Source organism: Pseudomonas sp. EZ-C24 (assembly GCF_014525325.1).
GTDB lineage: Bacteria > Pseudomonadota > Gammaproteobacteria > Pseudomonadales > Pseudomonadaceae > Aquipseudomonas > Aquipseudomonas shirazensis.
On sequence record NZ_JACDIU010000034.1, the window covers coordinates 1 to 56,378 of the forward strand.

Below are 56,378 nucleotides of genomic sequence, written 5' to 3' on the forward strand. Positions count from 1 at the left end.
CGTTCAACTTCAAACACTTGACTCGCTTGCGATCTCTCGTAGCGGGAGGCGAATTCTACAGCGTTACAACCTGCTGTCAACTGCCTTTTTCACCGCTGACGATCTTTCGATCGAAGCCCTTGCAGCATCTCTGAAACTTCTAACTCATTGAATCTCAAGGAGTTTTCCGTTCCAACTACGCTGGAAGTGGGGCGCATTATAAGGGCTCACAGGAATGCGTCAAGCACTAATTCAACACGTTGCAATATTCTTGTAACAGAGGTGATGAACAGCGCACGCCACCCACAGAAGCATGCTCAGTCTTAAAGGACGCCCGCCGCGCGCAGCTGCCGCACTGCCTGTTCATCCAACCCAAGCAGCTCGCTCAGCACAGCCTCGGTGTGTTCCCCTAATAGAGGCGGCGCCTGGCGATACTCCACCGGCGTCTCGGACAGCCGAATCGGGCTAGCCACCTGCGGCACGCTACCTGCGAGTGGATGTGGGATACTCAGCGCCAGCCCTCGGGCCAGCACCTGCGGGTCCTGGAACATCTGCGCCAGGTCATTGATCGGCCCACACGGCACCCCGGCCAACTCCAATTGCGCAACCCACTCGGCCGTCGTCTTGAACACCGTCGCCTGACGGATCAGCGGAATCAGCTCAGCGCGATTGGCAACGCGCTGCTTGTTGGTGGCAAAGCGTGGATCGTCCGCCCACTGCGGCTGACCAGCTACCTCGGCAAACTTGCGGAACTGCCCGTCATTACCCACGGTGAGAATGAAATCGCCATCGGCAGTAGGGAAGTCCTGATACGGCACTATATTAGGGTGCGCATTACCCAGGCGCCGCGGTGCATTGCCGGTGGTGAGGTAATTCATCGCCTGATTGGCCAGGCAGGCAACCTGCACATCCAGCAGGGCCATATCTATATGCTGGCCGACGCCAGCCTGATCGCGATGGGCGAGGGCGGCCAGAATCGCTACGGTGGAATACAACCCGGTAAGAATATCCGTCAGCGCTACGCCAACCTTGACCGGCCCCGCACCCGCTTCCCCTTCGGGCCGGCCGGTCAGGCTCATCAGCCCGCCCAGCCCCTGAATCATGAAATCGTAGCCAGCACGCTTGGCATAAGGCCCGGTTTGGCCAAAGCCTGTGATCGAGCAATAGATAAGCCTAGGGTTGACCGCCTTCAAGCTTGCGTAGTCCAGGCCATAGGCCGCCAGCCCACCGACCTTGAAGTTCTCGATGACGATATCCGACCGGGCCGCCAGCTCACGCACCAGGCGCTGGCCCTCCGGCTGAGTGAAGTCGATGGTCACCGAACGCTTGTTACGGTTCGCCGACAGGTAATAAGCAGCCTCGCTGGTGTTCTCGCCATAGGCGTCCTTGAGGAAAGGCGGCCCCCAGGCGCGAGTATCGTCACCCGCACCTGGCCGCTCGACCTTGATCACGTCGGCGCCAAGGTCAGCGAGGATCTGCCCGGACCATGGCCCGGCCAGTACACGTGAAAGGTCCAGCACCCGCAGATGGGAAAGCGCACCCATGGCCCGGCTCCTCTATTAATAGAACGCCTGGATACCGGTCTGGGCGCGGCCAAGAATCAGCGCATGGATGTCATGGGTGCCTTCATAGGTGTTGACCACCTCAAGGTTGACCAGGTGACGCGCCACGCCGAACTCATCGGAAATGCCATTGCCACCGAGCATGTCCCTGGCCAGTCGCGCGACCTCCAAGGCCTTGCCGCAAGAGTTACGCTTCATGATCGAGGTGATCTCGACGGCTGCGGTGCCTTCGTCCTTCATCCGCCCAAGGCGCAGGCAGCCTTGCAGGCCCAGGGTAATTTCAGTCTGCATATCAGCCAGCTTTTTCTGGATCAACTGGTTGGCTGCCAGCGGGCGGCCAAATTGCTGGCGGTCGAGGGTGTACTGACGTGCGGTGTGCCAGCAGCTTTCGGCTGCGCCCAACGCGCCCCAGGAGATGCCGTAGCGGGCCGAGTTGAGGCAGGTGAACGGGCCCTTCAGGCCGCGCACCTCTGGGAAGATGTTTTCTTCAGGGACAAACACGCTGTCCATGACGATCTCGCCGGTAATCGAGGCGCGCAGGCCAACCTTGCCGTGAATCGCCGGTGCACTCAGGCCTTTCCAGCCCTTTTCCAGAATAAAGCCACGGATATCACCGGCGTCATCCTTGGCCCAGACCACGAATACATCAGCGATCGGGCTATTGGTGATCCACATCTTGCTGCCGCTCAGGCTGTAACCGCCCTCGACCTTGCGCGCACGGGTGATCATCGCCCCCGGATCAGAACCATGGTTAGGCTCGGTCAGGCCAAAGCAACCGATCCATTCGCCACTGGACAACTTGGGCAGGTATTTCTGCTTTTGCGCTTCGCTGCCAAATTCGTTGATCGGCACCATCACCAGCGACGACTGCACGCTCATCATCGACCTGTAGCCGGAGTCGATGCGCTCGACCTCGCGGGCAATCAAGCCATAGCACACGTAGTTCAAGCCGCTGCCACCGTACTGCTCTGGGATGGTCGCGCCGAGCAGGCCGACTTCACCCATTTCACGGAAAATCTTCGGGTCGGTCTGCTCATGGCGAAACGCCTCGACCACGCGCGGCGCCAGCTTGTCCTGGGCGAACTGATAAGCGCTGTCGCGGACCATGCGCTCCTCTTCAGTGAGCTGCTGATCGAGCAGCAACGGGTCGATCCAGTTGAAGCTAGCTTTACCGGCCATGAACGTAATCCTCGAATAGGGGGCAGGGCAGTAGGGTCATGGAATGATCCTAGGCCCGATCATCAGCCACGACAAACGACTATTACGCACCTACTAGTGATATTTCGTCACTCCGTATATCTTCAGCATTCGTAATTGCTGCACATATAAGTGAGGTTGACGTACATGCGGCGTAAGATCCCCAGCACGACTGCCCTGATCTGCTTCGAGGCAGCAGCTCGCCACGAGAGCTACACCAAAGCCGCCCTTGAGCTGGCCCTGACCCAAGGCGCCGTGTGTCGCCAGATCGCTGCGCTGGAGGCGTTTCTCAACGTCGAGCTGTTTCGCCGCTCCAGGCGCGGGGTGCAATTGACCGAGGCCGGCTTGTCTTACAGCCGTCAGGTCAGCACTCAGTTGGATGCTGTCGAGCGCGACACCTTGTCGGTGATGCGCCAGCAGGGCGCCAATGTGATCGAGCTGGCGGTGGTCCCGACCTTCGGCACCCAATGGTTGCTGCCGAGGTTGAAGGACTTTCAACAGCGTCATCCCGAGGTGACCGTCAACCTGACCAACCGCACCCGGCCGTTCCTGTTCGCCGACACCGCATTCGACGCAGCGATCTATTTCGGCGATGGCGACTGGTCAGGCACCGAGTCGCACCGACTGATGAGCGAGAACCCATTGCCGGTCTGCAGCCCCTCACTGCTGCAGGGCCAGCTGGAACTGAGCGCTAAGCAGATCGCCGAGCTGCCTTTACTGCAGCAGACCACCAGACCCTACGCCTGGCGGCAATGGTTCAGCAGCCTGGAACTGAACATCGAGCGCGACATGACCGGTCCGCGCTATGAGCTGTTTTCGATGCTGGCTCAGGCGGCCATGCATGACATGGGCATCGCCCTGATTCCCCCATTCCTCATTCAACAAGAGCTGCAGCAGGGCAGGCTGGTGGTCGCTAACAGGCATGCGCTGTCCAGCACCAAGGCCTACTATCTGATGATTCCCGAGCGCAAGGTCGCTTCAGCTTCACTGCGCGCGTTCCGAGATTGGCTGGCAGAGCAAGCCCGTATTTACGTAGAGACGCACGGCACAAAGCAGACAAGCTGACTCTGTAGTCAAATATTTTAAATACCTACAGATATACTGTTATGTCGCATATATGAAAACTGTAATGCTGGCTCTCTAAATCGTTATAAACCCAGTAAATACGGGGCTTTCAGCGTCTTTTACGACCTCGAGCATGCTAGCTGCGAAATCACCAAAAAATAATTCGTTTTATCGTCTAATCTGCCAAAAGCCCGTACTAGAGCGCTCTTGGCCGGCTACTTGCGACATACGGTCACAGGGTGACTTGTAGTTATGCATCGGTATCACTCCAGAATCGGTTGATGGCCGCTGTGTTCCTCTGCAAAATGCTTCGCCCGCCCGGGATTCGGCGGGTTCGAGCCTTATGGCTGCGTCGCTGGCGTTGCGGTGTTGACCGTGCGCCTGCTGGCTTAAATAACGATAAGAAGGTCCGCAGGAGAAAAGTCGTGCACATTGGTGTTCCTCTCGAGACGCAGACGGGCGAAACGCGGGTCGCTGCGACCCCCGATACCCTCAAGAAGCTGGTTGGCCAAGGCCATCAGGTCACCGTCCAACGGGGGGCCGGGCTTAACGCCAGCATTCCGGACAGTGCCTATGAAGCCGCAGGCGCCACCCTTGGCAGCGCTGCCGATGCCTTTGGCGCGCAACTGGTGCTCAAGGTCGTTGCGCCGTCTGATCAGGAGCTGGCCCTGATCAATCGCGGCAGCCTGCTGGTAGGCATGCTCAACCCCTTCAACAGCGAACTGATCGGCAAGATGGCCGAATGCGGGATTACCGCCTTCGCCCTCGAAGCGGCGCCGCGTACTTCGCGGGCGCAGAGCCTCGACGTACTGTCGTCGCAGGCCAACATTGCCGGTTACAAGGCGGTGCTGTTGGCAGCCCATCATTACCCGCGCTTCATGCCGATGCTGATGACGGCGGCGGGTACGGTGAAAGCCGCCCGCGTGCTGATTCTCGGCGCCGGTGTCGCCGGGCTGCAGGCGATCGCTACTGCCAAGCGTCTGGGCGCGGTGATCGAGGCGTCGGATGTGCGTCCGGCAGTCAAGGAGCAGATCGAATCGCTTGGCGCCAAGTTTCTCGATGTGCCGTTCGAAACCGATGAAGAGCGCGAATGCGCTCAAGGCGTCGGCGGCTATGCGCGACCAATGCCGGCCAGCTGGATGCAGCGTCAGGCACAAGCCGTGCACGAACGCGCCAAGCAGGCCGACATCGTCATCACGACCGCATTGATCCCGGGCCGCAAGGCTCCCACCCTGCTCAGCGCCGAAACCGTGGCGCAGATGAAGCCCGGCTCGGTGGTTATCGACCTGGCTGCAGCGCAAGGCGGCAACTGCCCGCTGACCGTGGCCGACCAGGTCGTGCTGGAGCATGGCGTGACCATCGTCGGCCCGACCAACCTGCCTGCCCAGGTCGCGGCCGATGCTTCGGCGCTGTACGCACGCAACCTGCTGGACTTCATGAAGCTGCTGTTCGACAAGGACGGTGCGCTGGTGATCAACCTCGAAGATGACATTGTTGCTGCGTGCCTGATGTGCCGCGACGGCAATGTCATCCGCAACAACGGTTAAGGAGCACAGCTATGGAAGACATGTTGATTTCCCACGGCATCTACAACCTGATCATCTTCGTGCTGGCCATCTACATCGGTTACCACGTGGTCTGGAACGTGACCCCGGCACTGCACACACCGCTGATGGCGGTGACCAACGCGATCTCGGCGATCGTCATTGTCGGCGCCATGCTCGCTGCCGCCCTGACCGTGACCCCAGCAGGCAAGATCATGGGCACCCTGGCCGTGGCCCTGGCCGCGGTCAACGTCTTTGGTGGCTTCCTGGTCACCCGGCGCATGCTCGAGATGTTCAAGAAGAAAACCAAGAACGAGGCGCAGAAGTAAGCATGAGCATGAATCTGGTAACGCTTCTCTACCTCGTCGCTTCGGTCTGCTTCATTCAGGCATTGAAGGGCTTGTCACACCCGACCACATCACGCCGCGGCAACCTGTTCGGCATGATCGGCATGGGCATCGCCATGCTCACCACGGTGGGCCTGATCTACAAGCTCGGTGCCGAGTTGGCCACTGCCGGTATCGGCTATGTGCTGCTGGGTCTGCTGATCGGCGGCACTGCCGGCTCGATCATGGCCAAGCGCGTCGAGATGACCAAGATGCCTGAGCTGGTCGCCTTCATGCACAGCATGATCGGCCTGGCGGCGGTGTTCATCGCCATCACCGCCGTGCTTGAACCGCAATCGATGGGCATCGTTGCTGCGATCACTGATCCGATCCCGACCGGCAACCGCCTGGAGCTGTTCCTCGGCGCTGCCATCGGTGCGGTGACGTTCTCCGGCTCGGTAATCGCCTTCGGCAAGCTTTCGGGCAAGTACAAGTTCCGCCTGTTTCAGGGTGCACCGGTACAGTTCGCCGGCCAGCACAAACTCAACCTGATCCTGGGCCTTACTACTATTGCCCTCGGCCTGCTGTTCACCTTCACCGGCCACTACAGCGCGTTCACCCTGATGCTGATTCTGGCGTTCATCATGGGCGTGCTGATCATCATCCCTATCGGCGGTGCCGACATGCCGGTGGTGGTATCGATGCTCAACAGCTACTCAGGCTGGGCCGCGGCCGGTATCGGCTTCTCGCTGAACAACTCGATGCTGATCATCGCCGGTTCGCTGGTCGGTTCGAGCGGGGCGATTCTCTCGTACATCATGTGCAAGGCGATGAACCGTTCGTTCTTCAACGTAATCCTTGGCGGCTTTGGCGGCGCAACAGACAGCGGCGCAGCAGCCGGCAGTCAGGAGCAACGCCCGGTCAAATCCGGTTCCGCTGATGATGCGACGTTCCTGCTGAGCAATGCCGACACCGTGATCATCGTGCCGGGCTACGGCCTGGCGGTGGCCCGCGCGCAGCATGCGCTCAAGGAGTTGACCGAGAAACTTATCCACAACGGCGTGACCGTCAAATATGCGATCCACCCGGTGGCAGGGCGCATGCCTGGGCACATGAACGTGCTCCTGGCCGAAGCCGAAGTGCCTTACGACCAAGTGTTCGAGATGGAAGACATCAACGCCGAGTTCGGCCAGGCCGATGTGGTGCTGGTGCTGGGCGCCAACGACGTGGTCAACCCGGCGGCGAAGAACGATCCCAAGTCGCCCATCGCCGGCATGCCGATCCTTGAGGCATACAAAGCCAAGACCGTCATCGTCAATAAACGCTCGATGGCCAGCGGTTATGCCGGTCTGGACAACGAGCTGTTCTATCTGGACAAGACCATGATGGTGTTCGGCGATGCCAAGAAGGTCATCGAAGACATGGTCAAAGCCGTCGACTAAGCCGCTGCTATATAGATAGTCAAAAACCCCCGGAGCTGTATGACCGGGGGTTTTTGCATTTGCCTGATCCAGATCAACGGCGCGGCGCCGAGGCCGCTCATACGACCATGGTCGTGGGACGGAGCAGGGCGAAATCACTAGACTGCGCATCTAGCTTGAGTAGCCTGAGATAACAATCCATGTACCGTGATCGTATCCGCTTGTCCTCCCTGCACAGCAAGGTAATGAGTGCGGCCGATGCCGCTGCCCTGATCGAGGACGGCATGACCGTCGGCATGAGCGGCTTTACCCGCGCCGGCGAAGCCAAGGCCGTGCCGCACGCACTTGCCGAGCGCGCGAAAACCTCGCCGCTGAAAATCACGCTGATGACCGGCGCCAGCCTGGGCAACGACCTCGACAAGCAGCTGACCGAAGCCGGCGTACTCGCCCGGCGCATGCCGTTTCAGGTCGACAGCACACTGCGCAAGGCGATCAACCAAGGCATGGTGATGTTCATCGACCAGCACCTGTCGGAAACCGTCGAGCAACTGCGTAACAAACAGCTGCCGCTGCCGGACATTGCCGTCATCGAAGCGGTCGCGATCACCGAACAGGGCCACATCGTGCCGACCACCTCGGTGGGCAACTCGGCCAGCTTCGCCATTTTCGCCAAACGGGTGATCGTCGAGATCAACCTGTCGCACAACCCCAACCTTGAGGGTTTGCATGACATCTATATCCCAAGCTACCGGCCGACCCGCACGCCAATCCCGCTGACCAAGGTCGACGACCGTATCGGCAGCCCGGCGATTGCCATCGACCCGGCCAAGATCGTCGGCATCGTCATCAGCAATCAGCCCGACTCGCCGTCTACTGTGCTGGCTCCGGATGACGAGACCCAGGGCATCGCCAACCACCTGATCAACTTCCTCAAGAGTGAAGTCGAAGCAGGGCGCATGACCAACAAGCTTGGCCCGCTGCAGGCTGGCATCGGCAACATCGCCAACGCGGTAATGTGCGGCCTGATCGACTCGCCGTTCGAAGAACTGACCATGTACTCCGAAGTACTCCAGGATTCGACCTTCGACCTGATCGACGCCGGCAAACTGAGCTTCGCGTCAGGCAGCTCGATCACCCTGTCGAGCCGACGCAACGCCGATGTGTTCGGCAACCTCGAGCGCTACAAGGACAAACTGGTCCTGCGCCCGCAGGAGATCTCCAACCACCCTGAAGTGGTGCGGCGTCTGGGCATCATCGGCATCAACACAGCGCTCGAATTCGACATTTATGGCAACGTCAACTCGACCCATGTCTGCGGCACGCGGATGATGAACGGCATTGGTGGCTCGGGTGACTTCGCCCGCAACGCGCACCTGGCGATCTTTGTCACCAAGTCGATCGCCAAAGCGGGCGCGATCTCCAGCGTAGTGCCGATGGTCAGCCACGTCGACCATACCGAGCACGACGTCGACATCCTCGTCACCGAGCAGGGCTTGGCCGACTTGCGTGGCCTGGCCCCGCGCGAGCGGGCTCGGGTGATCATCGACAACTGTGTCCATCCCGATTACCGGGCGGCGCTGAACGATTACTTCGAGCGCGCCTGCCAGCGCGGCGGACACACGCCGCACATTTTGCGCGAAGCGCTGAGCTGGCATGAAAACCTGGAAGAAACCGGGCGCATGCTGGTCGGCTGACTGCAAATGAGTAGGCTGGTTTGACCTCCTACGAAGCCGCGTCGTGTACTTTTTGCCTCAGGCAGAAGGTGCTCGACGCGGCTTTGTGCTGCCTGAGTGCTTGGCAAGCAAACGCAACAAAACAGTTTGAATGCTTTAACTTAATTAAACTGTACTACTGTACCGGTAAATACTGACCCAATCGGCAAGTCAGGCAGTCCAACAGCCATAAATGCACCATAATGATGCGCACCAGTACAGTTTCGCCAATTAACAGTGCAACAGTCGTGTTATGCAGTTAACTGAACCCGCCCAATACAAGTGAACTGTACCTACTGTTATGGACACAAGAGGAGGATCATTGGCATCAGTTAAATCACTACCTAATGCCGCCACAAGCGGAAGGAAGACATATCATGGAACGCACCCTCAGTTCCGGTCTGGTTTTTGAAAGCAACAGCCAATCCAACACCTCGCTGCCTCTGCGCGCTTTGTCCACTCTGCTCCTGTGGCAGCGTCGCATCGCCAGCCGCCGTCAACTTGCTCGCCTGGATGGTCGCCTTCTGGCTGACGCCGGTATCAGCGAGTCGCAGCGTTACGAAGAGCTGAGCAAGCCGTTCTGGCGCTAAGCTCCGGCTTGCCGGCCCAGGCCGGCACCGAGAATTCCTGAAACCCGTCATAGGCAACTGTGACGGGTTTTTTGTTTTTACGGCTGATACATGACTCCATATCTCCGCAACCAGTACAATTTAATGAATTGCGGTTTATACCAGTACAGTTTGCACCTATGCTGCGTCACATCCAGAAACAGCAACGCGTGATACGCTTGCGATAACGGCCGGTGAAATAAAGTACCGTTACAGGCCGAGTGAGCGTCCGATAACCACAAGCACACCGCCCTTATCTGCAGGAGTCATCGCCATGTCCCGTAACCACTTGCTGGGCGCCGCCCTGTTGCTGACCCTGACTGGCACAGCCAATGCCACCAGCTTCATCGTCACCACCGATGCCGTAGTCGGCGCCGTTGCTGCCACTACCGATGCCACCTCCGACGTGACCTCGTCATTCCGTGACGACAAGATCGTCAAGGCTGCGCGCGACGATGCCGCCAGCTTTGTTGGCAGCGAAGGTGTGATTCGTGGCGCCAAGCTGGAAAGCGCTTTCCGTCACATCCGCCAGCAGGCGCCAACCCTGCAGGCCAGTGATGCCCAACTGGCGCAGGCGATCCTCGCCCTGTAACACCGCCCTGCGGCACACCCGGGTGCACTGGCTCTGCGCCGTGTATTCGGGTTAGCCTTCGCCCTCCGAGTTCAAGCCTGCCAAACCCATGCGTTATCTTTCGCCATTGCTGATTGCCCTCGCCGGGATGGGCAGCGCCCATGCCATGGATGTCTCGACCCAGAGCCTGGTTGTCACTGGCTACGTCACCAGCAAGGTGACCAGCGCACCATTCGATCGCAAGCTGATGGTGCAGGCCCGTGATGATGCCGCAGCCTTTGTTGCCAGCGACGGTCTGATCCGTGGTGTACGCCTGCAGGCGGCACTGCGCACCTTGCGCCATCATGCTGGCTATCAATCTGCTGACGACCTTGAACTGGCAGAAGCAATTCTCGTCCAATGATTCAATTCGACTCCCTGTATTAGTTTGGAGATGCTCCATGCGTAAATCGCTGATCGCCGCTTCCCTCGGCATGCTGCTCCTGGCCGACCTGGCCCATGCACAGACTCTGGTGGCTACCAGCAATATCATCGTCCGCGCCTTTGGCCGCTCGATCGATTTCACTTCTGATACCACCACTTCGATCCGCGACTCGAAGATCGTTCAGGATGCCCACGACGACGCCGCCAGCTTCGTTGCCAGCCGCGGTGATATTCGCGGTGCACAGCTTGAAGCGGCACTCAATACCATTCGCCAGCGTGTGCCTGAAGCACGCGACGCCAGCGATCAGGTGCTCGCCGAAGCTATTCTCGCGCTGTGAAGCGTATGCGTGCCTGGCTGCTGGGCAGCGTCCTGACGCTGCTGGGCGCGCCCGCGCTGGCCGACCTGCAGCTCGATCTGCAGGCTGACGGGCTTGACCAGCAACAACAGCAAGCCACCCAGGCGCTGCTTGATGAAGCGCTGGCAAAGCTGCCGCCGCGGTTCAAGCAACAGCTGGATCGGCGCGTGCAGGTCAGCTGGAGCGAGCACATGCCCGCCGACGCTTATGGCCAGGCCTCGCTGGTGTCCACGCTTGATCTGAACAGGCGCTTGCTGCCCGCGCTTGCCGATGGCAGTGCGGCCACCCAGGCCACCGGCCGGCCGCACGGCACGGTACGCCAGGAGCTGCTGGCCACCGTCCTCCACGAACTCACCCATATCTATGACCGCGCCCGCCTGTGGCCCAGCGCCGATCGCCTGCTGATCAACCGCTGCAAGCGCCAACAGGACACGCTGGGCAAGATCGGCCTGCCAGAGGAATGCCGCGGCGAAGGCGAACGACGCTTCACCCTCAGCGATGACCCACGCCTGCTCGACCTGGCCGGCTGGCCGCAGTATGTCGGCCGCCGCGGCGAGCGTGAACAGCACAACAACCAGTTGGTGCGCAGCCCTGACAGTTATGAGCTGAGCAGCCCGAAGGAATACGTGGCGGTCAATATGGAGTACTTCCTCCTGGACCCAAGCTACGGCTGCCGCCGGCCGGCCCTCAATCAGTACCTGCGCGAGCACTTTGGCTGGGCGCCGCAACAGAACGAATGCGCGAAAACCCTGCCATTCATCAATGCCGGCAATGACTTCGCCCGCCAGCCGTTGGGGGAAATCGACCCCGAGCGGGTTTACGAAATCGACTACCTGCTGGCCGAGGCCAACCAGAACCTGGTCAGCCGCTGGGGCCACAGCATGCTGCGCCTGGTGATCTGCGCACCGGGCCGGCCACGTGGCCCGGATTGCCGGCTGGATCTGGACCAGAGCCTGGTGCTGTCGTACCGCGCCTTCGTCAACGATGTGCAGCTGTCCAGTTGGTCTGGCCTGGTCGGCGCTTATCCGTCACGCCTGTTCGTTCTGCCGCTGAACCAGGTGATCGACGAGTACACCAAGACCGAACTGCGCAGCCTTGCCTCGGTGCCGCTCAAACTCAGCCGCGCTGAAGTCGAAAACGTCGTGCGTCAGGCGGCAGAGATGCACTGGAGCTATGACGGCAACTACTGGTTCCTGTCCAACAACTGCGCAGTCGAAGGACTCAAATTGCTGCGCAGCGGCAGCGCCAACCCGCGCCTGAAAGACCTCGACAACATCATGCCCAACGGCTTGCTCGAGGTGCTCAAAGGCCGCGGCCTGGCCGATACCAGTGTGCTTGAGGACCGCCGCGAGGCCCTGCGCCTGGGCTATCGCTTCGACTCCTACCGCGACCGCTACCAGGCCATGTTCGACGTGCTCAGAAAGCAGTTGCCGGTCAAGCAGGTCGAAGTTGAAGACTGGCTGGCGCAAGATGCCGAACAGCGCCAGCCATGGTTCCAGCGGGCCGATCTGCGCACCAGCGCGGCATTGCTGCTGCTCGAACAAGCGGCGCTGCGCCGGCAGTTGCTGCTGGCCCAGGACGAGGTCAAGCAGCGCTACCTGAATTCCACCGCGCTGAAGGACGGCACGGTCGACAAGGCCAACGCCACCTTGCAGCAGATGCTGGCCAACAGCGGCTTCCTCAGCCGCCCGGCAGAGCTGCTGGGCACCGATGGCTACGGCTTGCCGCAACCCGACGAGCGCAAACAGCTGGAGCAGGTCAGTCGTGAGCGGCAGGCGCAGTTGTTGCGCCTGAGCACCGACCTCGATACCGAAGTCCGCGCCTTGCTCGACCCGGCGCGCGGCAAGGAGATCAAAGCGGTGGAAGCCAACGTCAAGCAGATCGGTGAGCACCTGCGCGCCCTGCACAAAGCAGCTGGCGGCTTGCAACTGCCCTGAACAGAAGCCGCCGTTACCAGCAACGGCGGCTTACAGCGCTTCTTCGGCTTCTTCCGGCAACTGTTCATCCAGATGCAGCCAGGCTACCCGGCTGCTGGTCCAGATATGCCGATTGGCCTGGACTCGCTCTGGCTGATCCAGGGTTGCCACGGTCACATCGATACTCTGCGGGCTGTGCTCAGTGCTCAGGGCCACATGCGCGCCACAGTCGCCACAAAAAAACCGACTGCAACTGGCAGGCGCCACATACAGCCGCGGCCGCCCCTTGAGCCAGCGAAAGTCGCGCCTGGGCAGGGTGATCCAGGTCACCACCAGGCCACCGCTGACGCGCCGGCAGATCGAGCAATGGCAATGCGCAACATCGTTCAGATCGCCCGCCAGGCGATACCTGATGGCGCCGCAATGGCAGCCGCCCTCGACAAACTCAGACATGATTACCTCTCGTCACCTTGGCGCCAGCGAAAGCTGGCTGAAAGCTTGCGCTCATAGGATAGCCCCCACTACCGGCACAAGACCGGTCAGCCAGGGTACCCGGACCAGTCCGCACCCGGCCCAATCAACAACAACAATGGTGATTCTGATGTCTTCCTGTGTCCGCCTCTTCGCAATACCCCTCCGGCTATTCCAAGCACAGCGCCCCACGCGCTGATCCGCCCGAAGCATTTTTTTTAATTCGTCGCGCCACGCCTGGAGTACTGCCATGCTGACCTTCCTCGGCTTTGCCATGGTCATCACCTTCATGTACCTGATCATGACCAAGCGCCTCTCGGCCTTGATCGCGCTGATCCTGGTACCGATCCTGTTCGCCCTGTTCGGTGGCTTCTCCTCCGAAATCGGCCCGATGATGCTGCAAGGCATCACCAAGCTCGCGCCAACCGGCGTGATGCTGATGTTCGCCATTCTTTACTTCGCCCTGATGATCGACTCCGGCCTGTTCGACCCGGCTGTGCGGCTGATCCTCAAGGCGGTCAAGGGTGACCCGCTGAAAGTCTCGGTCGGCACCGCAGTGCTGGCCCTGGTGGTCTCGCTCGACGGCGACGGTGCAACCACCTACATGATCTGCTGCGCCGCCATGCTGCCGCTGTACAGCCGCCTGGGCATGAGCCCGCGGATCATGGCCGGCCTGATCATCCTCGCGGGCGGGGTCATGAACATGACGCCATGGGGCGGGCCGACCGCTCGCGCTGCTAGTGCCCTGCATGTAGACCCGTCCGACATCTTCGTACCGATGATCCCGGCCATGGCCTTCGGCGTGGTGGCGATCCTGGTCATCGCCTACATGTACGGCAAGCGTGAGCGGGCTCGCCTGGGTGAACTGCACCTGCCGACCGACGACATCGACCACAGCGCTATCAGTGTGTCGCAGTTCCCTGAAGCACGCCGGCCGAAGCTGATCTGGTTCAACGGTGCCCTCACCTTGGCCCTGATGGTCGCGCTGATCGCTGGCCTGCTGCCACTGCCGGTGCTGTTCATGGTTGCCTTCAGCATCGCCATGATCGTCAACTACCCATGCCTGCAACAGCAGAAGGACCGCATTGCGGCCCACGCCGGCAGCGTGCTGGCAGTGACCGGGCTGATTTTCGCCGCGGGTATCTTCACCGGCATCCTGTCCGGCACCGGCATGGTCGACGCCATGTCGAAAAGCCTGCTGGCAGTCATCCCGGACGCACTCGGCCCGTACCTGGCTGTGATCACCGCCCTTGTCAGCATGCCGTTCACCTTCTTCATGTCCAACGATGCCTTCTACTACGGTGTGCTGCCGGTGTTGGCCGAAGCGGCCAGCCACTACGGCATCACCCCGGTGGAAATGGCCCGCGCGTCGATCGTCGGCCAGCCGGTGCATCTGCTCAGCCCGCTGGTACCCTCGACCTACCTGCTGGTCGCGCTGGCCGGCATCGAGTTCGGCGATCATCAGCGCTTCACGCTCAAGTGGGCAGTGCTGGTGTGCATGTGCATAATGCTCGGCGCACTGCTGCTGGGGACTTTCCCGCTGTTCAGCAGTCTCTAATTCATAAGCCCCATCGCGCTGCGTCCCTATCGGGCGCAGCGCCTTTTTACGTTTGAAGGAATACATATGGAATGGCTGACCAGCCCAGAAATCTGGGTTGCCTTTTTGACCCTGACGGCACTTGAGATCGTCCTCGGTATCGACAACATCATCATGATCTCGATCCTGGTCAGCCGCATGCCCAAGCACATGCAGCCGCGTACCCGGATCTTCGGCCTGGCCCTGGCCATGGTCACGCGGATCCTGCTGTTGCTGTCGATCACCTGGGTAATGCGCCTTACCGCCGACCTGTTCGAAGTGTTCGGCCAGGGCATCTCCGGGCGCGACCTGATTCTGTTCTTCGGTGGCCTGTTCCTGCTGTGGAAGAGCTCGCAAGAGATCTACCACGGCCTGGAAGGTGAAGACGAGAGCAGCGACGGCCCGAAAGGCGCTGGTGGCAAGTTCCTCTACACCATCATCCAGATCGCCATTATCGACATCGTGTTCTCGCTGGACTCGGTGATCACTGCAGTCGGCATGGTCTCGCACGTACCGGTGATGATCGCCGCGATCGTCGTGGCGGTGCTGGTGATGATGCTCTGCGCTGGTGCTATCAGTAACTTCATCGACAAGCACCCATCGCTGAAGATGCTTGCGCTTTCGTTCCTGATCGTCGTCGGTACCGTGCTGATCGCCGAATCTTTCGATGTGCATGTGCCGAAGGGCTATGTCTACTTCGCCATGGCGTTCTCGCTGGCGGTAGAAGCCATCAACATCCGTATGCGTACTGCCCGTGCACGCAAGGAAGGCGCCGAGCCTGATGCGGTGAAGCTGCGTAAGGACGTGCCTGGTCAGTAAGCCTGGCAGTTGCAGATAAAGGCCCTTCGGGGCCTTTTTTGTGGGCGGCGCCCCGGCGCTCCTGCACCAGTGAAATGTTTCAAATAGGTTTCAGCCATGCCAAGCTGGCAGCAGACGCACAAAACGACTAAAGCTTGAGTGAGCACTGGGACAACCACCCAGCCCCGGGCCAGGCTCACGGCTTCATTTTTTGGCCCCGTCTTGGGGCAATTGCAACGGGGGCCTTGCCTATGCTGACTCTGCTCAATCTGCTCTCGGCGGTCGCGCTGCTGGTGTGGGGCACGCACATCGTGCGCACCGGCATTCTGCGGGTGTATGGCTCAAACCTGCGCCGGGTGATCAGCCAGAACATGAGCAAACGCCCGCTGGCGTTTCTCGCCGGCATCGTCGTCACAGCCATGGTCCAGAGCAGCAACGCCACTGCCATGCTGGTGACCTCGTTCGTCGGCCAAGGCCTGATGGCGATGACCCCGGCGCTGGCAATCATGCTCGGGGCCGACGTCGGCACCGCGCTGATGGCCAGGGTGCTGACCTTCGACCTGTCGTGGCTGTCGCCCCTGCTGCTGTTCATTGGGGTGATTTTCTTCCTCTCGCGCAAGCAGACTCGCCTCGGCCAGATGGGCAGGGTAGCGATTGGCCTTGGCCTGATCATCCTGGCCCTGCAACTGATCGTGCAGGCGGCCACGCCCATCACCCAGGCACAAGGGGTCAAGGTGCTGTTCGCCTCGCTGACCGGGGATATCCTTCTCGACGCCCTGGTCGGCGCCCTGTTCGCGATGATTTCCTACTCGAGCCTGGCGGCTGTGCTGCTCACCGCAACCCTGGCCGGCTCGGACCTGATCAGCCTGCCGGTGGCCATCGGCCTGGTGATCGGCGCCAACATCGGCAGCGGTCTGCTGGCCTTTCTGACCACCAGCATGCAGAACTCGGCAGGCCGCCGGGTGGCACTGGGTAGCCTGCTGTACAAACTGATCGGCCTGCTGCTGATGATCCCGGTGCTGCACCCGCTGGTCGACTGGATGGACACCCTCAAGCTCAGCCCGCAGGAACTGGTGATCGGCTTCCACCTGCTCTACAACACGCTGCGCTGCGTGCTCATGCTGCCGACCGTGACGCCGATGGCGCGGCTGTGCAACTTCCTCCTGCCGGAGCGCGAAAGCAGCAACGGCCAGATCCGCCCGCGCCATCTCGACCCGTCCGCGTTGCAAACGCCAAGCCTGGCGCTGGCCAACGCCGCCCGCGAAACCCTGCGCCTGGGCGACATCGTCGAGAGCCTGCTCGAGGCCATGCTCGCCGCCTTGCGCGGCACTCAGACCGCATTGCCGCAGCAGGTCCGCGCCTACACTGAAGACGTCGACGCCCTGTACAGCGCGATCAAGCTGTACCTGGCGCAGATGGACCGCGAGGACCTCAGCGCCCAGGACAACCGGCGCTGGGCCGAGATCATCGAGATCTCGGTCAACCTGAAGATGGCCAGCGACCTGGTCGAGCGCATGCTGCGCAAGGTCCAGCAGCAAAAGACCTCACAGCGCCGCGAGTTCTCCCAGGTCGGCCTGGAAGAGCTGACCGGCCTGCAGGAACAACTGCTGGCCAACCTGCGCCTGGGCCTGTCGGTGTTTCTCAGCGCCGACCCGGAAAGCGCGCAATTGCTCCTCCGTGAGAAGCGCCGCTTCCGCGCCCAGGAACGGCGCCTGGCCCACGCCCATGTCAGCCGTTTGCAACGCAAAGTGGTGCAGAGTATCGAGACCAGTTCACTGCATCTGGAGCTGATCGCCGACATGAAGCGGTTGAACTCTTTGTTCTGCAGCAGTGCCTATGTGGTACTGGGCGGCTCGGACACCGGCGGGCTTATGCTCGACAGCGTGCCGGACGAAGCCCGCCAGCCCTGACCTGCACCATCTGGAGACCCCTGCTCGCCTATGCGTAGCCTGATGTTGATTTGCCTGCTGATCTGCAGCCTGCCGACCCTGGCCCTCGACCGCTCCAAGGTCGAAGGCTACCTGTTGCCCAACGGCCTGCAGGTCATCCTCAAATCCGGCTACGAGCGCGACCATGTCGCGATCCGCCTGATCGTCGGGGTCGGCCTCGATGACTTCGAGTGCGACCAGCGTGAGCTGCCGCACCTGCTCGAGCACCTGCTGTTCAGCGGCATCGATGAAACCGGCGAGGGCGGCCTGGAAGAACGCATGCAGGCACTGGGCGGCGAATGGAATGCCTACACCAGCAGCGCCGACACCACTTTCGTTATCGAGGCCCCGGCGCGCAACCAGCGCAAGGTGCTCGACCTGCTGCTGGCGGCCGTTCGCGATACCAAAATCGATGCCAAGGCCCTGGCCACTGCCAAGCAGATCATCGAGCGTGAAGACGGCGGCCACTACGGCCACCTGCAACGTTGGCTCGACCGCCAGGACATCGGCCATCGCGCCAGTGACCAATTGGCAGTCGAGCTGGGGCTGAAATGCCCGGCGCGCTCCAACCTCGACGACATGACTCTTGAGCAAGTGCAGGCCCTGCGCGACCACTGGTACGCAGCCAACAACATGACCCTGATCGTGGTCGGCGGCCTTGACCGCTTGCTGCCGGCCTATCTCGAACGCAGCTACGGCGAGCTGCCGGCGACCGAGCCCGGCGAGCGGCGTAACCTCGACAGCATCAGCCAACAGGCCGAGCAGCGCCGCGACCTGACACGCGGCTGGCTGGGCGACAGCGTCAAACTGCACTGGCTGTTCATCGAGCCGGTGCTGGACAGCGGCCACGAGCAGACCCTCGACCTGGTTTCGCGTTACCTGGAGTGGGCAGTCTACGACCAGCTACGCCTGCGCCACGGCCTGTCCTACGGGCCTTCGGTGCAGCGTGAAAGCTTCGGCGACAGCGGCATGCTCAGCCTCAACGCCGACCTCGAGCGCGAAGACCTCAACGCAGCGATCAAGGTGTTGCAGGAGCTGTTCGAGCACCTGCGCAAAAACGGCCTCGACGCGGATACCTTTGCCCGCATCAAGGAAGCCGCCATCGCCCGCGAGAGCTGGAACAGCCAGGGCAACAGCGCCTTGGCCGACTATTACTGGGGCGCTTTGAACAACTACACCGACGGCCGCTTCAGCGACCCGATCCGCGCATTGCGCCAGGTCAGCCTGAAACAGGCCGACGCCGCTTTGCAGGAGTTACTCAAGGAGCCGGGGTACGTGCGCATCGAGCAGCCGCTGCTTGGCTATGACGAGCTGTACGGCCTGGTGGCTTTGCTGCTCGGTGTGATTCTCGCCCTGGGCCTGCTGCGCCGTCGCCGTCACACACCGAGCAAGCCCAGCGGCGCTACACGCCAGCGCTGATTCAGCGGTATCCTGTGCAGAGCCATCGCGGGGCCGCCGCGATGGTGGCCCCCATACTCTTTCTGTAGCCCGTCCATGCCGCCCATCCCGCATATCGTCCAGCGCATCATCGAACTGCTCAAACGCTACCCAGGCGTGATTGCGCTGGGCGGCTTCCTGTCCGGGATCGGCAGCTTCATCCTGGTCGACCGCCAGGCCGGGCTGGCGAGTTGGGTGGCGATCCTGCTGTTGGTCAGCTGGATATGGCTGATGCTGGAGAACACCCTGACTGGTTTGTTCGCCCGCACCTTCAAGCGGGAGATCCCGCAGCCGCTACTGCGCTACGCCACGCAGATGATCCACCAGGAGAGCCTGTTCTTCGTCCTGCCATTCTTTTTCATCACCACCACCTGGAACAGCGGCCAGTTGATCTTTACCGGCCTGCTCGGCGCCGCTGGGGTGATCTCGATCGTCGACCCGCTTTACTACCGCTGGCTGGCGCCGCGGCGTTGGCTGTTCATGGCCTTGCATACCTTGACCCTGTTTGCCGCGCTGCTGACGGCGCTGCCGATCATCCTTCACCTGACCACCGCGCAGAGCTTCAAGCTGGCGCTGATCGCGGCCATGGCGCTGTCGTTCCCAAGCCTGGCCAGCAGCTTCCCGATCACCAACTGGCGCCGCGGCGTCGCGCTGGTACTGGTGACGCTGTCGGTGGGTGCCGGCGGCTGGCTGCTGCGCTCCTGGGTGCCGCCCGCCACCCTGTGGCTGACCGAAGTGGCGGTGAGCACCGAAGTGATCAACCGCCAGCCGGGTGATTCGCTGGATGAGATCCCGGTCAACCAGATTCGCGGCGCGGGGCTGTATGCATACACCGCGATCAACGCACCGCGCGGGCTCAACGAGCGGATCTATCACGTCTGGCAGTTGAACGGTAAAGAGGTCGACCGGATCGCCCTGGATATTCATGGCGGGCGCAAGGAAGGCTACCGCGCCTGGACCCACAAGCAGAACTTCCCGCCCAACCCGGTGGGCCGCTGGCAAGTCCGCGTGCTGACCGAGGACGGCCAGGTTATCGGCGTGCTGCGCTTCAAGGTGGTCGACGCTGCTGCGGCCCCAGCCAGCTGAGCAGATCGCCATTGCCCGGCAGCGCCCGCACTGCGCTATGATCGGTGCCTTCCTCGCGCACTGTCAGAAGCATGGAGCCCATGACTACACCGAGCGCCACTCTGGACACCAGCAGCCAACCGCCGTGCCTGCGTATCAGCGGTGACTGGACCCTGGCCCACTACGCCCAGCTCAAGCGCGACAGCGAGCGCCTGCGCAGTCAATACAGCAGTGACACCCGCGCCGACCTCAGCCAGCTCGGCCGCCTCGACACTGCCGGCGCCTCGCTGCTGGCCGAACTGCTCGGCAGCGAGCGGCTGTCGCGCTGCACCGATGACCTCGGCGCGGCCAACCGGGCCCTGCTGAAGACGGTCTACCACTCGGTGCAGGACTACTGCATCCCGCTCAAGCAAGCCGAACGGCCGGTGCTGCTGATGCTGCTCGAGCGCATCGGCTGCTCGGTCAACAAGCTGTGGGGCGACACCCTGCAACTGCTCGGCTTCATTGGCCTGATCATCCAGACCCTGCTGTTGCGTGCGCTGCAGCCACACCGCTGGCGGCTCACACCGGTCGTTGCTCATATCGAGCAGACTGGCCTCAATGCCGCGCCGATCATCGCTTTGCTGACCTTTCTGGTCGGCGCAGTGGTGGCCTTTCTCGGCGCCACGGTGCTCGCCGCATTTGGTGCGACCATCTTCACCGTCGACCTGGTGGCGTTCTCGTTTCTGCGTGAGTTTGGCGTGCTGCTGACTGCCATTCTCATGGCCGGGCGCACTGCCAGCGCCTTTACTGCGCAGATCGGCTCGATGAAGGCCAACGAAGAGATCGACGCCATCCGCACCCTCGGCCTCAACCCGATCGAACTGCTGGTAGTGCCGCGAGTACTGGCATTGCTGATCACGCTGCCGCTGCTGACCTTTGTCGCGATGATCTGCGGCATCGTCGGAGGCGGCGTGGTCTGTGCGCTGTCGCTGGATATCTCGCCAGCCATGTTCCTTTCCCTGCTGCAGACCGATATCGGTGTGCAGCACCTGCTGGTAGGCCTGGCCAAGGCGCCGTTCTTTGCCTTTCTGATTGCCGCGATCGGTTGCCTGGAAGGCTTCAAGGTCAGCGGCAGTGCCGAGTCGGTAGGCGCCCACACCACCTCGGCGGTGGTCCAGTCGATCTTCGTGGTGATCGTGCTGGATGCCGTTGCAGCGCTGTTCTTCATGGAGATGGGCTGGTGAGTGCAGCAACCCAGGCAGTGATCCAGGCGCGCGGGCTGTGCAACCGCTTTGGCAGCCAGAGCGTGCACGAGAATCTCGACCTCGATCTGTACAAAGGCGAGATCCTCGCGGTAGTCGGCGGTTCGGGCAGCGGCAAGTCGGTGCTGCTGCGCAGCATCGTTGGCCTGCGCCAGCCCGACGAGGGTCAGGTCAAGGTGTTCGGCCAGGACCTGGCCACTCTCGACAACGAACAGCGCTCGCAGGTCGAGCGGCGCTTTGGCGTACTGTTCCAGAAGGGCGCGTTGTTCTCGTCGCTGACCATTACCGAAAACGTTGCCCTGCCACTGATCGAACACGCTGGCCTGTCGCGCACTGATGCCGAGCATCTGGCCGGGGTCAAGCTGGCCCTGGCAGGGCTGCCGATTTCCGCTGCCGACAAGTACCCCGCATCGCTGTCGGGCGGGATGATCAAGCGCGCGGCGCTGGCGCGGGCATTGGCGCTGGACCCGGACATCCTGTTTCTGGATGAACCCACCGCCGGGCTCGACCCGATCGGTGCGGCGGCCTTCGACCAGTTGATCCTGACCCTGCGTGATGCGTTGGGTTTGAGCGTGTTCCTGATCACCCATGACCTGGATACGCTGTACACCATTACCGACCGCATCGCCGTGCTGTCGCAGAAAAAGGTGCTGGTAGCCGGCCCCTTGGCCGAGGTCGAACTTACCGACGACCCCTGGATCCACGATTACTTTCACGGCCCACGCGGGCGCGCAGCGGCTCAAGCTGCCAGCCGTGTCGGGCAGGAGCGCTGAAGCATGGAAACCCGAGCTCATCATGTGTTGATCGGTCTGGTCACCGTTCTGGTCGTGGCTGGCGCCTTGTTGTTCGGCTTGTGGCTGACCAAGTCCAGCGTCGACTCGACCTTCAAGGACTATCAGGTGGTATTCAACGAGGCGGTCTCCGGTCTGTCGCGCGGCAGCCCGGTGCAGTACAACGGCATCAAGGTCGGTGACGTCACCACCCTGCGCCTGGACCCGCAAGACCCACGTCGGGTGCTGGCACGCATCCGCCTCAGCGCCGACACGCCGGTCAAGCAGGACACCCAGGCCAAGCTGACCCTGGCCGGGGTTACCGGCAACGCCTTCATCCAGCTCAGCGGCGGCACCCCACAAAGCCCAGAACTGAAAGGCAAGGACGGCCAATTGCCGGTGATCGTTGCCTCGCCATCGCCGATCTCGCGCCTGCTCAACGACAGCAGCGACGTGGTCGGCAACATCAACCTGTTGTTGCACAACGCCAATCAGTTGCTCTCCGACGACAACGTCAGCCGCCTCAGCAACACCTTGGCCAACCTTGAGCAGACCACCGGCGCTTTCGCCAGCCAAAAAGGCAGTATCAGCGACGCCATCGCCCAGCTGGCTGCAGTCGGCAAACAGGCCAACGCCACCCTGGCCGAGACCCAGGCGCTGATGCGCAACGCCAACGGCTTGCTCGGCACCCAGGGCAAGCAAGCCTTCGGCAGCGCCGAGCAGGCCATGAACGCCCTGGCCGAGAGCACCGCGACCATCAACGACCTGCTCAAGAACAACCGCGAAGCCATCGACGACGGTGCCCAGGGCTTGAACCAGCTGACCCCGGCGATCCGCGAACTGCGCGAAACCCTCAATGCCCTCAAAGGCATCTCGCGCCGCCTCGAAGCCGACCCCAGCGGCTACCTGCTGGGCCGCGACAATGACAAGGAGTTCCAGCCATGACCCCGCTGCGCCTGATCGCCCTGCTGGCCACGCTGAGCCTGGCCAGCGCCTGCTCGATCCTGCCGCAAAGCCCGCCGGTGGATATCTACCGCCTGCCGGTCAAGCAGCCCACCAGCAGCAACGCGCCGCTGACCTGGTCACTGCGGGTGAACAAGCCACTGGCCAGCGAGGCGCTCGCCGGGCAACGCATTGCGGTGATCGCCCAGGGCGACGTGATCAGTGGCTACAAAGGCGCCCGCTGGAGCGACCCGGTGCCGTTGCTGGTACGCAATCGGCTGCTCGATGGCTTCCAGCGGGATGGCCGGGTACAGCGCCTGAGCGCTGACGACAGCAATCTGCAAGCCGATTACGAGCTGGCCGGCGAGTTGCTGGCGTTCAACAGCGAATACCGCGAGGGCAGGGTAGAGGTGGTGATCAGCTACGATGCGCGCCTGGTGCAGGGCCGCAGCCAGCGCATCGTCGCCAGCCGGCGCTTTGAAGTGCGCCAGCCGCTAAGTGCTACTCAGGTGCCTGCGGTGGTCACCGGCCTTGGTGCCGCCAGCGACCAACTGATGAGCCAGCTGGTCGACTGGACACTGGCTCAGGTCGCTCAGGCTCAGGCGAAGAACCAGTAGCAGACGCAGATCGCCGCGATCACCCCGGACAGCTCGGCCAGCAGCGCGCAGCCCACTGCATGGCGCACGCGCTGGATGCCGACCGCGCCGAAGTACACCGCCAGCACATAGAAGGTCGTCTCGGTGCTGCCCTGGATGGTTGCCGCAACCAATGCCGGGAAGCTGTCGACGCCCTGGCTTTGCATGGTTTCGATCATCATGGCCCGCGCGGCGCTGCCAGAGAACGGCTTGACCAGCGCAGTGGGCAGGCCATCGACGAAGCGCGTGTCCAGGCCCACCCACTCGACCAGGTGGCGAATCCCGTCCAATGCCAACTCCAGCGCCCCAGACGCGCGCAGCACGCCCACCGCGCAGAGCATGGCGACCAGATACGGCAGCAGGCTCTTGGCGACGTCAAAGCCTTCCTTGGCGCCTTCGATGAAGGTTTCGTACACCTTGACCCGGCGCAGGGCGCCAACCACCAGGAACGACATGATGATGCCGAACAGGGTCAGGTTGCCCAGGATCGACGAAAGGCCTGCCAGCGCAGTCGCCGACAGCGTGCCCAGAAACGCCATGAAGCCGCCCAGCAGCAGCGCGCCAGGGATCAGATAGGCGAGCACCACCGGATCCCACAAGCGCAGCCGCTGCATCACCGCGACCGACAGCAGCCCGACCAGGGTCGAGACGCTGGTGGCCAGCAGGATCGGCAGGAACACCATGGTCGGGTCAGGTGCGCCTTGCTGGGCGCGGAACATGAAGATGGTCACCGGCAGCAGGGTCAGCGACGAGGCGTTGAGCACCAGAAACAGGATCTGCGCATTGCTCGCCGTGGTGCTGCTCGGGTTGAGCTCCTGCAGTGCGCGCATCGCCTTCAGGCCGATCGGCGTCGCCGCGTTGTCCAGGCCCAGGCCATTGGCGGCGAAGTTCATGGTGATCAAGCCCAGCGCAGGGTGACCGCGGGGCACCTCCGGCATCAGCCGGGCGAACAGCGGGCCGAGCATCTTCGCCAGCCACTCGACAATGCCGGCCTGTTCGGCAATCTTGAGAAAGCCCAGCCACAGGGTCAGGGTACCGAATAAAAGGACCATGACTTCGACCGACAGCTTGGCCATGGCAAAGATGCTCTCGACCATCGCGGCGAAGATCCCGGCGTTGCCGCCGACCAGCCACTGCGCCATGGCGGAGATGGCCGCGACCAGGAAAAAGCTGAGCCAAAGGCCGTTTAGCATCCGCGTGTTCCCCCGAAAAATGCCACGCATGATAACGCAAGCGGCTGGGTACTTTCTGCAGGCAACAAAAAACCCCGGCATGCGGGGCTCTTGTGGGTCTGCGTTGTCTGGGGCAGGGGCCGCTTTGCGGCCCCAACCACTGCAACGCTTACTGCTTGGCAGCCTCGCCTACAGCGCCAGCAGCCTTGTTACCGGCCATATGCGGCAGCGAGTTGTAATACGCCTCACCCTTGGCCGAGTCGTACATACCTTCCCAACGAGCGATGACCAGCGCGGCCAGGGCGTTGCCAATCACGTTCAGGGCGGTCCGCGCCATGTCCATGATGCGGTCGACACCGGCGATGAATGCCAGGCCTTCCAGCGGGATGCCAACGCTGCCCAGGGTCGCCAGCAGGACCACGAACGACACGCCCGGCACACCGGCGATACCTTTGGAGGTGACCATCAAGGTCAGCACCAGCAGCAGCTGCTGGCTCCACGACAGGTCGATGCCATACAGCTGGGCAATGAAGATTGCCGCGATGCTCTGGTACAGGGTCGAGCCGTCGAGGTTGAACGAGTAGCCGGTCGGAACCACGAAGCTGCAGATCGACTTCGGCGCGCCGTACTTCTCCATCTTCTCGATCACACGTGGCAGCACGGTCTCGGAGCTGGAGGTGGAGTAGGCGAGGATCATCTCGTCTTTCATGATGCGCATGATCTTGATGATCGAGAAGCCGAACATCCGCGCGACCAGGCCCAGCACCATGAAGGCGAAGAAGGCGATGGCGAAGTACACCAGCACCACCAGCTTGGCCAGCGGCAGCAACGACGAGAAGCCGAAGTTGGCGACGGTCACGGCGATCAGGGCGAACACGCCGATCGGGGCGTAGTTCATGATCATGTGGGTGACCTTGAACATGGTTTCCGATACGGCCTGGAAGGTGCGTACCAGCGGATCACGCAGGTCAGCCTGCAGGCTCGACAGGCCCAGACCGAACATCACCGAGAAGAAGATGATCGGCAGCATTTCGCCGCGGGCAACCGCTGCAAAGATGTTCGAAGGGATCAGGTTGAGCAGGGTCTCGATGAACGCATGCTCATGCTGCACCTCGGCCGCAGTGGCCTGGTACTTGGAGATGTCCACCGTACCTAGAGTGCTCATGTCGATGCCGACACCAGGGTGGAACAGGTTGGCCAGGCCCAGGCCGACGACGATGGCAATGGTCGTCACCACCTCGAAGTAGAGAATGGTCTTCAGGCCGATGCTGCCCAGTTTCTTCGCGTCGCCAACCCCGGCGATGCCCACGATCAGCGACGAAATCACGATCGGGACGACGATCATCTTGATCAGGCGAATGAAGATATCACCGGCAGGCTGCAGGACATTGGTGATCCACCATGCCTTTTCTGCACTGAAATGGTTCAGCAGCGCGCCGATTGCAACGCCCAGTACAAGCCCTATGAGGATTTGCCAGGCGAGGCTTAGTTTTGCCTTCTTCATGTCGTTACCTTTTCTTCTAGTGGTCAGGGGCATCGAGCGGAAACGCGCGTACCAGAGCCATTAGAAGCATGCTTGGCAGCGAGATTGTTCCGTACGACGACTCCATCGAAGGTCAGCGCAAGCGAGCGGTTCGGCGCTCTGGCTAGCGAAAAAGGCGGCAACTATTGCTACGCAGGCGGGGCCAGTCTAATGCCGGAAACGACTACCCTATGCCGGATCGGCATAATAGCCCGAGGCAAAACGACGCAGCTGCAAGTCATTGATTTATAACGTTCGGCTTTCCGAACAAGACCAAAGCGCCATGAAACGGCCAATTTGGCAGATATGGCATGGTCATGCACAACTTCTGTTCGACAATCCGAATGGGATGAACAGGGTGTAGGAAGGGAGAGGTTACGGAGGAAAATAATTCGATGTACGGTCACGACAAAATGTGTCTTCAGGACAATTTGGCGACATGCGCTCGGAGCACATCCATAGACGCTTCGGAAGCCAGGCCTGGCACGGTGCATTCGGCACTGCCAGACCTGAGACTTCCGATGCCATCTTTTCCTGACCCGGCCCAATCAATGGAGGCACTCCCTGTACCCCTAGGCCACTCCGACCCTGCAACAGTCAGAACAGCCCGGCCCCATGGTCATGTGCCAACCCTCTTCGAGTCGGCGCATCATAGAAGCCTGAACCTTAGAAAGGTTCGGCTTCTATTGCATTACAGTTGCGTGAACTTTAGTCAGTACCACTTCGGATCACGCTTGAGTTGCTCCTGCAACATCGCCTTCATGCCGTCATCCGGCTTGCCCAGCCAGCGGTATTGCGCATGGCGGGTTGGCGACTTGTCCTTGGGCAATCCCTCGGGTACTTCCACGAGCATCCCGTAGGCATCGTCCTTGTCCCAGCTAAATGCCACGATCAGGCGCTTGTAGGTGCAGTTGTCAGCCGATTCGCACAGCGGACCGACAAGGTACTTGTCGCCATCCTCTGTCACCGCCGACATCTGCTCCTGCGAACTGCCGCTGAGGTTGATCACCCACTCGGGCAATCGCTCCTCCCCCTTGAGGGTGTCCTGCCAGGTTTCAACATACTCGGGGTCTGTCGCCAACAATTGGTTGGCGTGGACCTGGCCATCATTGGCCGCCATCGCCGCCGCGCTACTGCCCAACAGCAGGGCAGTAGCCAGGGCTTTGCTGATCATCCGCTTCATGGCTTAGCGCCTGCCGCGCCCGAAGAAGAACGAAGCAATGAACAGCACCAGGAAAACGATGAACAGGATCTTGGCAATACCGGTAGCGGCGCCAGCGATACCACCGAAGCCCAGCACGGCAGCGACAATGGCGATGATCAGGAATGTGATAGCCCAACTAAGCATGATGAATCTCCTTTTTCCCTTGAAATTGTATGCAGGCGCCTCAGAACACCCAGCGATCCTGCGGTACTACGTTTTGCACAGTGGCGGGGGACGAGGCCTTTGGCGACGGCTGTGGATCTGCCGCACGCACCAGGTTGTTGGCACGGGTCGCCTGAATCTGGCTCAACAGCGCTGTCTGCGCTGCCACCTGATCGGCCAGTCGTGCAGTCTGCAGGCTGTAGTAAAACTGGCCGGCGGCCAGGGTTACCAACAGGGCAAGTGCCACGAACAGAAACTGACGTACTGGCACTGCGGTGGTCTGCGACTGGTTGACTGGTTGGCGACTCATGTCGATGTCTCCTGCAATGTTCTTGTTAAACGCTATGAACAAGTAATTGCAGCCTGCATGCCAGTCTTGCCAATGTTAAAAAACGTATATATTTCAAGCACTTAAAAACATGTAGGCAGTGTCTGTAGGACGTATCCTGCACGATGGGGCCGTTAGCGTCGTGCGTATTGCACGACTCAGCCCTCGACCTTGGTCGCTACCTTGAGCAAATCAGCGTCAACCCCGCGCACACCAAGGATTTGCCGCGCAACCTCGACAGCGATGGTTTTCTGCTCCCGGCTGACCACCTCACCCGCCAAGCGAACCATGCCTTGCTCACTGCTGACTTTCAGGTTGAGGCCATCCAGGTTACGGCTGTAGCCGTAGCTGCTCTGAATCTTGTCGATGATCCAGCTGTCCGAGGGTTGCTCGCCCTGCACTGCGGCCACCGGCGTTTCCCGCGCCTTGGCCATCGCCGCTGTGTCGAGGCTGATCAGGTTGTTGACCAGGTGGATACCGTCGGTGGTGCGTGCCAGCACGCCTGCCACTTCCTTGGCTTCGACCCGGTCGACGCGACCGCGCAAGGTGACCACACCATCGCGACTGTCTACTTCAATCGGCGCCTTGCTGGTTACCTGCGCCCAGGACAAACGCGCACGGACGATAGCCGTCAGGGTCGCATCCTCCAGCCGCTGGGCGTAGGCGCGCAGGTCCAGGGACTGCTCGACCAGACCGGGATTGACCTGCAACTGGTTATCCACCTGCTCGATGCCGCGGGTAGCCAGCGCTACGTCTCCGGCCAGCTGGCGCTCCACGGCGCTTTCGACCTCACCGGTGAGGCGTGCCTGCTGCTCCTGCACCGCCACCTCGATACGAAACGGATTGAGCAGACGGTTGAGCGACAGTGCGGTTTGCAGCGCGCCTTGCAGGCGGGCGTCTTGCAACGGATCAGCAAACACCGGAGAGGCGAAAGCGGCGATGGACAGCGCCAAAACGGCGCTTCGTGGGGAAAATGCCATGCTGAGTGCTCCTTTTGAAACAAATCCAAATATCTTCGCAACCACCGTGCCAGGCAAAAATCACTGATAAAAACCTTTATATTCAATTGGTTAACCGAATACGCGACTAACGGCTAGCATGCAAAGGACGGAATCCTTCAGAATTGACCATGCAACTTGCCCGATCTTTCCGACACTAACTCAGATAAATCCTAATGGAGCGTAGGAAAATGGAGTCTACCCAGGACAATCAAGGCCGCATTCTGCTGGTAGATGATGAGTCCGCTATCCTGCGAACCTTCCGCTACTGCCTTGAAGACGAAGGCTACAGCGTGGCCACGGCCAACAGTGCGGCCCAGGCCGAGGCGCTGCTGCAGCGTCAGGTATTCGATTTGTGTTTCCTCGATCTTCGCTTGGGCGAAGACAACGGGCTCGATGTGCTGGCGCAGATGCGCGTGCAGGCACCGTGGATGCGCGTAGTGATCGTCACTGCCCATTCGGCGGTCGATACCGCAGTAGATGCGATCCAGGCTGGCGCTGCTGACTACTTGGTCAAGCCGTGCAGCCCGGACCAACTGCGCCTGGCCACTGCCAAGCAGCTTGAGGTACGCCAGCTGTCGGCGCGCCTGGAAGCCCTCGAAGGCGAAGTACGCAAGCCCAAGGACGGCCTCGATTCGCACAGCCCGGCAATGATGGCCGTGCTGGAAACCGCGCGGCAGGTGGCGACCACCGACGCCAACATCCTTATCCTCGGCGAATCCGGCACTGGTAAAGGCGAACTGGCCCGGGCCATTCACGGCTGGAGCAAGCGTGCGCGCAAGGCCTGCGTGACCATCAACTGCCCATCGTTGAATGCCGAGCTGATGGAAAGCGAGCTGTTCGGGCATACCCGCGGCGCCTTCACCGGTGCCAGCGAAAGCACCTTGGGGCGGGTCAACCAGGCGGATGGCGGTACCCTGTTCCTCGACGAGATCGGCGACTTCCCGCTGGCTCTGCAGCCCAAACTGCTGCGTTTTATTCAGGACAAGGAATATGAGCGCGTCGGCGATCCGGTTACCCGCCGTGCCGATGTGCGCATTCTGGCCGCAACCAACCTCAATCTGGATGACATGGTCCGCGAAGGGCGCTTCCGTGAGGACCTGCTGTACCGCCTCAATGTCATCACCCTGCACCTGCCGCCACTGCGCGAGCGCAGCGACGATATCCTGACCCTGGCTGACCGTTTCCTCGCCCGCTTCGTCAAGGAATATGCGCGGCCGGCACGTGGGTTCAGCGACGAGGCCCGCGCGGCCCTGCTCAACTACCGTTGGCCAGGCAACATTCGCGAGCTGCGTAACGTGATCGAGCGCGCCAGCATCATCTGCCCGCAGGAGCGGGTTGAAGTCAGCCACCTCGGCATGGCCGAGCAAACCACCAGCAATGCACCGCGAATTGGTGCTGCGCTGAGCCTGGACGAGCTGGAACGGGCCCATATCGGCGCGGTGCTGGCCTCCAGCGATACCCTTGATCAGGCTGCCAAGACGCTTGGGATCGACGCCTCGACGCTGTACCGCAAACGCAAGCAATTCAACCTGTGAAGTGGCCCATGAAGCTGCGTGCGAGGCTCTTTTTAAGCATTTCAGCGCTGGTCACGGTGGCGCTGCTGGGCCTGCTGCTGGGCCTGGTCAGCGTTTTGCAGATGGCCTCGACTCAGCAAGCGCTGGTGCGTGACACCACCCATACGCTGGAGTTGGGCCTCAAGCTGCGGCAGAACCTCGGCGAACAGTTGATTCTGATTCTGGACGAGGACAGCGACGCCGACAGCCTCAACAACCTGCAGACCCAGTTCCAGACCTTGCTCAGCCAGGGCTTGCAGGAAGGCGGCGAGAAAACCGGTTTCAGCAAGGCCAGCAGCAATTACCAGGCCTTTCTCCAGGCCTACCGGCAAACCCCCAATCCTGCCCGCAGCATGGCCACCGACAAGCCCCTCGGCGCTGCTTTCAATCAGGTCCGCACCGACCTGATCGACTCCTACAAGCAGTCACTGGAGCAGATATCCCGCAGTGAAGAGGCCAGCCGTGACCGCGCGCTGCTGATCAGTGGCCTGCTCGGGCTGATGGGCTTGACTGTGCTGATCCTCGGCTTTGTCACTGCGCACAACATCGCGCGCCGCTTCGGCCTGCCGATCGAAGCCCTGGCCAAAGCCGCAGATGAAGTCGGCCAAGGCAACTTCAATGTCACCCTGCCGCTGTCCCAGGCTACCGAACTGAACCAGCTGACCCGCCGCTTCGGGCTGATGGCAGACGCCCTGCGCAAGCATCAGGCGACCAATATCGACGAAGTCCTCGCTGGTCAGCAGCGCCTGCAAGCTGTGCTCGACAGCATCGACGACGGGTTGCTGATCATTGACCAGCAAGGCCACCTCGAGCATCTCAACCCGGTTGCCCAGCGGCAGCTGGGTTGGGAAACCAGCCGCCATGGCACCAGCCTGGTCGAGGCGCTGCAACGTCCCGAGCTTGAACAGCAGCTGCGCCAGGTATTGCGCGGCGGCAGCCTGGACCGGCCACCGGAAGACCTGAGCATTGAAGTCGAAGACGAAACGCGCCTGCTGTCGTACAGCCTGACCCCGGTCAGCCATCCGCAAGGGCCGATTCTGGGTGCGGTGATGGTGCTGCATGACGTCACCGAGCAACGTGCGTTCGAGCGCGTGCGCAGCGAGTTCGTGCTGCGCGCCTCGCATGAGTTGCGCACCCCGGTCACCGGCATGCACATGGCCTTTGGCCTACTGCGCGAGCGGATCTCGTTCCCGCCACAGGCCCGCGAAAACGACCTCCTCGACACCATCGGCGAAGAAATGCAGCGCCTGACCCAGTTGATCAATGATCTGCTCAACTTCTCCCGCTATCAGAGTGGTTTGCAGAAGCTCGAGCTGGCCCACTGCGGTGTCGAAGAGATGCTTGAGCGGGCGCAGGCGCGCATCGCCGAGCTGACAGCGGACAAGCAGGTCGAGCTGGTGATCGAGCTCGAACAGCCATTGCCACGTATCCAGGCCGACGTTGCCCAGCTTGATCGGGTGCTGGACAACCTCCTGCACAATGCCGTGCGCCATACGCCTGATGGTGGCCGGATTCGCCTGCATGCGCGGCGCCACGGCGAGCGGGTGATCATCAGCGTCGAAGACAACGGTGAGGGTATTGCCTACGGCCAGCAAGGGCGGATCTTCGAACCCTTCGTTCAGGTTGGGCGCAAAAAGGGCGGGGCAGGCCTCGGGCTGGCCCTGTGCAAGGAAATCGTCCAGCTGCACGGTGGCCGCATGGGAGTCATTTCAAGGCCAGGCGAGGGCACCCAGTTCTACATGGCCCTGCCAGTCTGAACCCGCTCACGGCTCATCATCGATGCGCCGTGAGCGGACTCGCCGCCCACGAGTAATCAGCTCGGCGAACTGGCGGGCGCTGAGTGGATGGGCAAACAGCCAACCCTGGCCATAGTTGACCCCTTCGCTATTGAGCAGCAGCGCCTGATCCTCGCACTCGATGCCCTCGGCGATCACCCGCAGGTGCAGGTCGTGGGCCATGCGGATGATGTGCGGTGCCACGCCACTACTGGCGGCATCATGGCCAAGCGCGTCGATGAACGCCTTGTCGATCTTCAGGCAATCCACCGGCAAGGTCTGCAGGTAGGCGAGGCTGCAATAGCCGGTGCCAAAGTCATCGATCAGCACCTGATGGCCAACCGCGCGCAAGGCTTGCAGGTTGTCGCGCGCCACCACCACGTCGATCAGCCCGCGCTCGGTGACCTCAAAGGCGATCTGGCTGGCCGGGACCCGATGCAAGGCCAGTAAACGCGCGGCCACCGGCCCGATCCGCGGCACCATCACATCGCACGCGGCAAGGTTGACCGAGATGTACAGCTGGCGGTTGGCGCGCAGCAACTGGCCCAGTTGCTCCAGCACTCGCTGCAACACAAAGTCGGTGATTTCGCGGATCTGCCCGGTGTTCTCGGCCAACGGAATGAACAGGTCAGGGCTGGTCAGGCTGCCATCCGGGCGGCGCCAGCGCACCAACGCTTCGGCACCGACGCAGCGCCGGCTGTCCAGCTCGAAGATAGGCTGATAAAGCACCTGCAGTTCACCCCGGCGTAGTGCGTTCTGCAGCTCGGAGCTCATCGAACGGCGCTGCCGAATCAGCTGCAGCACCAGCCAGCCGATACAGCAAGCCAACAACAAACTGCCCGGAAACAACAGCCAGAGCAGGCCGTTCATCTTCAGGGGCAGGCCCACACGCGGGGCGATCAGCACCAGTTGATAGTCCGGCGACTTGGTCGGCATGCTGTAGATCAGCCGGTCGCTCTGCTCGAACAATGACTGGCCCGAAGGCGGCGGCCATTCGGCCAGCGGTGGCCACGGCTGGGCCGGGCCCAGCACGGGGATAGCCCGGCTGCCATGATCGAGCACTACCAACAGGCTGCCTCCCGGTGGCAGATCGACCACATCGGTCAGATGCCCGCGCGAGGTCGACACCAGAAACTTGCCCCGGCCAAGCATCAACGCGGCCAGGTTTTCATCAGGTTCAGTAGTGGTGTTGAGCCAGTAGCTGTAGGTGGGCCCGCGGATATCCGGTGGGCGCAGCGGCTGCATGGCGCTTTCCTTGCCACGGCTGGAGCAGAGCTCGTTGCCGTCCAGGTAAGCGGTTTCGTAGATGAAGCGCGAGCTCAGGCTGACCTGCTGCAACGCCGCCAGCATGCGCCCGTCGCAGCCGCGCAAGGGCAGCGCCTGCAGCTGATCGACGCCCTCGCGCAGTTGCCCAAATACCTGCTCCAGACGCTCGAGAAACCGCTCGCCCTGGGCGTTCATCTGCGCGCTTTCGCTTTCTTTCATCTGTTGCAGGGCAACGCCAACGCTGCCGGCAATCAACAGGACGGCGCTGGCCAGGGCCGCGAATGCGGCCAGCAGCCAGGGACGGTGGAAAATTTGGCGCAACCCATCGAGAAAGGTCGGCATCGCACTCATCCAGTTGATTACCAAAGGTATAGCAACGGATCGGCTAATCAGCATGGCCGTCTGGCGTATTACTCACGACTGCCACCCACGCATAGCTCGGCCAACACGCTCAAGCAGTCGGTGCAGCAGCCTCAGCGCATCTGATTGAGTACTTGCAGCATGGCCGCGGTTTGCGCGTCAGGTTGCCCGTCAAAGCGCTGCGGGCGGAAACGCATCTGGAACGCCGCCAGCACGTGCCGGGTAGCTACATCCAGCTCGCCGGTCTGCTCGATCGCGTAGCCAAACCGCGCCAGCTGCTGCTGATACCAGTTGATGCTGGGCGGATTGACCGCAAAGAAGCCCTGCTGACGCGCGACTGCGTTGGCATCAGGCCAGATGCCGAGGCCTGCATCCGCCAGGCGCTTCCATGGGAACAGTGGGCCCGGGTCGAGCTTGCGCAGCGGTGCGATGTCACTGTGGCCAATGATGTAGCGAGGTTTGATGTTATTGCGTTTGACGATGTCTTTGAGCAGGGCAATCAGCGACTGTACCTGCGCCTCACTGTAGGGATACCAGACGCGGCCGTTGGGCGTGTCATCGAAACCGGGATTGACGATTTCGATACCGATCGAGGTCGAGTTGAGCCAGGTACGCCCATCCCACTGACTGTCGCCGGCATGCCAGGCGCGGCGGCTTTCGTCGACCAACTGATACACCTTGGCCGGGCCGTCGCCAATCAGGTAATGACTGCTGACTTCGCCCTTGGTGAGCAGCGCGAGCGAGCGCTCCAGTGAAGCGTTGGTGTAATGCAGCACGACAAACTGGATGCGCTCGTCCTGGTTCACAGAGGTGTGGCTGCGATCAAGGCGCAGCCCCGAGCTACAGCCGGCCAGGGCCAGAACGAGCAGGGCGGTAAAGAGAGTTTTCATCGGCAGGGAACACATATCAGCAGCTACGAAGTTGCTACAGTATAACGTGCTCCCTGCCCACTGTTTGTAGGAAACCGCTTAGCCCTGCTCCACCCGATTGCGCCCCAGATCCTTGGCCCGGTACAACGCGGTGTCGGCACGCTTGAGCACCTGGTCGCCGCGCTCGCCCGTGCGAAAGGCGCTGATACCAATGGAGGTAGTGATCACTACCCGCTCACCCTTGAAGTGGAACGGGCAGGCTTCGATGGCCGCGCGCAGGGTTTCAGCCACCTGCAAGCCGGCTGCCGGCGAGGTCTGCGGCAGCAACACGACAAATTCCTCGCCGCCAAATCGGGCAATGAAGTCGCGCCCGCGCATGCGCTTGCGCAACTGATCGGCGACGATCTTCAAGACCTTGTCCCCGGCCAGGTGGCCGTAGCCATCGTTGATCCGCTTGAAATGGTCGAGATCGAGGATCGCCATCAGCAGGTGACCGCCATTTTCCTGCCAGTCGAGTACTTCGCGCTCGACCTGCTCGGACCAGGCGGCGCGGTTGGGCAGCCCGGTCAACGGGTCAATCAGGGCCTTCTGGCGTTGCTCTTCAAGGTGCTCGCGGTAGCCCAGCGCCTCCTGCTCCATGTTCGCCACACGCTCGGCCAAGCCGTGCAGGCGCCCAGCCAACTCCTGTTCGCGGCGGTCACGTTCCTGCTGATGGTCGTCGATGGTGACCAGCAGGCCTTCAAGGCGATTGTCGAGGACATGTTTGAGGCTGTTGAGGTCAGCTGCGCCCTGAACGCTGCTTTGCAGGCCATCAACCTGCTCCCGCAGTTGGCTGTCGAGTTCGCGGGCAGCACTGGTGTTGTCGGCATGCCCGGCACTGGCTTCGTGCAAGTGGCTCTGGAAGGTCTCCAGGCGCTCGTTCAGCTGCTGAAGGTACGCTTCGAACTCGTGCTGACCGCTGTCGGTAATGGCCAGCATCAATACGGCCAAGTCATCCAGCACCGGGATCAACTCGTACCAGTTCAAGCCACGTGCAACCCGCTCGCGCATTTCCAGCGCCTGCGCCTTGTGCCGTTCGGGCAGGCTGAGGTCGTCGAGCAACCCGATCAAGGTCTGTTCGATATGCAGGGCAACCTGGCTGTAGGGCGGCTCGACGGCGTCGGGCAAAGCGTAGGGGCCGTCGTCGTCGACTGGCTCAGCATCCACCTCTGGCGCCTCGCTCGGCCCCAGTTCGTCGGGCTCGACCTCTGCCAATGCTTGCTGCTGCGGTTCGCCGGGCTGTTCGTCACTCTCGCCCACCGATGTCAGTGGCCCTACCAGCGCAGGCCCTGACGACTCGGGCTCTACAGGTTGTACCTGCATGGGCTCAGTGAGTGCTGGCTGAACACCTTGCTCAACGACTGTAGGGAGGAAATCGGCTGCGCGGACGGGGATGACCGGCTCAGGAGCTGCTGGAGCCTGTACTTCGGCCGGCACGACGGGCGGCTGGGGCTCACTGGCGAGGACTGGCAGAGCCTGCGCTTCAGCACCGGGCACGTTCGGCGCGGGGCTGCTCGGCTCCGGCGTATCCGCGCGCGACTCGCTGTCGCTTTTGCCGAACAATCGTTGCAGAAAACCCGGGCGATGCTCATCGTCCTGGTTTTGCAGCGAACTCAGCGCTTTGCCCTGCAGGCCACTGAGTTCGCCTAGCAATGGCGGCAGTTCGCGAGACTGGCCAACGCCGCCGTCGAGTTTTTTCGCCAGTTTTTTCAGCGGCCGGGCGACTTCGCCAGGCAGCGGCAAACTCTGCAACTGGGTAACCAGTGCTGTCAGCGCGTCGCTGACCTGATTCATGCGGGTTTCGCGCCGCTGCTCGGAGTCAAGCACGGTTCTTTCCAGGCGCGGGATCAGGTTGGCAAGGCCAGCGTCCATGTTGTCGCTGCGGATGACCTCGCGCATTTCCTTCATGCACTGGTCCACCGCCTTGTCGCTACCCTCGGCCGCCAGGGTGCTGCGCACCAGGCCACGACGCAGCAGGTCGAGCCGGGCGTCCCAGCGACGCTCGAGCTTTTCCTGCTGTTCGATGCTTTTAAGGTATTTTTCTTTCCAACGCTCTGCGTCGTCTGTCATGCCCGGATCCACTGCGCGGTGATGGCAATTAGCTCAAGACGGGCAGGGTATCCACAGTCAATGCGTCAGGCAATCGAATCTCGACCGCAACTGGGAGGTGATCGGAAATTGGCTGGGCCAATACCTCGACACGCTCCAGCGTCAGGCTCGGGCTGAGCAGAATATGATCAAGGCAGCGCTGCGGGCGCCAACTCGGGAAGGTCGCTTCGACCTGCGGCGCAATCAGCCCAAGGTCGCGCAGTGGCGAGGTTTCCAACAGATCGTTGGCGTGGGTGTTCATGTCTCCCATCAACACCTGGTGACGATAGCCGCCAATCAGCTCGCGGATGTAGCTGAGCTGCATCGCACGGGTCTTGGCACCGAGCGCCAGGTGCATCATGACCACGATCAGCGCATCTTCACCCTCGCCGAAGCGCACCAGGATTGCACCGCGACCGGCGGGGCCGGGCAGCGGGTGATCTTCCAGATGAGTCGGTTTGAGCCGGCTGAGGACGCCATTGCTGTGCTGGGCAAAACGCCCCAGGTTGCGATTGAGCTGCTGATACCAGTAAGGGAACGCGCCCAACTGTGCCAAGTGCTCGACCTGGTTGATGTAGCCCGAGCGCATGCTGCCACCATCGACTTCCTGCAAGGCCACCAGATCGAAGTCGCTGATCAGCGCACCGATCTTCTGCAGGTTGCCGGCCCGACCGGTGTGCGGCAGCAGGTGCTGCCAACTGCGGGTCAGGTAATGGCGGTAGCGCTCGGTACTGATACCAACCTGGATATTGAAACTGAGCAGGCGCAGGCGACCATCTTCCGGGAGGCCGGGTGCCTGCAGGTGATGCTCGTTGACCTGCGGTTGATGCAGGCCAACGCCTCGGGTGGTTCGCACGCGAGCCATGGGTTCGCCGCTTACTTAGCGGCGCGCTCCTTGGCGATCAGCTGATCGGCGACGTTGAGTACGCCTTCCGGGCCGCCGGCGGTGCCGAGGTCAAAGCGGTATTTGCCGTTGACGATCATGCTTGGAACACCAGTGATTTCGTACTTCTTCGCCAGTTCTTTGGCCTGTTTGACCTGGCCTTTGATGGCGAAGGAGTTGAAGGTGGCAAGGAACTTGTCTTTATCGACGCCCTGAGTGGCGAGGAACTCAGCCATGTCTTCAGGCTTGGTCAACTGCTTGCGCTGATTCTGGATCGCATCGAACACTGCGGCGTGAACCTTGTGCTCGACGCCCATGGCTTCGAGGGTCAGGAACATCTGGCCGTGAGCATCCCATGGGCCGCCGAACATGGCGGGAATGCGTTTGAAATTGACATCGGCAGGCAGCTTTTCAGCCCACGGATTGATCACCGGTTCGAAGTGGTAGCAGTGCGGGCAGCCATACCAGAACAGCTCGACGACTTCGATCTTGCCTGGCTGGGAGACTGCAACCGGGTTGCTCAGCTCGATATATTCTTTACCCGCGGTAGCCGTATCGGCTGCCTGAACGGCGGTGATACCGAAAACGCTGGCGGCGACCAGCGCAGCGCTGAGAATCAGTTTACGCATGCATTACTCCTGAGCATTCAGTGGTCACCTCGACGCGACCTCAACTAAGACCGGCCGGGAAGGGTGCGAGTTCGATAGTGTAACGGCAACAGACGAAAAAAAGGGCAGCCGGGGCGCAATGCGTCAGCCGAGCCTCGTAACACCGCCGCCCCCTGTAGAGCGGGCTTGTGTCGCGATGGGCTGCAAAGCAGCCCCAAACTCGACCGACTGGCACCAACCCAGCCACCCTTCATCATTTACCAATCAATCATTAACTGAAGGTTAACCCCCTCAGTGCAGCCCCTGAATATAGCTCGCCAACGCCTCCACATCCTTGTTGCTCAGCTTGCTGGCGATGCTGCGCATGGTCATCGCATCACCATCGTTGGTGCGATTGCCTTCACGGAAGTCAGTCAGCTGCTTGCTGATGTATTGAGCGTGTTGGCCACTCAGATGTGGGAAGCCTGCCAAGGCAATGCCTGCGCCATCGGGCGAATGGCAGCCGGTACAGGCAGGCATGCCCTTGCTCAGGTCGCCACCATTGAACAAGGCACGCCCGCGCTCGACCAGCTTCGGATCGGCTGCGCCGACGCTGCCTTTCTGGCTGGCGAAGTAGCTGGCGATGTCGGCCAGATCCTGGTCATTGAACGGTTCGAGCATGCCGGTCATTTCCAGCACCACGCGCTTGCCGGTCTTGATGTCGTGCAGTTGCTTTTCCAGATAGCGTTCGCCCTGGCCAGCGAGTTTCGGGAAATTAGGCGCCAGGCTGTTGCCGTCGGGGTTGTGGCAGGCACCACAGACGGCGGTTTTCGCCTGACCGGCGGCGGCGTCGCCTTTGATAGGGTCCGCAGCACTTGCCGCACCTGCAACCCCCATGGTCAACAGCAGACTCACGAATAGTTTGTTCATCAGCTAATCCAACACGGCTAAGGGTGAAATGTTATGTATCGGGACTGCCGCTCATCCAAAGGATGACCAAACGGTAGTCCTCGGTACTGCAGTCCATGCACAATCCACGCGGCGGCATAGCCTTGAAACCCTTGTTAACATGCGCCACCAGTACCTCCATACCCTGCGCCAGCCTTGGCTCCCAGGCCGCCACGTCACCCTTCATCGGGGCCTGTGGCAGTTGTCCGGCGTGACAGGCAGCACAGCTGCGGTTGTACAACGCCTCGGGATCCTGTGTAGCCTGTGCACTGAAAAACGGTAGGAACATACCAACAGCCATTAGCCATTGCGCCTTGCGTAACGACCTTTCAGGGTTGGGGGCCGCGCTGCGTTCTAATGCGCGAGCTATTGTTCGACACCCCATGTGCGCCTCCTTCGCTGGGAGAATGCACACACAAAAACTGGGGCATTATATACTTCCGCGATCCAAACGGAAACGACACTGCTTGCCGAGCCAGGCTCAGGCAACACCCACATCGGATATCCCATGCAAGTCAAGAACCCCATCCTCGGCCTCTGCCAGAAAGCCACCTTCGCCCTTAGCGCCGCCAAGGTCGATCAATGCCCGGAAGACCAGGGTTACGAGGTGGCTTTCGCCGGCCGTTCCAACGCCGGTAAATCCAGCGCCCTCAACACCCTGACCCATGCCAGCCTGGCGCGGACTTCGAAAACCCCAGGCCGCACGCAGCTGTTGAACTTCTTCAGTCTGGACGATGAACGGCGTTTGGTCGACTTGCCGGGCTACGGATATGCCAAGGTGCCGATCCCGCTCAAGCAGCACTGGCAGCGCCACCTGGAAGCCTACCTGGGCGGCCGTGAGTGCCTGCGCGGGATCATTTTGATGATGGACGTGCGCCATCCGATGACCGATTTCGACAAGATGATGCTGGACTGGGCCAAGGCCAGCGGCATGCCCATGCACATTCTGCTGACCAAGGCCGACAAGCTCACCTACGGCGCAGCGAAGAACACCCTGCTGAAAATCCAGGCAGAAATCCGCAAGGGCTGGGGCGATACCGCGTCCATCCAGTTGTTCTCGGCGCCCAAGCGCCAGGGCCTGGAAGAAGCCTACGTGGTCCTGGCCGGCTGGATGGAACTGGAAGACAAGCCTGTCGAGTAAGCGCTGACGCGAGGGTGCTGTAAGCGGCAAATTGCCGCTGCAGCCAAAATCGCAGGCAAAAAAAACCCCGGACTTCGTATGGGGAGGGGGAAGTTCGGGGTTCAAGTCCGGACCGTTAGGGCGGGGTCCAGATATTCTGCCAACACTTAACACAACATAGGAGCATCGAACGGCTTCACCAGCCATTCAGTAGATCTGAGTCCCGCTTCACTGGTTTAGTTCCTCAGCGCTTGCAATTATTTGCGCTAACAGAGGCTGCCTAGCCTGCAAAAACGCCTAAGCAACGCAGGTCCACGGATAGCCGCAGACCCCGCGCCAGACGTCTTAGTGCGCCTCGTCCCAGTTCGCCCCAACGCCGACTTCGACCAGCAACGGCACGTCCAGCTGAGCCGCGTCGCTCATGTGCGGGCGGATCTCGGCCTTGATCTGCTCGACCAGGTCTTCACGCACTTCCAGCACCAGTTCATCGTGTACCTGGAGGATCACCCGCGCATCCAGCCCGCTGCTGCTCAGCCAGTTATCCACAGCGACCATGGCGCGCTTGATGATGTCGGCGGCAGTGCCTTGCATCGGGGCGTTGATCGCGGTGCGCTCGGCGCCTTTGCGCAGGGCCTGATTCTTCGCGTTGATATCCGGCAGGTACAGACGACGACCGAAGAAGGTTTCGACATAGCCCTGCTCGGCAGCCTGGGCGCGGGTGCGCTCCATGTAGGCGAGCACGCCTGGGTAGCGGGTGAAGTAGCGGTCAATATAGTCCTGCGACTGTTTACGGTCGACGCCAAGCTGCTTGGCCAGACCAAAGGCGCTCATGCCATAGATCAGGCCGAAGTTGATCGCCTTGGCGCTACGGCGCTGGTCGGTGGTGACGGCAGCCAGATCAACGCCAAATACCTCTGCAGCAGTCGCCCGGTGCACGTCCAGGTCGTTGCGGAAGGCATGCAACAGGCCTTCATCCTTGGCCAGGTGGGCCATGATCCGTAATTCGATCTGCGAGTAGTCGGCCGCGAGCAATTTGTAGCCAGGGCTGGCGATGAACGCCTGCCGAATACGCCGGCCTTCGGCGGTGCGGATCGGAATGTTCTGCAGGTTCGGATCACTCGACGACAGGCGCCCAGTGGCTGCCACAGCCTGCTGATACGAGGTGTGAATCCGGCCGGTGCGCGGGTTGATCTGGTGCGGCAACTTGTCGGTGTAGGTGCTTTTGAGCTTGCTCAGCGAGCGGTACTGCATCAGCACCTTGGGCAGCGGATAGTCCTGCTCGGCCAACTCGGCCAGCACTGCCTCGGCGGTAGATGCCTGGCCTTTGCTGGTCTTGCTCAGGATCGGCATGCCCAGCTTGTCGTAGAGGATCACCCCGAGTTGCTTGGGCGAGCCAAGGTTGAACTCTTCCCCGGCCAGGGCATACGCCTCGCGCTCCAGCTCGGCCATTTTCAAGCCAAGCTCGCCGCTCTGGATGGCCAGCAGATTGGCATCGACCAGCGCGCCCTGGCGCTCGATCCGCGCCAGTACCGGCACCAGCGGCATCTCGATGTCCATCAGCACCGGCTGCACGCTGGGGGTCTTCGCCAGGTGCGCCTGCAGTGCCTGGTGCAGACGCAGGGTAATGTCGGCGTCTTCGGCGGCGTAAGGGCCGGCCTTGTCCAGTGGGATCTGGTTGAAGGTCAGCTGCTTGGCGCCTTTGCCGGCGATCTGCTCGAAGGTGATGGTGGTGTGGTCGAGGTACTTCTGCGCCAGGCTGTCCATGTCATGGCGGGTAGCGTTGGAGTTGAGCACGTAGGATTCGAGCATGGTGTCGTAGGCGACACCCCGCATATCGATGCCATTGGCCTGATCACCGCCAATTGCGCAGTTGGCCAGAATATTGATGTCGTACTTGGCGTTCTGGCCGATCTTGCCTTTGTGCGGGTCTTCCAGCAGCGGCTTCAGCGCCAGCAATACCTGGTCACGGTCGAGCTGGGCCGGTGCGCCTTCGTAGTCATGGGTCAGCGGCACATAGGCGGCCACATGCGGTTCGACCGCGAACGACACGCCAACCAGCTGCGCCTTTTGCGCGTCCAGCCCGGTGGTCTCGGTGTCGAAGGCAAACAGCGGCGCCTGGCGCAGTTTTTCCAGCCATGCATCGAAGCGGGCTTGGTCAAGGATGGTCTCGTACTGCGGCTCGACCTTGGCCTGCGGCGCTTCTTCTACCGGCGCCGGCGCCAGCTCCTCGCCAACCTTTGCCGCATCACGCTGCACATCGGCGATCCAGCTCTTGAATTCCATTTCGGCATACAGCGCCAGCAGCGCGTCGCGATCCGGCTCCGCGCAGACCAGCGCATCGACTTCGATATCCAGCGGCACATCAATTTTGATGGTAGCCAGCTCATACGACATGAAGGCCGCATCGCGGTGCTCCTCGAGCTTGGCAGGCAGGCTCTTGGCGCCGCGAATCGGCAGCGCCGGGACTTTGTCGAGGTTGGCGTAGACGTCCTTCAAGCCACCGCCGATGCCGGTCAGCAGGCCTACTGCAGTTTTTTCGCCAACGCCGGGCACGCCGGGGATGTTGTCGACCTTGTCGCCCATCAACGCCAGGAAGTCGATGATGTGCTCAGGGCCGACGCCGAACTTCTCGTGCACACCGGCAATGTCCATGACGCTGCCGGTCATGGTGTTGACCAGGGTGATGTGGCCGTCGACCAGCTGGGCCATATCCTTGTCGCCGGTGGAGATGATCACCGGGCGCCCGGCCGCCGCACTGCTGCGGGCCAGGGTGCCGATGACGTCGTCGGCTTCGACCCCTTCCACGCACAGCAGCGGATAGCCGAGTGCCTTGACGCTGGCGTGCAATGGCTCGACCTGCACCCGCAGGTCGTCCGGCATGCTCGGCCGGTTGGCCTTGTAGTCGGCGAACAGGGCGTCGCGGAAGGTCCCGCCCTTGGCATCGAAGACCACCGCGAACAGGCTGTCCGGATATTGCCGGCGCAGGCTCTTGAGCATGTTCAGCACGCCCTTGACGGCACCGGTGGGCATACCCTTGGAGGTGGTCAGCGGCGGCAGCGCGTGGAAGGCGCGATACAGGTAGGACGAACCGTCCACCAGGACGAGGGGAGCTAGGCTCATGAGCAGAATCAACCTTTTCGACGGGTCCGGCGCTAGAATAGCCAGATCAATGACGACAAAGGGACAAGGTTATCATGCGGACACTCAATCGCCTGTTACTGCTCGGCCTTCTGGCAACCATGCCGATCGTCTCCCAGGCGGCGGACGACGCCCCATCGGCTGATCCCGATGTGACCATTCGCACGGAAGGCGATAAAACCATTCAGGAATACCGGCAAAACGGCTTCCTGTATGCGATCAAAGTCACGCCGAAAGGCGGCAAGCCTTATTTTCTGGTACGCGCCGATGGCTCGGATGGCAATTTCATCCGCTCCGACCAGCCGGACATGCTGATTCCATCGTGGAAGATCTTCGAGTGGTAATCTGACGCGTACCGTCACATCAACCTGGCACTTCCCGGCGGAAGTGCCCGCATGGGCAACTTTTCATCATGTCAGTTTTCACCCCTGTGTCCCGGCCCGAGCTGGAAACCTTTCTGGCGCCGTATCAGCTGGGCCGTCTGCTCGACTTCCAGGGCATCGCCGCCGGTACCGAGAACAGCAACTTCTTCGTCAGTATGGAGCAGGGTGAGTTTGTCCTGACCCTGATCGAGCGCGGCCCGGCCGAAGACATGCCGTTTTTCATCGACCTGCTGGATGTGCTGCACCAGGCCGACATGCCAGTGCCCTACGCCCTGCGCGACCGCGATGGCCATGGCTTGCGGGAGCTGTGCGGCAAGCCTGCGCTGCTGCAACCACGGCTGAACGGCAAGCATGTGATGGCGCCGAACAACCAGCACTGCGCCCAGGTTGGCGAACTGCAGGCGCATATCCATCTGGCGACCCGCGAGCAGATCCTTGAGCGCAAGACTGACCGTGGCCTGGACTGGATGCTGGAGTCGGGCGCCGAGCTGTTGTCGCACCTGAGCGAGCAGCAGCGGGCCCTGCTGCAGCCGACCCTGGCTGACATTGCCGCGCACAAGGCGCAGATCCTGGCGCTGCCACGGGCCAACCTGCACGCCGACCTGTTCCGCGACAACGTGATGTTCGAAGGCACCCACCTCACCGGCTTGATCGACTTCTACAACGCCTGCTCAGGGCCGATGCTGTATGACATCGCAATTACCGTGAATGACTGGTGCCTGGACGAAGCGGCGGGGATCAACCTGCCGCGCGCACAGGCCTTGCTCGGCGCCTATGCCGCGCTGCGCCCGTTCACCGCGGCCGAGGCCGAGCTGTGGCCGCTGATGCTGCGGGTAGCCTGTGTGCGCTTCTGGCTGTCGCGGCTGATTGCCGCCGAGCAGTTCGCCGGCATGGACGTCACCATTCATGACCCACGCGAGTTCGAAGTGCGCCTGGCCCAGCGTCAGCATATCGACCTGAAGCTGCCGTTCGCGCTCTAAGCCTTTCAGGAGCGTCCTTGCCGGGACGCTCCTTTAAGAGCCGTCAGAGCTGTTCCAGGCAACCGGCCAGGCCGTTCGCAAGGTTTTCCAGCAAGCGCTCGTAGCCTTTGCTGTCCACCGGCTCGCTGCCACCCAGCGCATCCAGCTCGGCCAGCCGCACCGGCAGCCCTGCGGTCAGCGTTTCAGCCAGCCGTGGGCGCAGCGGCGGCTCGCTGAACACGCAGGTCTTGCCCACTTCCTGCAAGCGCTTGCGCATCGCCGCCACGTGTTGAGCACCCGGCTGCACTTCCGAAGCCACGCTGAACACGCCGGTGTGCTTGAGGCCGTAAGCTGCTTCGAAGTAATCGAACGCCTCGTGGAAGACGAAGTAGGGCTTGGCGGCAACGCCCGCCACACGGGTCTTGATCCGCTGATCAAGCGCATCCAGGCGCGAATCGAAGGCCTTGAAGTTGCTCTGATACCGCGCCGCATTGGCCGGGTCGAGCTTGCTCAGGTCGGCCGCCATCTGCCCGGCAATTACCCGTGCATTGACCGACGACAGCCACAGGTGCGCGTCCAGGCTACCCGGGCGGTGGTCATGATCATGCTCGTCATGGTCAGCTTCATCATGACCGGCCTCATCATGGGAATGGCTGTCCTCACCAAAATGACGCAGCTGCATGCCTTTCAGCGACTGCACCGCCACGGTCTGCTTGCTGCGGCTGCCGAGCACCCGCGGTAAGAAGCTCTCCATGTCCGGGCCGATCCAGTAGAGCAGGTCGGCATCGGCCACGCGCCGTACGTCGGACGGCCGCAGCGCATAGTGGTGCGGCGAGGCACCCGGCGGCAGCAGCACTTCAGGGCTGCCGACACCGTCCTGAACGGCCGCAGCGATCTGCTGCAGCGGTTTGATACTGGTCAGCACACGCACATCGGCATGGGCCGAGCAGGCGAGCAAAGCGACAAAAAGCACAAGGAAACGGGGCACGGTGAATACTCGACGTGTCAGAAACAGGTAACATAATAACGTCTCCATTAAGAACCGTCGCCGCCCATGTCGATTACTCCGCTGGCTCACCGCCCCCACGACCACTCCCATTGCGTGCACAGTGCGCTGGCTGAAGCCGACGCCATCTGCGTGCGTCAGGGCCTGCGTTTGACTGCCCTGCGCAAGCGGGTGCTGGAGCTGGTGTGGCAGAGCCACAAGCCGCTGGGCGCCTACGATATTCTTGCCGTGCTGAGCGAGCAGGATGGCCGCCGCGCGGCGCCGCCGACCGTTTATCGGGCGCTGGACTTCCTCCTCGAGAACGGCCTGGTGCACCGCATCGCCTCGCTCAACGCCTTCATCGGCTGCAGCCACCCGGAACACGCCCATCAGGGCCAGTTCCTGATCTGCCGCGAGTGCCATATCGCCATCGAGCTTGAGCAGGACAGCATCAGTGGCGCGATCATCGCCAGCGCCAACGCGGTCGGCTTCAAGGTTGAAACCCAGACCGTGGAAGTGGTCGGCCTGTGCGGCAACTGCCGAGGCGCGGCATGAGCGACGCCCTGATCCGCCTTGAGCAAGTCGGCGTCAGCTTTGCTGGCGAAGCCGTACTGGACAACATCGACCTGGCGGTTGCGCCAGGCCAGATCGTCACGCTGATCGGCCCCAACGGTGCTGGCAAGACCACCCTGGTGCGGGCCGTGCTCGGCCTGCTCAAGCCGCATCGTGGCAGCGTCTGGCGCAAGCCCAGGCTGCGTATCGGCTATATGCCGCAAAAGATCCAGGTCGACCCGACGCTGCCACTGTCGGTACTGCGCTTCCTGCGTTTGGTGCCTGGGGTAGACCGCGGCGCAGCTTTGGCGGCATTGCAGGAAGTCGGCGCCGAGCAGGTCATCGACAGCCCGCTACAGACTGTTTCCGGCGGCGAGATGCAGCGCGTGCTGCTGGCCCGAGCCCTGCTGCGCAAGCCGCAATTGCTGGTGCTCGATGAACCGGTACAAGGCGTCGATGTGGCGGGGCAGTCCGAGCTGTACAGTTTGATCACACGCCTGCGCGACCGTTACGGCTGCGGCGTGCTGATGGTCTCCCACGACCTGCACCTGGTCATGAGCACCACCGATCAGGTGGTCTGCCTGAACCGCCATGTGTGCTGCTCCGGCCACCCCGAGCAGGTCAGCGGCGACCCGGCCTTTGTCGAACTGTTCGGCCAGAACGCCCCGAGCCTGGCCATCTATCACCATCACCACGACCACAGCCACGACCTGCACGGCGCAGTTGTCACCCCTGGCGCCCATGTTCACGGAGAGCACTGCAAGCATGGCTGATTTTCTTCTTTACGCCCTGCTGGCCGGTTTGTCCCTGGCAGTTGTTGCAGGTCCGCTGGGCTCGTTCGTGGTCTGGCGGCGGATGGCCTATTTTGGCGACACGTTGTCGCACGCGGCCTTGCTCGGCGTTGCCTTGGGCTTCCTGCTGGATGTCAGCCCGGCGTTGGCGGTAACCGTCGGCTGCCTGCTGCTGGCGATCTTGCTGGTGACGCTGCAGCAGCGCCAGCCGCTGGCGTCGGATACGCTGCTGGGGATTCTTGCTCCAAGCACCTTGTCGCTGGGCCTGGTGGTGCTGAGTTTCATGCACGACGTGCGCATCGACCTGATGGCCTATCTGTTTGGCGACTTGCTGGCGATCAGCCCAACGGACCTGGGCTGGATCATCGGCGGCAGTGCAGCCGTGCTGCTGTTGCTCGCCGCGCTCTGGCGCCCACTGCTGGCGGTGACCGTACATGAAGAGCTGGCAACCGTCGAAGGCCTGCCGGTAGCGGCGCTGCGCCTGACCCTGATGCTGCTCATCGCCGTGGTGATTGCGGTGGCGATGAAGATCGTCGGCGTGCTGCTGATCACCTCGCTGCTGATCATCCCGGCCGCCGCCGCCCAGCGCCATGCGCGCTCGCCCGAGCAGATGGCGCTGGGTGCCAGCCTGCTCGGTGTGGTGGCGGTATGTGGCGGGCTGGCAATGTCCTGGTTCAAGGACACGCCGGCCGGGCCATCGATCGTGGTCTGCGCGGCAGTGCTATTCTTGCTGAGCCTGGCCCTGCCCAAACGCTGAGACACGGGTCGCACTTTGGCGCATCTTGCAACCAATGCGCGGGTAAAGGGTCTGTAAGACTTGTTTTCGAGCGTGCGCACCTGGGTGTAGACTTGCTCGCTTTTTGCGCAAATAGAGAGTCGCAGGAATGAAGCCGTTCGCCTCCCGTTATCTGCTTGTTGCCGTGTTGTCGCTGGGCCTGGCCGCGTGTGCCAGCGCCCCGGTCGAACAGCCGAGCGTGCCTGCCCAGGCCGACCCATGGGCCGAGCTGCAGCAGAACATCGCCAGCAACGAACTGGCCACTGCTGAAGATCAGCTGACCGCCCTGCAAGCCCAGGCGCCGCAAGACCCGCGCGTGGAGCAGCACCAGCGCCAGCTCGCCGAAGCCTACTTGCAGCGCAGCCAGATCGTCCTGCAAAAGGGTGACGTGAATGCCGCCGCGACCGCGCTGGCGCGGGCTCGGGCATTGATGCCGCAAGCGCCGGCGCTGGCCGCCGGGGATGCCGTGGCCCATGCGCGCAAGGCCGAGCTGGACCGTGCCGAAGCTGCCTTGAAGGCCGCTGAAGCCAAGCCCAAGGCGCGCGTGATCGACCCCACCGCACCGAGCACCGTGATCGCCCTGAAAACCACAGACAGCCGCGCCCTGCGCCGGCAGCTGGATGACATCGCCGCAGACGTGGTCAGTTATCAGTGTGAAGTGGTGTTCCAGGTGCCACGCAAGGACGACGCGCCGTGGCTGAAAACGCTGCTGGGCAAGCGCGTACACAAGCTCGACAGTAGCTATGAGCTCAACCAGCGCCATGAAATCCAGCGCTCATTGCCCGCTCAAGTCGTGCTGGTACCGCATCAGCGTTGAAATAAAACCCCGGCAGGCGAGCCTGCCGGGGTGATCGATCAAGCCGGAATGGCTTCTGCAGCAGCTTCGCGCTCCCACACCCGGTGCGCTTCGACCGCTTTGACGAAGGCATCGATCGCCTTCTGATCATTGCCCAGCAACAAGCCCTTGTCTTCGGCCAGGCCGAGTTTGCCGACCAGCGCCTTGCCGTCTTTGGCAAAGGCGATGGCCTTCAGGTGCTTGTACGCTTCCAGCAGGAAGTGCTTGGCCAAACCGCTCTGCCCCAGCGCATCAATTGCGGCCTTGCCGGCCGGCACCAGCACACCATCGAACATGATCGACGGCATGCCTTCCATCGACGCATCCACCGCCAGGCTGGAACCATCGGCCGCTTTTACTGGCGCCGAGGTTGGGCCCAGCAGCATTGGCCTGGCGCTGTGCGCCTCAAGTGCCTTGACCAGACGATCGACGTCCGCCGCATCCACACCGTCAGCCAGCAGCAGGGCAATCTTGCGACCCTTGATCCCCACGCTGCCCGGGTGATTGAGCTGGCTCAGCGCTGGCGACTCGGCCAGGCTCGAGCCTTTGACCTGCACGGTGCCTTTGCTCGGCGCCGGCAGACCCAGGTTGGCCGCTACTGCCGCAGCCAGCTTCAGGTCGATATTGGCGAGGATCTCGTTGACCTGACGGGCACGGATGTATTCCCGCTCGACCTTGCCCAGCTCAAAGCTGTAGGCCTTGATGATGTGCTGCTGCTCGTTCGGGCTCATGCTGTGGAAGAACAGGCGCGCCTGCGAGAAGTGATCGCTGAACGACTCGCTGCGCTCGCGAACCTTGCGTGCATCGATCCGCTCCTGATAGCTGTCGAAGCCACCGTCTTCAGCCGCTGCCGGGGTTTCCTTCGGCCAGCCGCCATCGATGCTGTTCGGCTCGTACGAGGCACGGCCCTTGTTGATTTCCATGCGGTGCATGCCATCGCGCTGGCCGTTGTGGTTGTGCGCAACAGGACGGTTGATCGGGATCTCATGGAAATTCGGGCCACCGAGGCGGCTGATCTGCGTGTCGGTGTAGGAGAACAGGCGGCCCTGCAGCAGCGGATCGTTGGTGAAGTCGATACCCGGTACGATATGGCCAGGGCAGAAGGCGATCTGCTCGACCTCGGCGAAGAAGTTGTCCGGGTTGCGGTTGAGCACCATCTTGCCCAACGGCGTCACCGGCACCAGCTCTTCGGGGATGATCTTGGTCGGGTCGAGCAGGTCGAAGTCGAACTTGTGCTCGTCGGCCTCAGGCACGATCTGCACGCCCAGTTCCCACTCAGGGTAGTCGCCGGTTTCAATCGCTTCGGAAAGGTCGCGACGATGGAAATCGGTGTCCTTGCCGGCCAGCTTCTGCGCCTCGTCCCACAGCACCGAGTGCACGCCTTGCTTCGGCTTCCAGTGAAACTTGACGAAACTGGCCACGCCTTCGGCATTGATCAGGCGGAAGGTATGCACGCCAAAGCCTTCCATCATCCGCAGGCTGCGCGGGATAGCCCGGTCGGACATCGCCCAGATGACCATGTGCGCCGACTCCGGCACCAGCGAGACGAAGTCCCAGAAGGTGTCATGAGCCGAACCGCCGGTGGGCATTTCATTGTGTGGCTCAGGTTTCACCGCATGAACGAAGTCGGGGAACTTGATCGCGTCCTGAATGAAGAACACCGGCATGTTGTTGCCGACCAGGTCGAAGTTGCCTTCGTCGGTGTAGAACTTCACGGCGAAGCCGCGCACGTCGCGCACCGTGTCACCGGAGCCGCGGGGGCCCTGCACGGTGGAGAAGCGCACGAACACCGGAGTGATCTTCTCCGGGTCCTGGAGGAAACCGGCCTTGGTCAGCTCGGCATGCTTGCCGTAGCTCTGGAAGTAACCATGAGCGCCAGTGCCACGGGCATGGACGATGCGCTCGGGGATGCGCTCATGGTCAAAGTGGGTGATTTTTTCACGCATGATGAAATCTTCGAGCAACGACGGCCCGCGCGCACCCGCCTTGAGGGTGTTCTGGTTGTCAGCGATCTTGACGCCCTGATTGGTCCGCAGCGCCTCGCCGGTAGCGTCGCTACGGTAGGCTTCCAGACTCTGCAGTTTGGCGTTGGTGTTGGCACGGTCCGGGGTGTCGGTACCGGCCATCTCACTCTGTTTCGGGGTATCCGGGTGCTTGCGCGACATGTCGGCTCTCCTCATCGGTATTCAGGGCGGCCCATTCGGGCTCGTTAGCTAGTGACTGATGGCCGTGCGCATGCGTTCAATTCCATTGCCGACTGTCGCGTTATGCCGGTTGGATTGGACCAATACGAAATAAATGCTAAGAAGACCCAGGGGAAAAGGCTAAAATGCGCCCCCCGGCTTACCGCCAGACCCTATTTCCATTGCGCCCCACAAGGTTCGCTCAGTGATCGAGTTTCAACATGTGCACAAGACCTACCGCGTCGCCGGTAGGGACATCCCCGCCCTGAACCCGACCAGCCTGACCATTGAAAATGGCCAGGTGTTCGGCCTGATCGGCCACTCCGGCGCTGGCAAGAGCACCTTGCTGCGCCTGATCAACCGCCTCGAAGCGCCCAGCGGTGGCAAGATCATCGTCGATGGTGAAGACGTTACCGGCTTCGATGCCAACCAGCTGCGGCGCTTCCGCCAGCAGGTCGGGATGATCTTCCAGCACTTCAACCTGCTGGCCTCCAAGACCGTGGCCGACAACGTGGCGCTGCCGCTGACCTTGGCCGGTGAGCTATCGCGCAGCGAAATCGACCAGCGTGTCACCGAGCTGCTGGCGCGGGTCGGCCTGTCCGATCACGCCAAAAAATATCCGGCGCAGCTCTCCGGCGGGCAGAAGCAACGTGTCGGCATTGCCCGCGCGCTGTCGACCCGGCCGAAGATTTTGCTGTGCGACGAAGCCACCAGCGCCCTCGACCCGCAGACCACGGCCTCAGTTCTGCAACTGCTGGCCGAGATCAACCGCGAATTGAAGCTGACCATCGTCCTGATCACCCATGAAATGGACGTGATCCGTCGGGTCTGCGACCGCGTGGCGGTGATGGACGCCGGCCTGATCGTCGAGCAAGGCAGTGTTGCCGAGGTGTTCCTGCACCCGCAGCACCCCACCACCAAGCGTTTTGTCCAAGAGGACGAGCAAGTCGACGAAGGCGAACAGCGCGACGACTTTGCCCACGTGCCAGGCCGGATCGTGCGCCTGACCTTCCAGGGCGATGCCACCTACGCACCGCTGCTCGGCACTGTCGCCCGGGAAACCGGGGTCGACTACAGCATCCTCGCCGGGCGTATCGACCGCATCAAGGACGTGCCTTACGGGCAATTGACCCTGGCCGTTACCGGCGGCGACATGCAAGCCGCGTTCGACCGTTTCAGCGCAGCTGATGTGCATATGGAGGTACTGCGTTGATGGACGCTTTGAATTTCTTCGCCAATGTCGACTGGGCCGAAATCTGGCTGGCGACCATCGACACCATGATCATGCTGTTCGGCTCGCTGTTCTTCACCGTGCTGCTGGGCCTGCCGCTGGGTGTGCTGCTGTTCCTGTGCGGGCCGCGGCAGATGTTCGAGCAGAAAGGCCTGTACGCGCTGCTGTCGCTGGTGGTGAACATCCTGCGCTCGCTGCCGTTCATCATCCTGCTGATCGTGATGATCCCATTCACCGTACTGATCACCGGCACCTCGCTGGGCGTCGCCGGGGCCATCCCGCCACTGGTGGTCGGCGCCACGCCGTTCTTCGCCCGCCTGGTCGAGACGGCGCTGCGTGAAGTTGACCGCGGCATCATCGAAGCGACCCAGTCGATGGGCGCGACCACCCGCCAGATCATCACCAACGCACTGCTGCCCGAGGCGCGCCCGGGCATCTTCGCGGCGATTACCGTGACCGCAATCACCCTGGTGTCGTATACCGCCATGGCCGGTGTGGTCGGTGCTGGTGGCCTCGGCGACCTGGCGATTCGCTTTGGTTATCAGCGCTTCCAGACCGATGTAATGGTGGTCACCGTGGTGATGTTGCTGATCCTGGTTCAAGTTCTGCAAAGCGTCGGCGACAAACTGGTCGTGCATTTTTCCCGTAAGTAACCCCAATGGGGTCGGCCAGGCCGACCCGTTCGGGGGCCGTCGCGGCCCTCACAAGGAGTGTTTGATGAAAAAACTGCTTGCTGTTGTTGCCGCTGTGGCGGCTTTTTCGGCGCACGCTGCCGAGACCATCACCGTCGCTGCAAGCCCGGTGCCGCACGCCGAGATCCTCGAGTTCGTCAAACCCGTGCTAGCTAAAGAAGGCGTCGACCTCAAGGTCAAGGTCTTCACCGACTACGTGCAGCCAAACGTACAGGTTGCCGAGAAGCGCCTGGATGCCAACTTCTTCCAGCACCAGCCGTACCTGGATGAGTTCAACAAGGCCAAAGGCACCAACCTGGTCAGCGTTGCCGGCGTGCACCTGGAGCCACTGGGCGCTTACTCGAGCAAGCTGAAGAAGCTCGACGAGCTGCCGGCCGGCGCTACCGTGGTTATCCCCAACGATGCTACCAACGGCGGCCGCGCGTTGTTGCTGCTGGACAAGGCCGGTGTGATCAGCCTGAAGGACAAGAGCAACATCTTGTCGACTGTGAAAGACATCACCACCAACACCAAGAACCTCAAGTTCCGCGAGCTGGAAGCGGCCACCATCCCGCGTGTGCTGACTCAGGTCGATCTGGCCCTGATCAATACCAACTACGCGCTGGAAGCCAAGCTTGATCCGTCCAAGGATGCCCTGGTGATCGAAGGCAGCGACTCGCCTTACGTCAACATCCTGGTGGCACGCCCGGACAACAAGGACTCGGACGCAATGAAGAAGCTGGTTGCAGCGCTGCATTCGCCTGAAGTCAAAGCGTTCATCACCGAGAAGTACAAAGGCGCGGTACTGCCGGCGTTCTGATCGAGCCGACCGCAACACCTGCGGGGCAAGCCCGCCGCCTGCAGCTTGTGCACTGCAGGCGGCGGGCTTGCCCCGCAGTGCTTTCTGGCCTCAGTCGCGCTTGACCAGCCCCGGCAGCTGCGCCGCCAGCTTCTGGTTGTTGAACGGTGCGCGGATAAAGCCGCGCTGGCGCCCATCGGGCCCGACCACAGCCAGGTTGCCGCTGTGATCGACGGTGTAGCCGGGCTTGCTGGTGTCAGCAGGGATAAACGGAATGCTCAGGGCATTGGCCAGCTTCTGGGTGTCCTCGATCGAGCCGGCCAGGCCGACGAAATCCTTATCGAAGTAGCCCAGGTACTGCTTCAGCTGAGTGGCGGTATCGCGGTGCGGATCGACGCTGACCAGCACCACTTGCAAACGCTCCAAGGCTTCCTTGGGCAGTTCGCTCTTGACCTGGCGCAGCTGCGCCAGGGTCGTCGGGCAGATGTCCGGGCAGTAGGTGTAGCCGAAGAACAGCAACGACCATTTGCCTTTGAGCTGATCGAGCTCGACCGGCTGGCCGTTGTGGTCGGTCATGCTCACCGCCGGCACGCTGCGGCTCTGCGGCAGCAGGATGATGCCGGCATCGATCAGTTCAGCTGGGTTGGCCTCGCTGCGGCCGTTGAGCACCTTGTTGACGGTCAGGCCGAGGATCAAGGCAACCACGGCAACGAGAATGAAGACGGTTTTCTGGGTTCGGGTCATAGATTCAGCATCAACAGATAGTGGTCAACGAGCAGGGCGATGAACAGGGCGAACAGGTACCCGATAGAGTACTTGAAGGTCTTGATCGCCGCGTGCGGCCGGGTGCCACGGTACAGCACCCAGGCCCAGCGGACAAAACCCAGCCCGAGCAGCAGCGCACAGGCCAGATACAGCAGGCCGCTCATGTGGATGGCGAACGGCAGCAGACTTGCCGCCAGCAGCACCCAGGTATACAGCAGGATATGCAGCTTGGTGTAGGCCTCGCCATGGGTCACCGGCAGCATCGGGATCGCTGCCTTGGCGTATTCCTCCTTGCGGTGGATGGCCAGCGCCCAGAAGTGCGGCGGCGTCCAGGCGAAGATGATCAGCACCAGCAGCAACGGCTCGGCGGTGATCTGCCCGGTCACCGCAACCCAACCGAGCAACGGCGGCGCGGCCCCGGCCAGGCCACCGATAACGATATTCTGCGGTGTCGCACGCTTGAGAAAACCGGTGTAGAGCACCGCATAACCGAGCAGTGAAGCCAGGGTCAGCCAGGCTGTCAGGGCGTTGGTGAACACCAGCAGCACGCTCATGCCGAGCACCGCCAGAAGCAAGGCAAAGGCCAGCGCTGCCATGGGCGCGATCCTGCCATCGGCCAAAGGCCGCTTATGGGTGCGCGCCATCAATCCATCAATACGCCGGTCGACCACATGGTTGACCGCAGCCGCAGCGCCAGCGCACAGGCCGATACCCAGGTTGCCGAACAGCAACACCGTCCACGGCACGCCCGCACGGGTCGCGAGAAACATCCCGACCAGCGCGGTGATCAGCATCAGCAGCACCACCTTGGGCTTGGTCAGCTCGACATAATCGCGCCAGCTGGCCTGCTGCCGCGGCGTGCTCAGAACCGTCGCCATGCGTCACTCCTCATCGGTACATGTGCCCCGGCCACGCGGGTCAAGCGCCAGCCATGGCCGACGCGGACCTTGTCGACCACGCGAATGCGGTAATTCACCAACACCATGCACAGCAACAGCGCAGCACCACCGGCGTTGTGCGCCACCGCGACGGCCAGCGGCAGGTGCAGCAGGACATTGCTGATGCCAAGGCTGATCTGCACCGCCAGCGCCAGCATGACCAGCCCGGCCAGGGCGCGTAAACCGTTGCGGTAGAGTTTGTGGCTGAGCAGCAACAGTACGGCCGTGACCAGTAGTGCACCCAGCCGATGGCTGATATGAATCGCCGTGCGCGCATCACTGTCGAGCTGGCCACCGAGGTAATTGGGGCCGACATGCTGAGTCAGGTGAAAGCCATTGCTGAAGTCAGCCGCAGGCCACCACTGGCCATGGCAAGTCGGCAGGTCGATGCAGGCGACGGCGGCATAGTTGGCACTGACCCAACCGCCCAGAGCGACTTGGCCAATCACGGTCAGCAGCCCCAGCGCGGCGACTCGGCGAAGGCTCAACGGCAGTTTCGGCAATGGCGCAAAGGCCCGGGATAGACGCAGTGATAGCAGCAACAGCAGGCTCAACGTAGTGAAGCCGCCAAGCAGGTGCGCCGTGACCACCTGCGGCCACAGCTTCAAGGTCACCGTCCACATACCAAACGCCGCTTGCGCCAGCACCACCGCCAGCAACAGCAGTGGCAGACGGTAGGGCTGGCCGTCACGGGCGTGCCGGCGCAGCGCCTGCAACGCCAGCCAGGCAATCACCAGCGCCAGGCCACCGGCAAAGTAGCGATGGACCATCTCGGCCCAGCCCTTGGCTGCTTCAACGGGATGCTCAGGGAAGTGCAGCTCGGCATGGGCCAGCTGCGCGTCGCTTTTGGGCACGCTGATAAAGCCGTAGCAACCGGGCCAGTCCGGGCAGCCGAGACCAGCATGGGTCAGCCGGGTATAGGCGCCCAGCAGTACCACCACCAGCGCCAG

Annotated in this window: 53 protein-coding genes (1 of these 53 running past the window's edge); 31 read left to right on the top strand and 22 right to left on the bottom strand. The window is 61.9% G+C overall.

The genetic code is table 11. The features are described 5' to 3' along the window. Positions 1–302: 302 nt before the first annotated feature. Both IDM28_RS22175 and IDM28_RS22180 read right to left on the bottom strand, forming a co-directional pair. Positions 303–1,523: a CaiB/BaiF CoA transferase family protein gene (locus IDM28_RS22175; RefSeq protein ID WP_150573236.1), complete on the bottom strand. Its 1,221-nt coding sequence runs from the start codon at positions 1,521–1,523 to the stop codon at positions 303–305. A 15-nt stretch (positions 1,524–1,538) separates the two neighbouring features. Beyond that, on the bottom strand, positions 1,539–2,720 hold the full coding sequence (locus tag IDM28_RS22180) for an acyl-CoA dehydrogenase (protein ID WP_101322669.1): 1,182 nt from the start codon (positions 2,718–2,720) through the stop codon (positions 1,539–1,541). A gap of 165 nt (positions 2,721–2,885) precedes the next feature. Between IDM28_RS22180 and IDM28_RS22185 the strand changes: the two genes are divergently transcribed. The 10 genes from IDM28_RS22185 to IDM28_RS22230 all read left to right on the top strand — a co-directional run bounded on the left by IDM28_RS22185 (position 2,886) and on the right by IDM28_RS22230 (position 12,701). Then, the gene (locus IDM28_RS22185) at positions 2,886–3,803 is read left to right on the top strand and encodes a LysR family transcriptional regulator (protein WP_181088428.1); all 918 of its coding nucleotides are present in this window, start codon (positions 2,886–2,888) and stop codon (positions 3,801–3,803) included. A gap of 425 nt (positions 3,804–4,228) precedes the next feature. Then, complete coding sequence (locus IDM28_RS22190; protein ID WP_101322671.1) at positions 4,229–5,350, top strand: Re/Si-specific NAD(P)(+) transhydrogenase subunit alpha; 1,122 nt, start codon at positions 4,229–4,231, stop codon at positions 5,348–5,350. Between the two features lie 11 nt (positions 5,351–5,361). Then, positions 5,362–5,676 (top strand): NAD(P) transhydrogenase subunit alpha, encoded by a 315-nt coding sequence (locus IDM28_RS22195; RefSeq protein WP_101322672.1) that lies wholly within the window; start codon positions 5,362–5,364, stop codon positions 5,674–5,676. Positions 5,677–5,678: 2 nt separating this feature from the next. Further along, positions 5,679–7,115 (top strand): NAD(P)(+) transhydrogenase (Re/Si-specific) subunit beta, encoded by a 1,437-nt coding sequence (locus IDM28_RS22200; RefSeq protein WP_101322673.1) that lies wholly within the window; start codon positions 5,679–5,681, stop codon positions 7,113–7,115. Between the two features lie 179 nt (positions 7,116–7,294). Next, positions 7,295–8,788 (top strand): acetyl-CoA hydrolase/transferase family protein, encoded by a 1,494-nt coding sequence (locus tag IDM28_RS22205; protein WP_101322674.1) that lies wholly within the window; start codon positions 7,295–7,297, stop codon positions 8,786–8,788. Positions 8,789–9,183: 395 nt separating this feature from the next. Then, positions 9,184–9,396, top strand: coding sequence for a DUF1127 domain-containing protein (locus IDM28_RS22210; RefSeq protein ID WP_101322675.1), 213 nt, complete (start codon positions 9,184–9,186; stop codon positions 9,394–9,396). A gap of 292 nt (positions 9,397–9,688) precedes the next feature. After that, a complete protein-coding gene (locus tag IDM28_RS22215; RefSeq protein WP_101322676.1) occupies positions 9,689–10,006 on the top strand; it encodes a DUF2388 domain-containing protein in 318 nt (105 codons plus the stop codon). An 88-nt stretch (positions 10,007–10,094) separates the two neighbouring features. Continuing rightward, the gene (locus IDM28_RS22220) at positions 10,095–10,388 is read left to right on the top strand and encodes a DUF2388 domain-containing protein (RefSeq protein WP_188036898.1); all 294 of its coding nucleotides are present in this window, start codon (positions 10,095–10,097) and stop codon (positions 10,386–10,388) included. A gap of 37 nt (positions 10,389–10,425) precedes the next feature. Beyond that, the gene (locus IDM28_RS22225) at positions 10,426–10,746 is read left to right on the top strand and encodes a DUF2388 domain-containing protein (RefSeq protein ID WP_101322678.1); all 321 of its coding nucleotides are present in this window, start codon (positions 10,426–10,428) and stop codon (positions 10,744–10,746) included. After that, on the top strand, positions 10,743–12,701 hold the full coding sequence (locus IDM28_RS22230) for a DUF4105 domain-containing protein (RefSeq protein WP_101322679.1): 1,959 nt from the start codon (positions 10,743–10,745) through the stop codon (positions 12,699–12,701). The genes IDM28_RS22225 and IDM28_RS22230 overlap by 4 nt, the downstream gene beginning before the upstream one ends. Before the next feature lie 30 nt (positions 12,702–12,731). Here the strand turns inward: IDM28_RS22230 and IDM28_RS22235 are convergent, their stop codons facing one another. Beyond that, the gene (locus IDM28_RS22235; RefSeq protein WP_150570243.1) at positions 12,732–13,133 is read right to left on the bottom strand and encodes a GFA family protein; all 402 of its coding nucleotides are present in this window, start codon (positions 13,131–13,133) and stop codon (positions 12,732–12,734) included. A gap of 268 nt (positions 13,134–13,401) precedes the next feature. Here IDM28_RS22235 and IDM28_RS22240 point away from each other — a divergent pair, with 268 nt between their 5' ends. The 9 genes from IDM28_RS22240 (at position 13,402) to IDM28_RS22280 (ending at position 23,528) form a co-directional block, all read left to right on the top strand. Continuing rightward, positions 13,402–14,709, top strand: a complete 1,308-nt coding sequence (locus IDM28_RS22240) for a CitMHS family transporter (RefSeq protein ID WP_101322682.1) — start codon at positions 13,402–13,404, stop codon at positions 14,707–14,709. 66 nt (positions 14,710–14,775) lie between these two features. Then, entirely contained in the window at positions 14,776–15,546 is a 771-nt protein-coding gene (locus IDM28_RS22245; protein WP_101322683.1) for a TerC family protein, read from the top strand. A gap of 230 nt (positions 15,547–15,776) precedes the next feature. Further along, positions 15,777–17,435: a Na/Pi cotransporter family protein gene (locus tag IDM28_RS22250; RefSeq protein WP_150570244.1), complete on the top strand. Its 1,659-nt coding sequence runs from the start codon at positions 15,777–15,779 to the stop codon at positions 17,433–17,435. Positions 17,436–17,465: 30 nt separating this feature from the next. Then, positions 17,466–18,872, top strand: a complete 1,407-nt coding sequence (locus tag IDM28_RS22255; RefSeq protein ID WP_188036899.1) for a M16 family metallopeptidase — start codon at positions 17,466–17,468, stop codon at positions 18,870–18,872. Between the two features lie 75 nt (positions 18,873–18,947). Then, on the top strand, positions 18,948–19,976 hold the full coding sequence (locus IDM28_RS22260; protein ID WP_101322686.1) for a DUF5924 family protein: 1,029 nt from the start codon (positions 18,948–18,950) through the stop codon (positions 19,974–19,976). Between the two features lie 71 nt (positions 19,977–20,047). Then, positions 20,048–21,181: an ABC transporter permease gene (locus IDM28_RS22265; RefSeq protein WP_101322687.1), complete on the top strand. Its 1,134-nt coding sequence runs from the start codon at positions 20,048–20,050 to the stop codon at positions 21,179–21,181. Then, positions 21,178–21,972, top strand: coding sequence for an ABC transporter ATP-binding protein (locus tag IDM28_RS22270; RefSeq protein ID WP_101322688.1), 795 nt, complete (start codon positions 21,178–21,180; stop codon positions 21,970–21,972). Before IDM28_RS22265 ends, IDM28_RS22270 begins: the two co-directional genes overlap by 4 nt. Positions 21,973–21,975: 3 nt before the next feature. Next, positions 21,976–22,914, top strand: coding sequence for an MlaD family protein (locus IDM28_RS22275; RefSeq protein ID WP_188036900.1), 939 nt, complete (start codon positions 21,976–21,978; stop codon positions 22,912–22,914). Then, positions 22,911–23,528, top strand: coding sequence for an ABC-type transport auxiliary lipoprotein family protein (locus IDM28_RS22280; protein ID WP_150570247.1), 618 nt, complete (start codon positions 22,911–22,913; stop codon positions 23,526–23,528). The genes IDM28_RS22275 and IDM28_RS22280 overlap by 4 nt, the downstream gene beginning before the upstream one ends. Here IDM28_RS22280 and IDM28_RS22285 read toward each other — a convergent pair. From IDM28_RS22285 to IDM28_RS22310, 6 genes are all read right to left on the bottom strand, one after another. Beyond that, on the bottom strand, positions 23,510–24,739 hold the full coding sequence (locus IDM28_RS22285; RefSeq protein WP_101322691.1) for a nucleoside recognition domain-containing protein: 1,230 nt from the start codon (positions 24,737–24,739) through the stop codon (positions 23,510–23,512). The two genes, IDM28_RS22280 and IDM28_RS22285, sit on opposite strands and share 19 nt — an antisense overlap. Before the next feature lie 148 nt (positions 24,740–24,887). Beyond that, a complete protein-coding gene (gltP, locus tag IDM28_RS22290) occupies positions 24,888–26,222 on the bottom strand; it encodes a glutamate/aspartate:proton symporter GltP (protein WP_101322692.1) in 1,335 nt (444 codons plus the stop codon). 730 nt (positions 26,223–26,952) lie between these two features. After that, on the bottom strand, positions 26,953–27,423 hold the full coding sequence (locus tag IDM28_RS22295; RefSeq protein ID WP_101322693.1) for an inhibitor of vertebrate lysozyme family protein: 471 nt from the start codon (positions 27,421–27,423) through the stop codon (positions 26,953–26,955). Positions 27,424–27,426: 3 nt separating this feature from the next. Further along, the gene (locus IDM28_RS22300) at positions 27,427–27,588 is read right to left on the bottom strand and encodes a DUF1328 domain-containing protein (protein WP_101322694.1); all 162 of its coding nucleotides are present in this window, start codon (positions 27,586–27,588) and stop codon (positions 27,427–27,429) included. A 40-nt stretch (positions 27,589–27,628) separates the two neighbouring features. Beyond that, positions 27,629–27,916, bottom strand: coding sequence for a hypothetical protein (locus tag IDM28_RS22305; RefSeq protein ID WP_101322695.1), 288 nt, complete (start codon positions 27,914–27,916; stop codon positions 27,629–27,631). Positions 27,917–28,092: 176 nt separating this feature from the next. Continuing rightward, positions 28,093–28,914, bottom strand: coding sequence for a BON domain-containing protein (locus tag IDM28_RS22310; protein ID WP_188036901.1), 822 nt, complete (start codon positions 28,912–28,914; stop codon positions 28,093–28,095). Between the two features lie 209 nt (positions 28,915–29,123). Between IDM28_RS22310 and algB the strand changes: the two genes are divergently transcribed. Both algB and IDM28_RS22320 read left to right on the top strand, forming a co-directional pair. Then, complete coding sequence (gene algB / locus IDM28_RS22315) at positions 29,124–30,470, top strand: sigma-54-dependent response regulator transcription factor AlgB (RefSeq protein WP_101322697.1); 1,347 nt, start codon at positions 29,124–29,126, stop codon at positions 30,468–30,470. A gap of 8 nt (positions 30,471–30,478) precedes the next feature. Further along, positions 30,479–32,245 (top strand): KinB sensor domain-containing domain, encoded by a 1,767-nt coding sequence (locus IDM28_RS22320; RefSeq protein ID WP_150570249.1) that lies wholly within the window; start codon positions 30,479–30,481, stop codon positions 32,243–32,245. 6 nt (positions 32,246–32,251) lie between these two features. Here IDM28_RS22320 and IDM28_RS22325 read toward each other — a convergent pair whose 3' ends face one another. The 7 genes from IDM28_RS22325 to IDM28_RS22355 form a co-directional block, all read right to left on the bottom strand. Beyond that, positions 32,252–33,871, bottom strand: coding sequence for an EAL domain-containing protein (locus IDM28_RS22325; RefSeq protein ID WP_371918891.1), 1,620 nt, complete (start codon positions 33,869–33,871; stop codon positions 32,252–32,254). 131 nt (positions 33,872–34,002) lie between these two features. Continuing rightward, complete coding sequence (locus IDM28_RS22330) at positions 34,003–34,794, bottom strand: N-acetylmuramoyl-L-alanine amidase (RefSeq protein ID WP_410524692.1); 792 nt, start codon at positions 34,792–34,794, stop codon at positions 34,003–34,005. Positions 34,795–34,857: 63 nt separating this feature from the next. After that, positions 34,858–36,867 carry a GGDEF domain-containing protein gene (locus tag IDM28_RS22335; RefSeq protein WP_188036902.1) on the bottom strand — a complete coding sequence of 670 codons (2,010 nt, stop codon included), beginning with the start codon at positions 36,865–36,867 and terminating at the stop codon, positions 34,858–34,860. 28 nt (positions 36,868–36,895) lie between these two features. Then, a complete protein-coding gene (locus IDM28_RS22340) occupies positions 36,896–37,750 on the bottom strand; it encodes an endonuclease/exonuclease/phosphatase family protein (RefSeq protein ID WP_101322701.1) in 855 nt (284 codons plus the stop codon). An 11-nt stretch (positions 37,751–37,761) separates the two neighbouring features. Further along, positions 37,762–38,397 carry a thiol:disulfide interchange protein DsbA gene (gene dsbA / locus IDM28_RS22345; protein ID WP_101322702.1) on the bottom strand — a complete coding sequence of 212 codons (636 nt, stop codon included), beginning with the start codon at positions 38,395–38,397 and terminating at the stop codon, positions 37,762–37,764. 270 nt (positions 38,398–38,667) lie between these two features. Continuing rightward, positions 38,668–39,285 carry a c-type cytochrome gene (locus IDM28_RS22350; protein ID WP_101322703.1) on the bottom strand — a complete coding sequence of 206 codons (618 nt, stop codon included), beginning with the start codon at positions 39,283–39,285 and terminating at the stop codon, positions 38,668–38,670. 31 nt (positions 39,286–39,316) lie between these two features. Beyond that, positions 39,317–39,604, bottom strand: coding sequence for a c-type cytochrome (locus IDM28_RS22355; RefSeq protein ID WP_224785572.1), 288 nt, complete (start codon positions 39,602–39,604; stop codon positions 39,317–39,319). Between the two features lie 207 nt (positions 39,605–39,811). Here IDM28_RS22355 and yihA point away from each other — a divergent pair, with 207 nt between their 5' ends. Next, positions 39,812–40,444 (top strand): ribosome biogenesis GTP-binding protein YihA/YsxC, encoded by a 633-nt coding sequence (gene yihA, locus IDM28_RS22360; RefSeq protein ID WP_101322705.1) that lies wholly within the window; start codon positions 39,812–39,814, stop codon positions 40,442–40,444. 324 nt (positions 40,445–40,768) lie between these two features. Here the strand turns inward: yihA and polA are convergent, their stop codons facing one another. Continuing rightward, positions 40,769–43,543 (bottom strand): DNA polymerase I, encoded by a 2,775-nt coding sequence (polA, locus tag IDM28_RS22365; protein ID WP_150570252.1) that lies wholly within the window; start codon positions 43,541–43,543, stop codon positions 40,769–40,771. 74 nt (positions 43,544–43,617) lie between these two features. Here polA and IDM28_RS22370 point away from each other — a divergent pair, with 74 nt between their 5' ends. Next, positions 43,618–43,905, top strand: a complete 288-nt coding sequence (locus IDM28_RS22370; protein ID WP_101322707.1) for a DUF2782 domain-containing protein — start codon at positions 43,618–43,620, stop codon at positions 43,903–43,905. A gap of 68 nt (positions 43,906–43,973) precedes the next feature. After that, positions 43,974–44,924: a homoserine kinase gene (locus tag IDM28_RS22375; protein ID WP_150570253.1), complete on the top strand. Its 951-nt coding sequence runs from the start codon at positions 43,974–43,976 to the stop codon at positions 44,922–44,924. Positions 44,925–44,967: 43 nt separating this feature from the next. Here the strand turns inward: IDM28_RS22375 and znuA are convergent, their stop codons facing one another. After that, positions 44,968–45,939: a zinc ABC transporter substrate-binding protein ZnuA gene (znuA, locus tag IDM28_RS22380; RefSeq protein ID WP_188036903.1), complete on the bottom strand. Its 972-nt coding sequence runs from the start codon at positions 45,937–45,939 to the stop codon at positions 44,968–44,970. 18 nt (positions 45,940–45,957) lie between these two features. Between znuA and zur the strand changes: the two genes are divergently transcribed. The 4 genes from zur (at position 45,958) to IDM28_RS22400 (ending at position 48,823) form a co-directional block, all read left to right on the top strand. Next, entirely contained in the window at positions 45,958–46,443 is a 486-nt protein-coding gene (zur, locus tag IDM28_RS22385) for a zinc uptake transcriptional repressor Zur (protein WP_101322710.1), read from the top strand. Beyond that, positions 46,440–47,213 (top strand): zinc ABC transporter ATP-binding protein ZnuC, encoded by a 774-nt coding sequence (znuC, locus tag IDM28_RS22390; protein WP_150570255.1) that lies wholly within the window; start codon positions 46,440–46,442, stop codon positions 47,211–47,213. The genes zur and znuC overlap by 4 nt, the downstream gene beginning before the upstream one ends. Next, positions 47,206–47,988 carry a zinc ABC transporter permease subunit ZnuB gene (gene znuB, locus IDM28_RS22395; protein ID WP_150570256.1) on the top strand — a complete coding sequence of 261 codons (783 nt, stop codon included), beginning with the start codon at positions 47,206–47,208 and terminating at the stop codon, positions 47,986–47,988. Before znuC ends, znuB begins: the two co-directional genes overlap by 8 nt. A gap of 127 nt (positions 47,989–48,115) precedes the next feature. Then, the gene (locus IDM28_RS22400) at positions 48,116–48,823 is read left to right on the top strand and encodes a PA5502 family lipoprotein (protein WP_101322713.1); all 708 of its coding nucleotides are present in this window, start codon (positions 48,116–48,118) and stop codon (positions 48,821–48,823) included. 38 nt (positions 48,824–48,861) lie between these two features. Here the strand turns inward: IDM28_RS22400 and katE are convergent, their stop codons facing one another. Beyond that, positions 48,862–51,006 carry a catalase HPII gene (katE, locus tag IDM28_RS22405; protein ID WP_188036904.1) on the bottom strand — a complete coding sequence of 715 codons (2,145 nt, stop codon included), beginning with the start codon at positions 51,004–51,006 and terminating at the stop codon, positions 48,862–48,864. 223 nt (positions 51,007–51,229) lie between these two features. Between katE and IDM28_RS22410 the strand changes: the two genes are divergently transcribed. From IDM28_RS22410 to IDM28_RS22420, 3 genes are all read left to right on the top strand, one after another. After that, complete coding sequence (locus IDM28_RS22410; protein ID WP_101322715.1) at positions 51,230–52,237, top strand: methionine ABC transporter ATP-binding protein; 1,008 nt, start codon at positions 51,230–51,232, stop codon at positions 52,235–52,237. Continuing rightward, entirely contained in the window at positions 52,237–52,908 is a 672-nt protein-coding gene (locus IDM28_RS22415; RefSeq protein ID WP_101322716.1) for a methionine ABC transporter permease, read from the top strand. Before IDM28_RS22410 ends, IDM28_RS22415 begins: the two co-directional genes overlap by 1 nt. Positions 52,909–52,972: 64 nt before the next feature. Then, positions 52,973–53,746 carry a MetQ/NlpA family ABC transporter substrate-binding protein gene (locus IDM28_RS22420; RefSeq protein ID WP_101322717.1) on the top strand — a complete coding sequence of 258 codons (774 nt, stop codon included), beginning with the start codon at positions 52,973–52,975 and terminating at the stop codon, positions 53,744–53,746. Between the two features lie 90 nt (positions 53,747–53,836). On the opposite strand, the gene IDM28_RS22425 is transcribed toward IDM28_RS22420, so the two are convergent. The 3 genes in view from IDM28_RS22425 to IDM28_RS22435 are tightly spaced (each overlapping or abutting the next) and all read right to left on the bottom strand, a layout consistent with a single transcriptional unit that may run on beyond the window. Continuing rightward, the gene (locus IDM28_RS22425; RefSeq protein ID WP_188036905.1) at positions 53,837–54,469 is read right to left on the bottom strand and encodes an SCO family protein; all 633 of its coding nucleotides are present in this window, start codon (positions 54,467–54,469) and stop codon (positions 53,837–53,839) included. Next, complete coding sequence (gene cyoE / locus IDM28_RS22430) at positions 54,466–55,368, bottom strand: heme o synthase (RefSeq protein WP_150572334.1); 903 nt, start codon at positions 55,366–55,368, stop codon at positions 54,466–54,468. Before cyoE ends, IDM28_RS22425 begins: the two co-directional genes overlap by 4 nt. Then, positions 55,353–56,378, bottom strand: partial view of a COX15/CtaA family protein gene (locus IDM28_RS22435; RefSeq protein ID WP_188036906.1) — the 3' portion only. Its footprint extends 42 nt past the window's final position; only the last 1,026 of its 1,068 coding nucleotides appear in the window; the start codon falls outside the window, past its right edge; its stop codon occupies positions 55,353–55,355. Before IDM28_RS22435 ends, cyoE begins: the two co-directional genes overlap by 16 nt.

Coding starts and splice junctions, on each gene's coding strand:
- IDM28_RS22175 (WP_150573236.1), bottom strand. CDS start 1,523: ATGGGTGCGCTTTCCCATCTGCGGGTGCTGGACCTTTCACGTGTACTG.
- IDM28_RS22180 (WP_101322669.1), bottom strand. CDS start 2,720: ATGGCCGGTAAAGCTAGCTTCAACTGGATCGACCCGTTGCTGCTCGAT.
- IDM28_RS22185 (WP_181088428.1), top strand. CDS start 2,886: ATGCGGCGTAAGATCCCCAGCACGACTGCCCTGATCTGCTTCGAGGCA.
- IDM28_RS22195 (WP_101322672.1), top strand. CDS start 5,362: ATGGAAGACATGTTGATTTCCCACGGCATCTACAACCTGATCATCTTC.
- IDM28_RS22200 (WP_101322673.1), top strand. CDS start 5,679: ATGAGCATGAATCTGGTAACGCTTCTCTACCTCGTCGCTTCGGTCTGC.
- IDM28_RS22205 (WP_101322674.1), top strand. CDS start 7,295: ATGTACCGTGATCGTATCCGCTTGTCCTCCCTGCACAGCAAGGTAATG.
- IDM28_RS22210 (WP_101322675.1), top strand. CDS start 9,184: ATGGAACGCACCCTCAGTTCCGGTCTGGTTTTTGAAAGCAACAGCCAA.
- IDM28_RS22215 (WP_101322676.1), top strand. CDS start 9,689: ATGTCCCGTAACCACTTGCTGGGCGCCGCCCTGTTGCTGACCCTGACT.
- IDM28_RS22220 (WP_188036898.1), top strand. CDS start 10,095: ATGCGTTATCTTTCGCCATTGCTGATTGCCCTCGCCGGGATGGGCAGC.
- IDM28_RS22225 (WP_101322678.1), top strand. CDS start 10,426: ATGCGTAAATCGCTGATCGCCGCTTCCCTCGGCATGCTGCTCCTGGCC.
- IDM28_RS22235 (WP_150570243.1), bottom strand. CDS start 13,133: ATGTCTGAGTTTGTCGAGGGCGGCTGCCATTGCGGCGCCATCAGGTAT.
- IDM28_RS22240 (WP_101322682.1), top strand. CDS start 13,402: ATGCTGACCTTCCTCGGCTTTGCCATGGTCATCACCTTCATGTACCTG.
- IDM28_RS22245 (WP_101322683.1), top strand. CDS start 14,776: ATGGAATGGCTGACCAGCCCAGAAATCTGGGTTGCCTTTTTGACCCTG.
- IDM28_RS22250 (WP_150570244.1), top strand. CDS start 15,777: ATGCTGACTCTGCTCAATCTGCTCTCGGCGGTCGCGCTGCTGGTGTGG.
- IDM28_RS22255 (WP_188036899.1), top strand. CDS start 17,466: ATGCGTAGCCTGATGTTGATTTGCCTGCTGATCTGCAGCCTGCCGACC.
- IDM28_RS22260 (WP_101322686.1), top strand. CDS start 18,948: ATGCCGCCCATCCCGCATATCGTCCAGCGCATCATCGAACTGCTCAAA.
- IDM28_RS22265 (WP_101322687.1), top strand. CDS start 20,048: ATGGAGCCCATGACTACACCGAGCGCCACTCTGGACACCAGCAGCCAA.
- IDM28_RS22275 (WP_188036900.1), top strand. CDS start 21,976: ATGGAAACCCGAGCTCATCATGTGTTGATCGGTCTGGTCACCGTTCTG.
- IDM28_RS22280 (WP_150570247.1), top strand. CDS start 22,911: ATGACCCCGCTGCGCCTGATCGCCCTGCTGGCCACGCTGAGCCTGGCC.
- IDM28_RS22285 (WP_101322691.1), bottom strand. CDS start 24,739: ATGCTAAACGGCCTTTGGCTCAGCTTTTTCCTGGTCGCGGCCATCTCC.
- gltP (WP_101322692.1), bottom strand. CDS start 26,222: ATGAAGAAGGCAAAACTAAGCCTCGCCTGGCAAATCCTCATAGGGCTT.
- IDM28_RS22295 (WP_101322693.1), bottom strand. CDS start 27,423: ATGAAGCGGATGATCAGCAAAGCCCTGGCTACTGCCCTGCTGTTGGGC.
- IDM28_RS22300 (WP_101322694.1), bottom strand. CDS start 27,588: ATGCTTAGTTGGGCTATCACATTCCTGATCATCGCCATTGTCGCTGCC.
- IDM28_RS22305 (WP_101322695.1), bottom strand. CDS start 27,916: ATGAGTCGCCAACCAGTCAACCAGTCGCAGACCACCGCAGTGCCAGTA.
- IDM28_RS22310 (WP_188036901.1), bottom strand. CDS start 28,914: ATGGCATTTTCCCCACGAAGCGCCGTTTTGGCGCTGTCCATCGCCGCT.
- algB (WP_101322697.1), top strand. CDS start 29,124: ATGGAGTCTACCCAGGACAATCAAGGCCGCATTCTGCTGGTAGATGAT.
- IDM28_RS22320 (WP_150570249.1), top strand. CDS start 30,479: ATGAAGCTGCGTGCGAGGCTCTTTTTAAGCATTTCAGCGCTGGTCACG.
- IDM28_RS22325 (WP_371918891.1), bottom strand. CDS start 33,871: ATGCCGACCTTTCTCGATGGGTTGCGCCAAATTTTCCACCGTCCCTGG.
- IDM28_RS22330 (WP_410524692.1), bottom strand. CDS start 34,794: ATGTGTTCCCTGCCGATGAAAACTCTCTTTACCGCCCTGCTCGTTCTG.
- IDM28_RS22335 (WP_188036902.1), bottom strand. CDS start 36,867: ATGACAGACGACGCAGAGCGTTGGAAAGAAAAATACCTTAAAAGCATC.
- IDM28_RS22340 (WP_101322701.1), bottom strand. CDS start 37,750: ATGGCTCGCGTGCGAACCACCCGAGGCGTTGGCCTGCATCAACCGCAG.
- dsbA (WP_101322702.1), bottom strand. CDS start 38,397: ATGCGTAAACTGATTCTCAGCGCTGCGCTGGTCGCCGCCAGCGTTTTC.
- IDM28_RS22350 (WP_101322703.1), bottom strand. CDS start 39,285: ATGAACAAACTATTCGTGAGTCTGCTGTTGACCATGGGGGTTGCAGGT.
- IDM28_RS22355 (WP_224785572.1), bottom strand. CDS start 39,604: ATGGCTGTTGGTATGTTCCTACCGTTTTTCAGTGCACAGGCTACACAG.
- yihA (WP_101322705.1), top strand. CDS start 39,812: ATGCAAGTCAAGAACCCCATCCTCGGCCTCTGCCAGAAAGCCACCTTC.
- polA (WP_150570252.1), bottom strand. CDS start 43,543: ATGAGCCTAGCTCCCCTCGTCCTGGTGGACGGTTCGTCCTACCTGTAT.
- IDM28_RS22370 (WP_101322707.1), top strand. CDS start 43,618: ATGCGGACACTCAATCGCCTGTTACTGCTCGGCCTTCTGGCAACCATG.
- IDM28_RS22375 (WP_150570253.1), top strand. CDS start 43,974: ATGTCAGTTTTCACCCCTGTGTCCCGGCCCGAGCTGGAAACCTTTCTG.
- znuA (WP_188036903.1), bottom strand. CDS start 45,939: ATGGAGACGTTATTATGTTACCTGTTTCTGACACGTCGAGTATTCACC.
- zur (WP_101322710.1), top strand. CDS start 45,958: ATGTCGATTACTCCGCTGGCTCACCGCCCCCACGACCACTCCCATTGC.
- znuC (WP_150570255.1), top strand. CDS start 46,440: ATGAGCGACGCCCTGATCCGCCTTGAGCAAGTCGGCGTCAGCTTTGCT.
- znuB (WP_150570256.1), top strand. CDS start 47,206: ATGGCTGATTTTCTTCTTTACGCCCTGCTGGCCGGTTTGTCCCTGGCA.
- IDM28_RS22400 (WP_101322713.1), top strand. CDS start 48,116: ATGAAGCCGTTCGCCTCCCGTTATCTGCTTGTTGCCGTGTTGTCGCTG.
- katE (WP_188036904.1), bottom strand. CDS start 51,006: ATGTCGCGCAAGCACCCGGATACCCCGAAACAGAGTGAGATGGCCGGT.
- IDM28_RS22415 (WP_101322716.1), top strand. CDS start 52,237: ATGGACGCTTTGAATTTCTTCGCCAATGTCGACTGGGCCGAAATCTGG.
- IDM28_RS22420 (WP_101322717.1), top strand. CDS start 52,973: ATGAAAAAACTGCTTGCTGTTGTTGCCGCTGTGGCGGCTTTTTCGGCG.
- IDM28_RS22425 (WP_188036905.1), bottom strand. CDS start 54,469: ATGACCCGAACCCAGAAAACCGTCTTCATTCTCGTTGCCGTGGTTGCC.
- cyoE (WP_150572334.1), bottom strand. CDS start 55,368: ATGGCGACGGTTCTGAGCACGCCGCGGCAGCAGGCCAGCTGGCGCGAT.